The 57,671-nt window shown below is 51.7% G+C and carries 51 protein-coding genes and 1 pseudogene (1 of these 52 running past the window's edge); 18 read left to right on the top strand and 34 right to left on the bottom strand.

The window, feature by feature from the left end; genetic code table 11:
- Positions 1-54, bottom strand: the beginning of a protein-coding gene (gene trmJ / locus FEK43_RS09220; RefSeq protein WP_000940019.1) for a tRNA (cytosine(32)/uridine(32)-2'-O)-methyltransferase TrmJ. Its footprint begins 687 nt before the window's first position; 54 of the gene's 741 nt are visible here — the first part of the coding sequence; its start codon is at positions 52-54; its stop codon lies beyond the left edge, outside the window.
- 118 nt (positions 55-172) lie between these two features.
- Here trmJ and suhB point away from each other — a divergent pair, with 118 nt between their 5' ends.
- From suhB to csiE, 3 genes are all read left to right on the top strand, one after another.
- Positions 173-976, top strand: coding sequence for an inositol-1-monophosphatase (gene suhB, locus FEK43_RS09215; protein ID WP_130260405.1), 804 nt, complete (start codon positions 173-175; stop codon positions 974-976).
- A gap of 145 nt (positions 977-1,121) precedes the next feature.
- Entirely contained in the window at positions 1,122-1,976 is an 855-nt protein-coding gene (locus tag FEK43_RS09210) for an alpha/beta hydrolase (RefSeq protein ID WP_135407556.1), read from the top strand.
- Between the two features lie 190 nt (positions 1,977-2,166).
- Positions 2,167-3,447 (top strand): stationary phase inducible protein CsiE, encoded by a 1,281-nt coding sequence (csiE, locus tag FEK43_RS09205; protein ID WP_138158512.1) that lies wholly within the window; start codon positions 2,167-2,169, stop codon positions 3,445-3,447.
- Here csiE and FEK43_RS09200 read toward each other — a convergent pair.
- On the bottom strand, positions 3,439-4,578 hold the full coding sequence (locus tag FEK43_RS09200) for a 3-phenylpropionate MFS transporter (RefSeq protein WP_135407558.1): 1,140 nt from the start codon (positions 4,576-4,578) through the stop codon (positions 3,439-3,441). The genes csiE and FEK43_RS09200 overlap by 9 nt on opposite strands.
- 256 nt (positions 4,579-4,834) lie before the next feature.
- Here FEK43_RS09200 and FEK43_RS09195 point away from each other — a divergent pair, with 256 nt between their 5' ends.
- The gene (locus tag FEK43_RS09195; protein ID WP_135407560.1) at positions 4,835-5,257 is read left to right on the top strand and encodes a DoxX family protein; all 423 of its coding nucleotides are present in this window, start codon (positions 4,835-4,837) and stop codon (positions 5,255-5,257) included.
- Positions 5,258-5,416: 159 nt separating this feature from the next.
- Here the strand turns inward: FEK43_RS09195 and FEK43_RS09190 are convergent, their stop codons facing one another.
- The 6 genes from FEK43_RS09190 to FEK43_RS09165 all read right to left on the bottom strand — a co-directional run bounded on the left by FEK43_RS09190 (position 5,417) and on the right by FEK43_RS09165 (position 14,346).
- Positions 5,417-6,289 carry an aldose 1-epimerase gene (locus FEK43_RS09190; protein ID WP_135407562.1) on the bottom strand — a complete coding sequence of 291 codons (873 nt, stop codon included), beginning with the start codon at positions 6,287-6,289 and terminating at the stop codon, positions 5,417-5,419.
- Between the two features lie 11 nt (positions 6,290-6,300).
- Positions 6,301-7,395, bottom strand: coding sequence for a zinc-binding dehydrogenase (locus FEK43_RS09185; RefSeq protein ID WP_167850482.1), 1,095 nt, complete (start codon positions 7,393-7,395; stop codon positions 6,301-6,303).
- A gap of 32 nt (positions 7,396-7,427) precedes the next feature.
- Positions 7,428-8,426: an ABC transporter permease gene (locus FEK43_RS09180; RefSeq protein WP_001276664.1), complete on the bottom strand. Its 999-nt coding sequence runs from the start codon at positions 8,424-8,426 to the stop codon at positions 7,428-7,430.
- Positions 8,427-8,450: 24 nt separating this feature from the next.
- Positions 8,451-9,962, bottom strand: coding sequence for a sugar ABC transporter ATP-binding protein (locus tag FEK43_RS09175; protein WP_135407564.1), 1,512 nt, complete (start codon positions 9,960-9,962; stop codon positions 8,451-8,453).
- Between the two features lie 22 nt (positions 9,963-9,984).
- Positions 9,985-10,968, bottom strand: a complete 984-nt coding sequence (locus tag FEK43_RS09170) for a substrate-binding domain-containing protein (protein ID WP_135407566.1) — start codon at positions 10,966-10,968, stop codon at positions 9,985-9,987.
- A gap of 96 nt (positions 10,969-11,064) precedes the next feature.
- Positions 11,065-14,346, bottom strand: a complete 3,282-nt coding sequence (locus tag FEK43_RS09165) for a DUF5107 domain-containing protein (protein WP_135407568.1) — start codon at positions 14,344-14,346, stop codon at positions 11,065-11,067.
- A 117-nt stretch (positions 14,347-14,463) separates the two neighbouring features.
- On the opposite strand from FEK43_RS09165, the gene FEK43_RS09160 reads away from it, so the two are divergent.
- Complete coding sequence (locus FEK43_RS09160; RefSeq protein ID WP_130207534.1) at positions 14,464-15,657, top strand: ROK family protein; 1,194 nt, start codon at positions 14,464-14,466, stop codon at positions 15,655-15,657.
- 197 nt (positions 15,658-15,854) lie between these two features.
- On the opposite strand, the gene glyA is transcribed toward FEK43_RS09160, so the two are convergent.
- Positions 15,855-17,108 carry a serine hydroxymethyltransferase gene (gene glyA, locus FEK43_RS09155; protein WP_000919159.1) on the bottom strand — a complete coding sequence of 418 codons (1,254 nt, stop codon included), beginning with the start codon at positions 17,106-17,108 and terminating at the stop codon, positions 15,855-15,857.
- Positions 17,109-17,438: 330 nt separating this feature from the next.
- On the opposite strand from glyA, the gene hmpA reads away from it, so the two are divergent.
- Positions 17,439-18,629: an NO-inducible flavohemoprotein gene (gene hmpA, locus FEK43_RS09150; protein ID WP_135407570.1), complete on the top strand. Its 1,191-nt coding sequence runs from the start codon at positions 17,439-17,441 to the stop codon at positions 18,627-18,629.
- Positions 18,630-18,672: 43 nt separating this feature from the next.
- Here hmpA and glnB read toward each other — a convergent pair whose 3' ends face one another.
- From glnB to purL, 5 genes are all read right to left on the bottom strand, one after another.
- On the bottom strand, positions 18,673-19,011 hold the full coding sequence (glnB, locus tag FEK43_RS09145) for a nitrogen regulatory protein P-II (RefSeq protein ID WP_000717691.1): 339 nt from the start codon (positions 19,009-19,011) through the stop codon (positions 18,673-18,675).
- Between the two features lie 60 nt (positions 19,012-19,071).
- Positions 19,072-20,406, bottom strand: a complete 1,335-nt coding sequence (glrR, locus tag FEK43_RS09140) for a two-component system response regulator GlrR (protein WP_130207538.1) — start codon at positions 20,404-20,406, stop codon at positions 19,072-19,074.
- Entirely contained in the window at positions 20,396-21,109 is a 714-nt protein-coding gene (gene qseG, locus FEK43_RS09135) for a two-component system QseEF-associated lipoprotein QseG (protein WP_130260417.1), read from the bottom strand. The genes glrR and qseG overlap by 11 nt, the downstream gene beginning before the upstream one ends.
- Positions 21,110-21,272: 163 nt before the next feature.
- Positions 21,273-22,700 (bottom strand): two component system sensor histidine kinase QseE/GlrK, encoded by a 1,428-nt coding sequence (qseE, locus tag FEK43_RS09130; protein WP_130207542.1) that lies wholly within the window; start codon positions 22,698-22,700, stop codon positions 21,273-21,275.
- A 596-nt stretch (positions 22,701-23,296) separates the two neighbouring features.
- The gene (gene purL, locus FEK43_RS09125; RefSeq protein WP_135407572.1) at positions 23,297-27,184 is read right to left on the bottom strand and encodes a phosphoribosylformylglycinamidine synthase; all 3,888 of its coding nucleotides are present in this window, start codon (positions 27,182-27,184) and stop codon (positions 23,297-23,299) included.
- A gap of 257 nt (positions 27,185-27,441) precedes the next feature.
- On the opposite strand from purL, the gene mltF reads away from it, so the two are divergent.
- Positions 27,442-28,998 (top strand): membrane-bound lytic murein transglycosylase MltF, encoded by a 1,557-nt coding sequence (gene mltF / locus FEK43_RS09120; RefSeq protein ID WP_135407574.1) that lies wholly within the window; start codon positions 27,442-27,444, stop codon positions 28,996-28,998.
- On the opposite strand, the gene tadA is transcribed toward mltF, so the two are convergent.
- Together tadA and yfhb are read right to left on the bottom strand one after the other, a co-directional pair.
- On the bottom strand, positions 28,995-29,498 hold the full coding sequence (gene tadA, locus FEK43_RS09115; RefSeq protein WP_064526984.1) for a tRNA adenosine(34) deaminase TadA: 504 nt from the start codon (positions 29,496-29,498) through the stop codon (positions 28,995-28,997). The two genes, mltF and tadA, sit on opposite strands and share 4 nt — an antisense overlap.
- Positions 29,499-29,555: 57 nt before the next feature.
- Entirely contained in the window at positions 29,556-30,191 is a 636-nt protein-coding gene (yfhb, locus tag FEK43_RS09110; RefSeq protein WP_130222054.1) for a phosphatidylglycerophosphatase C, read from the bottom strand.
- A gap of 207 nt (positions 30,192-30,398) precedes the next feature.
- Between yfhb and FEK43_RS09105 the strand changes: the two genes are divergently transcribed.
- Positions 30,399-31,247, top strand: coding sequence for a MurR/RpiR family transcriptional regulator (locus FEK43_RS09105; protein WP_130207550.1), 849 nt, complete (start codon positions 30,399-30,401; stop codon positions 31,245-31,247).
- A gap of 55 nt (positions 31,248-31,302) precedes the next feature.
- Positions 31,303-31,563, top strand: coding sequence for a 4Fe-4S dicluster ferredoxin YfhL (gene yfhL / locus FEK43_RS09100; protein ID WP_001196294.1), 261 nt, complete (start codon positions 31,303-31,305; stop codon positions 31,561-31,563).
- Between the two features lie 193 nt (positions 31,564-31,756).
- Here yfhL and FEK43_RS09095 read toward each other — a convergent pair whose 3' ends face one another.
- The 13 genes from FEK43_RS09095 to rseD all read right to left on the bottom strand — a co-directional run bounded on the left by FEK43_RS09095 (position 31,757) and on the right by rseD (position 41,924).
- On the bottom strand, positions 31,757-31,837 hold the full coding sequence (locus FEK43_RS09095) for a small toxic protein shoB (RefSeq protein ID WP_130207596.1): 81 nt from the start codon (positions 31,835-31,837) through the stop codon (positions 31,757-31,759).
- A 419-nt stretch (positions 31,838-32,256) separates the two neighbouring features.
- Positions 32,257-32,637, bottom strand: coding sequence for a holo-ACP synthase (gene acpS / locus FEK43_RS09090; RefSeq protein WP_130207552.1), 381 nt, complete (start codon positions 32,635-32,637; stop codon positions 32,257-32,259).
- Positions 32,637-33,368 carry a pyridoxine 5'-phosphate synthase gene (gene pdxJ, locus FEK43_RS09085; RefSeq protein WP_130207554.1) on the bottom strand — a complete coding sequence of 244 codons (732 nt, stop codon included), beginning with the start codon at positions 33,366-33,368 and terminating at the stop codon, positions 32,637-32,639. Before pdxJ ends, acpS begins: the two co-directional genes overlap by 1 nt.
- 11 nt (positions 33,369-33,379) lie before the next feature.
- Complete coding sequence (recO, locus tag FEK43_RS09080) at positions 33,380-34,108, bottom strand: DNA repair protein RecO (RefSeq protein WP_130207598.1); 729 nt, start codon at positions 34,106-34,108, stop codon at positions 33,380-33,382.
- Between the two features lie 131 nt (positions 34,109-34,239).
- The gene (era, locus tag FEK43_RS09075) at positions 34,240-35,145 is read right to left on the bottom strand and encodes a GTPase Era (RefSeq protein ID WP_000020738.1); all 906 of its coding nucleotides are present in this window, start codon (positions 35,143-35,145) and stop codon (positions 34,240-34,242) included.
- A complete protein-coding gene (rnc, locus tag FEK43_RS09070; RefSeq protein ID WP_001068343.1) occupies positions 35,142-35,822 on the bottom strand; it encodes a ribonuclease III in 681 nt (226 codons plus the stop codon). Before rnc ends, era begins: the two co-directional genes overlap by 4 nt.
- Positions 35,823-36,094: 272 nt before the next feature.
- Positions 36,095-37,069 carry a signal peptidase I gene (gene lepB / locus FEK43_RS09065; protein WP_000002532.1) on the bottom strand — a complete coding sequence of 325 codons (975 nt, stop codon included), beginning with the start codon at positions 37,067-37,069 and terminating at the stop codon, positions 36,095-36,097.
- A gap of 15 nt (positions 37,070-37,084) precedes the next feature.
- Entirely contained in the window at positions 37,085-38,884 is a 1,800-nt protein-coding gene (gene lepA, locus FEK43_RS09060; protein WP_000790173.1) for a translation elongation factor 4, read from the bottom strand.
- A 197-nt stretch (positions 38,885-39,081) separates the two neighbouring features.
- On the bottom strand, positions 39,082-39,561 hold the full coding sequence (gene rseC / locus FEK43_RS09055; protein WP_131162553.1) for a SoxR-reducing system protein RseC: 480 nt from the start codon (positions 39,559-39,561) through the stop codon (positions 39,082-39,084).
- Entirely contained in the window at positions 39,558-40,514 is a 957-nt protein-coding gene (rseB, locus tag FEK43_RS09050) for a sigma-E factor regulatory protein RseB (RefSeq protein ID WP_064526144.1), read from the bottom strand. Before rseB ends, rseC begins: the two co-directional genes overlap by 4 nt.
- A complete protein-coding gene (gene rseA, locus FEK43_RS09045; protein ID WP_130260422.1) occupies positions 40,514-41,164 on the bottom strand; it encodes an anti-sigma-E factor RseA in 651 nt (216 codons plus the stop codon). Before rseA ends, rseB begins: the two co-directional genes overlap by 1 nt.
- A gap of 32 nt (positions 41,165-41,196) precedes the next feature.
- On the bottom strand, positions 41,197-41,772 hold the full coding sequence (gene rpoE, locus FEK43_RS09040) for an RNA polymerase sigma factor RpoE (RefSeq protein ID WP_001295364.1): 576 nt from the start codon (positions 41,770-41,772) through the stop codon (positions 41,197-41,199).
- Complete coding sequence (rseD, locus tag FEK43_RS09035) at positions 41,769-41,924, bottom strand: rpoE leader peptide RseD (RefSeq protein WP_064526141.1); 156 nt, start codon at positions 41,922-41,924, stop codon at positions 41,769-41,771. Before rseD ends, rpoE begins: the two co-directional genes overlap by 4 nt.
- A gap of 255 nt (positions 41,925-42,179) precedes the next feature.
- Between rseD and nadB the strand changes: the two genes are divergently transcribed.
- Positions 42,180-43,802, top strand: a complete 1,623-nt coding sequence (gene nadB, locus FEK43_RS09030) for an L-aspartate oxidase (protein WP_138158510.1) — start codon at positions 42,180-42,182, stop codon at positions 43,800-43,802.
- Here the strand turns inward: nadB and trmN are convergent.
- The gene (gene trmN, locus FEK43_RS09025) at positions 43,787-44,524 is read right to left on the bottom strand and encodes a tRNA(1)(Val) (adenine(37)-N(6))-methyltransferase TrmN (RefSeq protein WP_033549546.1); all 738 of its coding nucleotides are present in this window, start codon (positions 44,522-44,524) and stop codon (positions 43,787-43,789) included. The two genes, nadB and trmN, sit on opposite strands and share 16 nt — an antisense overlap.
- Before the next feature lie 131 nt (positions 44,525-44,655).
- Between trmN and srmB the strand changes: the two genes are divergently transcribed.
- Positions 44,656-45,990: an ATP-dependent RNA helicase SrmB gene (gene srmB, locus FEK43_RS09015; RefSeq protein WP_000219193.1), complete on the top strand. Its 1,335-nt coding sequence runs from the start codon at positions 44,656-44,658 to the stop codon at positions 45,988-45,990.
- Positions 45,991-46,021: 31 nt separating this feature from the next.
- Here the strand turns inward: srmB and FEK43_RS09010 are convergent, their stop codons facing one another.
- A complete protein-coding gene (locus FEK43_RS09010) occupies positions 46,022-46,903 on the bottom strand; it encodes a LysR family transcriptional regulator (RefSeq protein WP_130207564.1) in 882 nt (293 codons plus the stop codon).
- Positions 46,904-47,005: 102 nt separating this feature from the next.
- On the opposite strand from FEK43_RS09010, the pseudogene eamB reads away from it, so the two are divergent.
- Positions 47,006-47,592, top strand: a pseudogene (gene eamB / locus FEK43_RS09005) (cysteine/O-acetylserine transporter).
- Between the two features lie 55 nt (positions 47,593-47,647).
- On the opposite strand, the gene grcA reads toward eamB, so the two are convergent.
- Positions 47,648-48,031, bottom strand: a complete 384-nt coding sequence (gene grcA / locus FEK43_RS09000) for an autonomous glycyl radical cofactor GrcA (RefSeq protein ID WP_000627804.1) — start codon at positions 48,029-48,031, stop codon at positions 47,648-47,650.
- Between the two features lie 305 nt (positions 48,032-48,336).
- On the opposite strand from grcA, the gene ung reads away from it, so the two are divergent.
- Positions 48,337-49,026 (top strand): uracil-DNA glycosylase, encoded by a 690-nt coding sequence (ung, locus tag FEK43_RS08995; protein ID WP_135407576.1) that lies wholly within the window; start codon positions 48,337-48,339, stop codon positions 49,024-49,026.
- A gap of 47 nt (positions 49,027-49,073) precedes the next feature.
- Here ung and FEK43_RS08990 read toward each other — a convergent pair whose 3' ends face one another.
- The gene (locus tag FEK43_RS08990) at positions 49,074-50,111 is read right to left on the bottom strand and encodes a tRNA/rRNA methyltransferase (RefSeq protein ID WP_130207570.1); all 1,038 of its coding nucleotides are present in this window, start codon (positions 50,109-50,111) and stop codon (positions 49,074-49,076) included.
- A gap of 206 nt (positions 50,112-50,317) precedes the next feature.
- On the opposite strand from FEK43_RS08990, the gene trxC reads away from it, so the two are divergent.
- From trxC to FEK43_RS08965, 5 genes are all read left to right on the top strand, one after another.
- Entirely contained in the window at positions 50,318-50,737 is a 420-nt protein-coding gene (gene trxC / locus FEK43_RS08985; RefSeq protein ID WP_001098726.1) for a thioredoxin TrxC, read from the top strand.
- A gap of 68 nt (positions 50,738-50,805) precedes the next feature.
- Positions 50,806-51,504: a tRNA-uridine aminocarboxypropyltransferase gene (gene tapT / locus FEK43_RS08980; protein ID WP_130207572.1), complete on the top strand. Its 699-nt coding sequence runs from the start codon at positions 50,806-50,808 to the stop codon at positions 51,502-51,504.
- A gap of 31 nt (positions 51,505-51,535) precedes the next feature.
- Positions 51,536-54,196, top strand: a complete 2,661-nt coding sequence (gene pat, locus FEK43_RS08975; protein WP_135407578.1) for a protein lysine acetyltransferase — start codon at positions 51,536-51,538, stop codon at positions 54,194-54,196.
- A gap of 113 nt (positions 54,197-54,309) precedes the next feature.
- Positions 54,310-55,665 carry a CDP-diacylglycerol--serine O-phosphatidyltransferase gene (pssA, locus tag FEK43_RS08970; protein ID WP_130207600.1) on the top strand — a complete coding sequence of 452 codons (1,356 nt, stop codon included), beginning with the start codon at positions 54,310-54,312 and terminating at the stop codon, positions 55,663-55,665.
- A 43-nt stretch (positions 55,666-55,708) separates the two neighbouring features.
- Positions 55,709-56,032, top strand: coding sequence for a YfiM family lipoprotein (locus FEK43_RS08965; RefSeq protein WP_131162547.1), 324 nt, complete (start codon positions 55,709-55,711; stop codon positions 56,030-56,032).
- On the opposite strand, the gene kgtP is transcribed toward FEK43_RS08965, so the two are convergent.
- Entirely contained in the window at positions 56,029-57,327 is a 1,299-nt protein-coding gene (gene kgtP, locus FEK43_RS08960) for an alpha-ketoglutarate permease (protein ID WP_135407581.1), read from the bottom strand. The genes FEK43_RS08965 and kgtP overlap by 4 nt on opposite strands.
- Positions 57,328-57,671: the final 344 nt, after the last annotated feature.

Genomic DNA, 57,671 nt, shown 5'->3' with positions numbered 1-57,671 from the left:
CATATTGCCGGTGTGTGACGTCTCCACCAGCACAATTCGAATATTTTGCAGCATTGTCTTTCTTCGTCTAAAGATTATTCGCGCATCTTAACATAAAACGAAGACAGATGCCGATCTCGCTGCTATACTCTGCGCCGTTTTCCCGTTCTTTAACATCCAGTGAGAGAAACCGATGCATCCGATGCTGAACATCGCCGTGCGCGCAGCGCGCAAGGCGGGTAATTTAATTGCCAAAAACTATGAAACCCCGGACGCTGTAGAGGCGAGCCAGAAAGGCAGTAACGATTTCGTGACCAACGTAGATAAAGCTGCCGAAGCGGTGATTATCGACACGATTCGTAAATCTTACCCACAGCACACCATCATCACCGAAGAAAGTGGTGAACTTGAAGGTACTGATCAGGATGTTCAATGGGTTATCGATCCACTGGATGGCACTACCAACTTTATCAAACGTCTGCCGCACTTCGCGGTATCTATCGCTGTTCGTATCAAAGGCCGCACCGAAGTTGCTGTGGTTTACGATCCTATGCGTAACGAACTGTTCACCGCGACTCGTGGTCAGGGCGCACAGCTGAACGGCTACCGTCTGCGCGGCAGCACCGCTCGCGATCTCGACGGTACTATTCTGGCGACCGGCTTCCCGTTCAAAGCAAAACAGTACGCCACCACCTACATCAACATCGTTGGCAAACTGTTCAACGAATGTGCAGACTTCCGTCGTACCGGTTCCGCGGCGCTGGATCTGGCTTACGTCGCTGCGGGTCGCGTTGACGGTTTCTTTGAAATCGGTCTGCGTCCGTGGGACTTCGCGGCAGGCGAGCTGCTGGTTCGTGAAGCGGGCGGTATCGTCAGCGACTTCATCGGTGGCCATAACTACATGCTGACCGGTAACATCGTTGCCGGTAACCCGCGCGTTGTTAAAGCCATGCTGGCGAACATGCGTGACGAGTTAAGCGACGCACTGAAGCGTTAATTTCTCTGGCGGGTGACGTTCCTCACCCGCCCTTGCCTTTCAGGCGCTATTCCGAAATACTTTCGCACCGCTTTACTTTCCTGCGCCACTCTCCCACCATCCTTTCCCGATTAATGGATTACAAAGCAAGTCGTAAGGAAAGGTCATGGTTCTGCCAGCGAACAAACGCGTTCTCAAGATTCTGTTTATTCTTTTTATTTCTGCTTTCTGCGTTTATTTAGTGCCGCGCATCGCCATCAACTTCTTTTATTATCCCGACGACAAAATTTACGGTCCTGATCCATGGTCTGCTGAATCTGTTGAATTTACTGCTAAAGATGGCACACGGCTACAAGGCTGGTTTATCCCCTCTTCCACTGGTCCCGCCGAAAACGCTATTGCTACCGTAATTCATGCTCATGGCAATGCCGGGAATATGTCCGCCCACTGGCCGCTGGTCAGTTGGTTACCAGAACATAATTTCAATGTTTTTATGTTTGATTATCGCGGGTTTGGTAAATCTAAAGGCACTCCATCACAAGCCGGATTACTGGACGATACGCAAAGTGCCATCAACGTGGTGCGCCATCGTAGCGATGTAAACCCCAAGCGGCTGGTGCTGTTCGGGCAGAGTATTGGCGGGGCGAATATTCTTGACGTTATTGGGTTAGGAGATCGCGAGGGCATACGTGCGGTGATCCTCGACTCCACATTTGCCTCTTATTCGACCATCGCTAACCAGATGATCCCCGGCAGTGGCTACTTACTTGATGAGAGTTACAGCGGCGAAAATTACATCGCCAGCGTCAGCCCGATCCCGCTTTTACTGATTCACGGCAAAGCTGATCATGTTATTCCATGGCAGCATAGCGAGAAATTATTTGCCCTGGCGAAAGAGCCAAAACGCCTGATTTTGATCCCCGATGGCGAACATCTTGATGCCTTTTCCGATCGTCACGGAGACGTTTATCGCGAGCAAATGGTGGACTTTATCCTTAGCGCATTGAATCCACAGAATTAACCTTATGGTCGAAACCAGATAAAACAGCAAGAAATCACCTTAAGGGATGGCATTAAACTGCCAGAAAGTGTTTATATCGATAAAAATTCTGTGATGTTTGTCATCATTTCTGATTAATAGCATTCCATTCACCGTATCCCTAAGCAAACTTTAGCTATTCTTATAAATTATGCTTATGGGAGATCTACAGATGATACCTACACTTGCCCCACCATCTGTACTTTCAGCTCCCCAGCGCCGTTGCCAGGTATTGCTGACGCTGTTCCAGCCGGGGTTGAGCGCCACCACGGCAACTTTCAGCGAGATTAATGGTGTGGATGATGAAATGGTGGGTCGCGATATCAGCGAAACAGGACGGGAGATCCAGCGCTATCATCAACTCACCATTACAACTGGATATGACGGGAGCTACCGGATTGAAGGTACAATACTTAATCAACGCTTATGTTTATTTCATTGGCTACGACGCGCTTTTCGCCTTTGTCCGTCATTTATCAGCAGCCATTTTACGCCCGCGTTAAAGGGGGAGCTAAAGCGTCGGGGGATTGCTCGTAATTTTTATGACGACACCAATCTACTGGCGTTAGTTAATCTCTGCTCGCGAAGGCTGCAAAAACGCTTTGACGCGCGTGATGTTCATTTCCTGTGTTTGTATCTGCAATATTGCTTATTGCAACACCATGCCGGAATCTCGCCCTTATTTAACCCGCTGCAACGCCACTGGTTGGAATCTTGCATTGAATTTCAGGTTGCACAGGAAATTGGCCGCCACTGGCAACGGCGGGCGCGTCAACCTGTTCCCCCAGCTGAACCGCTATTTATGGCATTACTTTTTTCCATGTTGCGGGTTCCCGATCCACTGCGAGACACCCATCAGCGTGGCAAACAGCTGCGCCAGTCAATTAACCGTCTGGTACAGCATTTTCGGCAGTTGAGTAACGTCCGTTTCTATGATGAACAGGGGTTGTGCTATCAGCTTTATACTCACCTGGCCCAGGCGTTAAACCGCTGTTTGTTTTCTATCGGCATTGATAACACTTTACCGGAAGAGTTTCGTCGACTTTATCCACGGCTCGTGCACACCACCCGCGAAGCGCTGGTCGGGTTTGAAAATGAGTACAATGTCAGTCTTTCCGATGAAGAAAGTTGTCTGGTGGCAGTAATTTTCGGTGCATGGCTGATGCAGGCAAATGAAATTCACGAAAAGCAGATTATTTTGCTGACGGGCAATGACAGCGAACGAGAAGCGAATATTGAGCTGCAATTGCGTGAGCTAACGATACTGCCGCTCAATATTAAACACATGTCTGTGAAGACATTTTTGCAGATTGGCGCGCCGCGCAATGCCGCACTTATTATTGCGCCTTATACCATGCCGCTACCGCTTTTTTCACCACCGCTGATTTATACGGATCTGACCCTGACGGCACATCAACAGGAACAGATCCGCAAAATACTTGAATCAGCATGAGGGAACGACTTTCGGGCGCAAAAACATTGCCGGAAACGCCACCAATGCCATCACCCAGAACACGCCATGCCCCAGATATTGATACAGAAAACCGGCGAAGACGGTCATGATGGCGATACTGCCGCCCATCGCGACGGCAGAATAAACTGCCTGCAAGCGGATAACCTCACTTCCCTGACGAGCGGCAATGTAGCGCATAGCGGCCAGATGGCACACGGTAAAGGTGCCGCAATGCAGAACTTGCACCATAATCAACCACGGCAACTCAGTGGTTGCCCCCATAATGCCCCAACGTACTACCCCGCATACCGCCGAGATCAGCAACATATCACGGGCGCTACAACGGCGGAAAAGCTTATTACTCAGCGCAAAGATAATGACTTCCGCCACCACGCCCAGCGACCACAAATAGCCCACCGCCGAGGCCGAGTAGCCAGCTGCCTGCCAGTAAATGGCGCTAAAACCGTAATAGGCCGCATGCGCCCCCTGCAATAAACAAACGCAGGCCAGAAAACGCCAGTTCTGGCGGACCAGCGCCAACCACGCTGGCCACCCCGTGCTCTCCTGTTGACGGCTGGCCCCTTGTGGCTGAATCGTCGGACGGATAAGAAAGCCGAGCAGCATGGATGCCACGCCCAACGTCAGCAATGCCAGAATAACCCGATAATCGAATACGCTGACCAGTTTCCCCGTTAGCGCCGAGCCAATGACAAACGCCACCGAGCCCCAAAGTCGCACTTTGCCATAATCAAGCGGGAACTGCTTTTGCCAGGTATTCGCCAGCGCATCGGTCAACGGTACCAGCGGTGAGAAAAAGAGGTTAAAACCAACCATCACCACCATCAACCACGCCACATGCGCACCCGCCCAGAAGGCGATGGCAAAGAGTAGCGTCAGCAACGCCAGCACACGCAGCGCAGAAATCAGGCGAGAAGGATCGCTGACGCGAGGCGCAATTATCAAACTACCGAGAAAACGGGCAACCAGTCCGGCCCCCAACAACAGGCCGATGGTTTCTGGCGTTAAGCCAATCCCCTTAAGCCAGACGCTCCAGAAAGGTAGAAAAATACCGTAGCTAAAAAAGTATGTGAAATAACCGAGCGCCAACCAGCGCGTGGATTGCAAAACCATGAGTCCCTCCCGTCAGGAGGCGTTAGTCTGGAGTTAATCGAATGTTGGTGCAAGTTGAAAAATAAGAAAATTCGAGTCTGCTTCCAGTACACAGAGCTGGAAAAAATATCGTTAATACCGCTAACAAAATATCACCTAAAGAAAATGTGCTGGATATTGACCTGGATAATTACCAAATTTCTCATCCGCTGGGGCGTGGCGAGGTGCAAGAGTGTGTATTACGTTTAAATCACATTATCTTGCAAAGGGATTGGTTATGAACTCACTACGTTATTTTGATTTTGGTGCTGCCCGCCCCGTTTTGTTATTAATTGCCCGTATCGCCGTCATCTTAATCTTCATTATTTTTGGTTTTCCCAAAATGATCGGCTTTGACGGGACGGTACAGTATATGGCCTCGCTGGGCGCACCGATGCCGATGCTGGCGGCAGTTATTGCGGTGATTATGGAAGTACCCGCCGCGATATTAATCATACTTGGCTTTTTCACCCGTCCGCTGGCGGTGCTGTTTATTTTCTACACGCTGGGAACTGCGGTGATTGGTCATCATTACTGGGATATGACTGGCGATGCGATTGGGCCAAATATGATTAATTTCTGGAAGAATATCAGCATTGCTGGCGCATTCCTGCTGCTGGCAATTACCGGGCCGGGGGCAATTTCTCTCGATCGGCGTTAGGAAAGATGCCGGATGCGGCGTGAACGCCTTATCCGGCCGACCGCTCCAACACCAATTGCAGGCCTGATAAGACGCGGCAAGCGTCGCATCAGGCATGGTGCGCCGAGTGCTACAAAATCGAAATTACCCTGTAGGCCTGTGCATCCGGCATTTTATAAATTACAGCCACTCTACCCGTAACGACATCTCTGAGGTTGTTGATTCCCCCGGCGCAAGCGCAATGAGGTCACCACCTTCCGGGCGATGATGGTCATCTGGCGCATGACTCATCGGCTCCAGACAGAAGAAATCAAACGCATACCCTTTATCAAACGCGGGATCGGAGACAAAGATGAAATAGCACGGCGCAGGCAGCGTCGTTTCCATGATGACGGCGTAACCCTCCTGCGGCTGCTCGATGCGGGCCTGACCATTCCATCCGGCAAAACCATTGTTCACCCACTGGCGCGGCAACGGCGCGAGCTGGTTGAAATCCAGTTCTGGCGGTAACTGCTCGCAAAACTCGCCCGCCAACCACTGCTCCCGCTCCAGCCAGTAACCATTCGCCTGTGCCTGAATCCGCGTTTTCGACGACAACGGAAAATAAGGATGCCAGCCAGTACCAAATGGCAGCGTCTCAGTGCCTTCATTGGTGACAGAGAGCGTGACCGTCAGTGAATCCGCCGTTAAATGAAATGCCTGGCTTACACGATAATGATAAACGCCACAGTGATGTTCATACGCCAGACGCAAACTATCATCGCTGCGCGAGACACATTGCCACTGCCCCAACCAGCCATCGCCGTGTAGATAGTGCGCATCCCACTCAACATTCGGTTGCAGTTGATACTCTCGCTCCTGCCAGACAAAACGGTTACCACTCACCCGGTTTGCAAATGGCACCAGCGGAAAACAAGAGGCATCGGTTGCCACACCGCTTTTTTTACCGGGACGTAGCAGCGGCGTCGTATCGCGCCAGAAGCCTTCGATTACGCCGCCCTGGTCAGAAACGTCCAGCTTTAGCGGCCCGTGAGATAAGGTATAGATGGTCATCCGCTAACTCCTTAATCCGGGAAGTTAATCACAACTTTCCCGCACTTGCCGCTCGCCATCAGTGCGTAGGCATCTCCCGCCTGTTCCAGAGAGAAGCGGTGGGTAATGGCGTTACGTGGCCATAGTTTCCAGTCGGTCAGATCGTGAGCGCATTTTTCCATATGGAACAGACTGGTTACCCAGGAGCCAATAATCCGCCGTTGATGGTGCATCAGATCGGCGCTGACTTCGAACTCCACTTTTCCGGTTTCACCAATGTAAACCACGCGCCCCCAGTCGGCGGTGGATTGCAATGCCAGCAAGCGCCCCGCAGCATTACCGGAACAATCGAGCGCAACATCCGCGCCGCCGTGAGTGAGTTCAGCGATTATCTGCGGCAAGCCCTCGGTCGTCGCTAAATAACCGTGATCCATCACCCCTAACTGCTTCGCCATCGCCAGACGTTCCGGCAACATATCAACGCCGATGATCCGTTTTGCACCGCGACCTTTCGCCAGCATCATCGCCATCATGCCGACCGGTCCCAGACCGACCACCAGCACGTTATCGCTGCCGGAAACTTCGCCGCGCAAAATCCCTTCATAGGCCGTGCCAACGCCGCAACTGATAAACGCACCATCTTCGTAACTCAGTGCATCCGGCAGGAGGATCAGATCTTTTTCTTCCGCCAACAGATATTCGGCATGACCGCCGTCACGCTGCCAGCCGTAAGCCGCTTTTCCTTTGCCAGTACAAGAGATAGGAAAGCCGCGGCGGCAGTTCGGGCAAAAACCACAGCCAGAAATGTGATACACCAGCACGCGATCACCCTCTTTAAAATGGCGACAGCCTTGCCCCATCGCCACAATTTGCCCGCACGGCTCATGACCGTTGATAAAGCCCTGGTATAACGGTTTATCGGGCGCCGCCGCCGTGGCGCGGTGTTGATGGTAGATATAGTGGACATCGCTTCCGCAAATCCCGGAGGATTTCATTTTGATCAGCACCTGGTTAATCCCCGGCGTCGGCACCGCAACTTCCCGCAGATCGACGGTCGAATTTCCTGGTAAATAAGCTGCCAGCATCGTTTTCATAATTCCCTCATTAACAATACGATTAATTTTCATCCCTGCCGCACCCGCGCCAGGGGCGTTAAGGTTTAGCGTTTCGCTTTACTGCTTCGCTGGGTCAGCAAGATATTCGCCAGCACTGCCACCACGATGATGACGCCGCGTACCACCTGCTGGAAAAAAGAGTTAATCCCGAGCAATACCAGACCGTTACCGATTAGCGTAATCACCAGCACACCAAGCAATGTACCGAACAGGGAACCGCGACCGCCGGAAAGTGCCGTACCGCCGACCACGACCGCGGCGATGACGTCAAACTCCAGACCGTTTGCGGCACCTGCGTTACCAGAACCGAGGCGCGCCGCCAACAAAATGCCGGTCACCGCCGCTAATAATCCCGAAAGGGTAAAGATAAGAATGCGCACCCGACGAACGTTGATGCCGCACAACTGTGCCGCCGTAGCATTACCGCCAACGGCAAAAACCGAGCGCCCGAAGGCGGTTTTGCGGCTGATGAACACAAACAGCGCAAACAACACCATCATGATCAGCGCGGATACCGGCACTCCGAGAAATTGTCCACCCAGCCAGTCCAGTACCTCGTTTTCGTCAATCGGCACTGGCAGGGCGTTAGTCATAAACAGCCCCATTCCGCGCAGGGCGCTCCACAGCCCCAACGTGGCAACGAAACTTGGTACGTTAAACACACCGCGCAGCACCCCGGCCAGCGTTCCCATCAGCGCGCCTAACAGCAACACCAGCAGACAAGCAATCGCCAGCGGAACTTCAAATTGCAGCAAAAATGCCAGGCACACTGAGACAAAAGCCACCATTGGTCCAACGCTGACATCAATTTCCCCGGAGATAATAATCAGCGTCATCGCCCAGGCGGCGATCCCAATGGTAGCGGCATCGCGCAGCACGTTCATTTGGTTATTCAATGAGATAAAGCCAGGCGCGTTCAGAGAGAAGACCAGATACAAAATGGCAATCACCACCAGCAAACCGATCTCATTAATATGGCGACTGACAAATTGTTTGAGCGAGACGCTCTTGCCCTGCGGCAATGGTAATGACGAAGCAGACATCTTCAGGTTCCTCGGTAAAATTCATCAGTGCACAGACAGAATGGCGGACATCAGCTCATCCACATTGACCGGAGAGTGAAACTCCTGCGAGAACGTACCGTGCTGTAACAACAGGATGCGGTCACACACCAGCGGCAACTCCTCCACTTCACTGGAGATAAACACCACGCTTTTTCCTTCGGCAGCCAGCTCGCGGACAATACGGTAAATCTGCTGTTTGGCTTCGATATCGACGCCGCGCGTTGGCTCGTCGAGCAACAAAATCTGGCTGGCGGCATAGACCCAACGACCGATCACCACTTTTTGCTGATTGCCGCCAGAAAGCGTGCCGATGGGTGTTTCGCTACTGGCAGCCTTAACCGTCATCCGCTGCATCACCTCTTCGGTCAGGCGGCGGATGGTGGACCATTGCAGTACGCCGTTGGCGCTGATTTTTTGCCGATTGGTCAGCACTGTATTTTCGTCAACGCCCAGCCAGGGAATGATCCCCGCTTCTTTGCGGTTTTCTGGCGTATAGCCAATGCCGCGTTTCAGCATGTCGCCGTAATCGGGGCGCGTGATTTTCTCGCCGTTGATAACAATTTCGCCCTGTTCATACGCTTCCAGCCCAACTATCGCTTTCAGCAATTCACTGCGCCCTGCCCCCAGCAGGCCAGCAATGCCGAGCACTTCGCCACGACGCAGGGAAAAACTGATCTCCGTAAGTTTTGGTCTGTGGCGTAACGCGCGAACTTCCAGTACGGTCTGGTCCGCAATCTCCTGAGCTGCAACCGGTGCAATATCAACGTGATCGCGTCCGAGCATCAACGACACAATATGGCGAGTTGAGGTGTTTTCGAGCATCACATCGCCCGCCACCTGCCCGTCGCGCATGACGGTGGCACAGGAAGCGATACGGCGGATTTCCTCCATCCTGTGGCTGACGTAAATCACCGCCACGCCCAGTGCCGACATTTTTTTCACGGCACTGATCACCAGTTCAACTTCCGCACTGGCAAGCGAGCTGGTGGGTTCATCAAGGATGACCACGCGCGGCTCGCCCTTCATCACCCGCGCAATTTCCACCAGTTGCTTTTGCGCCGGGCTTAGCGTTGAAACAAGTTGTTCAGGGCTAACGTCAACGCCCAGCGCCTGTAAGCAACGTTGGGCATCCTGCACCATTTGCGGGTAGTCAATCATGCCGTTGCGGCGAGGCCATTGACCAAGGCAGAGGTTTTCTGCCACCGTCAGCCCTTCCACCAGGCTTAATTCCTGATAAACCGCGCGTACCCCCAGTTCAGCGGCACGGCGAGTCAGCGTAGCTTCGTCGCCTTCCAGTCGCGTCTCGCCAATCCAGATATCACCGCTATCCGGACGTTCGCTACCGGTAAGCATTCGAATGAGGGTCGATTTTCCCGCACCGTTTTTGCCTAACAGCGCGCGAACTTCGCCTTTATTGAGCGTGAAGTTAACGTTATCCAGCGCAACGACGCCGGGGTAACGCTTATTTCCTGCCACCACTTTTGCTACCGGGACTGCCTCTGTTGCCGTGAACATAGGGACCTCTGCGAATCAGCTATTAGGGCAGACCATCAACGTGCGTTGCCAGCCACTGTTTACCGTCTTCAGTTTTGGTATAGAGATCGATTGGCACCTGAATCACTTTTTCACCGTCGGCTTGTTTATTGATAACCTTCAATGTTTGCGCGAAAACAGCATTGCCCATTTTCTTACCGGAAATATCCACTACCGCTTTCAGCACCTGGTTGTTTTCCAGCTCCTGAGCAATTTCAGTGGTCATGTCCGAACCGAAAACGGCAATTTTTCCGGCCTGATTTTGATTGCGTACTGCTTTTACCGCGCCGAGTGTCGCTCCGCCCGATTCACCCATAATGGCGTTGAGATCTGGCGTGGAGATAATCAGTTTTTCACCGACAGAAATCGCTTTATCTAAAACAGTCCCTTCCTGATTAGCGACAATTTGCGCGCCGGGAACGCGGGCTTTTAATACTTCTTCAAACCCTTTACGTCGTTGCACACAAACTTCAAAGGCTTCGCAATTGATGACGGCAATTTTCGGCTGGTCAATTTTGTTGGCAATAAAATAATCGGCGGCAGCGTTACCCAGTTTTTTACCAAATTCCAGCGGGTCACCAACCAGATATGCCGAGACATATTTATCGACACCCTTTTGATTAATACAGGTGTTGTAGCAAATCACCGGAATACCCGCCTCACTGGCGCGGCGAACGGTGCGGCTACTGCCATTTTCAGACACTGCCGATAAAATAATGGCATCGACATTACGCGCCACGAGGGTATCTACAAAAGTACTTTCTTTCGAAATATCGCCCTGGGCGTTAGTTTCAATTAACTGTACCTGTACTGAAGAATCTTTTGCCGCATCCTGAACGCCCTGACGCACTCCAGCGTAATATCCCTGGGTATCAAGGTATATTGCGCCAATGGTCATTTCTTTATCCGCAGCGTTGGCAAATAGTGCGCTACCTAATAGCGTAGCCATTAATAATAGATTACGGGTTGTTCTCATTCTTTTAGGCATAGTGCCTCCTGTAGGTTTTTTATTTACAACGGCTTATTTTAATTATTTGAGCGTGAGCGGCAGCGCGTGCCGCTCAAATATTACAGTTAATAGGGTTTAGTGAACGCGGTTAAAAATAAAAGGCATCACAGTGGTGAATAATGCCGCTTTCGGCCAGGCCGGATTAATCGCAGTCAATTCAGCGCGAGCAGATTCGTATTGCGCAATCTCCCCTAGTCCCGCGGCCGCCAGCATCGCCACCATCAGGCATTTTTCTTTATGCTGCTGTTGTAAATCGCCATACAACGACAACAAGTCAGGTTGCGAGACGGCAAAGAAATCCGCCTCGATACTGGTTTTCGCCATCTCTTGCGCCCACTGTTTCATTTCACTAAACAGTTGCTGTGCGGTTTGTTGTTCGCCCAGCAGTCGCAGCGCCATTCCTTGCCAGAAGAGATAATCAACCGGCTGATCGTTGTAATAACTGTGGATGTTAATGGTACGATCGCCGGTCGCCGCCAGACGTAAACAACGCGTCGCTTCAGTTTCATCGCCCTGAGCTTTGGCACATATCGCCTGCCAGAACCAGATGTCGTTGTCAGTTTGCCCCGGTAAACGGCCTTCGCTTAAATTCTCCGGATAGTGCAGCGCGGCATGAAGCAGTTCGCTGGCCTGCTGCGGTTGTCTGGCATCAAGGTGTTGCCAGGCGCGTAACATTTGGTTAAGGATAAACTGACTGGTGACCTTCCCTTCCCCGCCTTCCCACGGGTGGAATTTTCGCGTGGCGAGAATATCCGCCGCTTTGTCGGCCTGACCTGTGAGATGCCACAAATTGAGCAGTTCTGCGGTCATGTCGTCGCGTTTCAGAGCAATTTCCAGATTATTTTCCAGACGTGCCAGTCGTTTCTCCGGTGTGGCTCCGCTTAACTTATCCAGCAAATCCCGTTCGAAAAGCAGACGTGCATCCTGCGGCGCAAGCTGATAAGCATTATCAAGATAACGCGCGGCCAGCTCATAATCGTGTTGCTTATTCCACGCATGGATCGCTAACCCACGCCAGCCGTCGGCAAACTCCGGTGACATCTCTACGCAACGCAGCCATAAAGTAATGGCTTTGTTGTAGCTACGCTTGTTGTAGTAGAAGCAGGCCAGTAAATGACGGGCAAACCAGCACTCTTCAATACTCTCCAGCGCCGCCACTTCTTCCAGCGTATTCGGGAAACGGACAAACTGTGGGAAGACATCAATGGCTTTTGCGACCAGTTCGCCGCGTTCGGCTTTCGGCAGCAAGCTAGCTTGCAGGTAAAGCGGAAGCGTGCGCTGGCAGTCCAGTACGTTCAGCATCTCTGCCGCCAGGGCGGGCATTCCCCAGTTAATCAGTTGCCCGGCGGTCATCAGGGCGTTAACGTCGCGTCCCTGACACAGACCGCGCCACTGCGCGAGGGCTGATTCGCTACGACCATCGAACCAGTTCAGCCACCACAGAGTGGCGTTCAGCGGATAATCACGCAGCAGTTTCTCGCGCTGCAAACGCGCGTTGTCCTGACGACCACTTAACACCAGCAGCAGGTTATGCAGGCAAAGCACTTCCTGGTTGGTTGGGCTGGCACGAAGACTTTGTTGGCAAAAATCCAGACCCGCGTCGAAGTTACCATTGCGCGCCGCCAGCCGTGCCAGACCATAATAGCCGCCCGCTTTACTATTGCCGCTCCAGACCGCACGCCAGAAATCCTCTTCGGCCTGTTGATATTGTCCCTGACGTTCATAAGCACTGGCGCGAATCAAACTTGCCTGTCCACACTGCGGGTTTTTGTTCAGCGCATGTGCGCGTTTCAGCGCCTGACTGGCATACGCCACCGCTTGCGGGAAATCTGCGCGGTTATATTCCAGCATCGCCAGCGCCAGGTTACAGCGATAATCCAGCGGGTCCAGCGCCACGCCGCGCAGGTAGTAATCGAACGGTGAACGACTGGCGTGATGATATTGCTCCAGATGCTGACCGATAAACCAGGCTTCATCTGTACTGGCAATGTCTTGTGCAGCCAGTGGCGCTTTGGCAACGTCCGGCAACGGCAACTCTTGCGGCTGATGTTCCTGATAACTCAGTACAATATTGCCGTCAGCATCGGAAAGTTCGATGGTCAGTCTGTCAGGATTGATACCGTGCAACACGCCCTGGATGGCGGTCGCTGGTGTCAGGGCCACGGCATCATCGAGCAACGCGTTGCATTTGCCGATTTCGCGGATCGCCAGACGATATCCACTCAACGGGGAGATGGCATACAGCCCCCACTCAATCCCCCGCTCGCTACGCTGAAGTTTTATCACCGCATCGCGGGAGGCATTTTGCACCATGCCCAGAGAATGATAAGGCAGGAAATACTGCTCGAAACGCTTCTCTTCGTAAGCATCAAGCCAGGTAAAATCGGGCTGGTTATCGGCAAAAATACCGGTCATCAGCTCGATATACGGACCGTTATTGTCAGTCAGACTCTTATCCCACGCCTGGCCAAATTCACTGTGTCCCCAGCTCCACTGTTTTTTACCTGGCGCAATATGGTGGTTGGCAACGTGCAGCAAACCGCCATCTTCATCGTGACACCACGCGCCGACAAAATCGTACTGCGATTTTTCAGCCATATACGAAGTCGGCACTGGCACATTTTTATAGCGAGAAATGTCCACTCCGGCGGAGTAGTCCACTTTGTAGTAGGTGCCGGTGGCGATGGGGAAAGCTGAAACAGCCCGTTTGCCGTGATCAAACACCGCAGTCACATCCGGCGGGAAAACGCTCTGATGCCCTTCACCACCTTTCACTGCCGGGTTGGCCCACCACAAGAAATGACGCGGCGTGGCGTTCCCGTTATAGACGCGGCTGGCGATTTCCAGCGCCGCCCGGTCAGGGCGCAGTGTGAAACCAGTCATCACTTGTAAACCGTGCATCGGCTCCGTTTCGCCGACCCACACCGTCTGTGCGCCGTCGTCATGGGCTTCGATGGTGAAATCAACGGGCATAAAGGTGGTCGGGCGATGGTGTTGTGGCCAGTTAAACTCAATCCCGCCCGAAATCCACGGCCCCAGCAGCCCCACCAGCGCCGGCTTAATGACTTCATTGTGATAGACAAAATCTCGCTGTTTCACTTTATCCCATGCGCGATGCACGCGACCGCCCAGTTCCGGCAGGATCATCACTTTGATGTAGTCGTTTTCCAGCCACACCGCCTGCCAGGATTTCAGGGTTTTCTGCTCGCTCAGCGTATCGGTCACGCCATAGGGATAAACCGCGCCGGACGATCCCTGATAAACGCGATTTTCCAGGAACATGGGATGTATATCCTGCGGCCCGGTTTCATAGGTCGGGATCTCAACGCGCTCTTGCCACACTTTTACTGGAGTCATGGTGCCCTCAATATTAACAAGACATACTGAATTAAAAGATTTGTGGCAGTGTATTGAACAATCTGGCACTGTTTTCGCGGAATAATCACGCAATTAACTAAACAAGGTTTAGTGAAGATGAGAGCCTGCATTAACAATCAACAGATCCGCCACCATAACAAATGCGTGATTCTGGAACTGCTGTACCGGCAAAAGCGCGCCAACAAGTCGACGCTGGCCCGGCTGGCGCAAATTTCAATTCCGGCGGTCAGTAATATTTTGCAGGAACTGGAAAACGAAAAGCGGGTGGTGAATATCGACGATGAAAGCCAGACGCGCGGGCATAGCAGCGGCACATGGCTGATTGCGCCGGAAGGTGACTGGACGCTATGCCTGAACGTGACGCCCACCAGCATTGAGTGCCAGGTCGCTAACGCTTGTTTAAGTCCGAAAGGCGAATTTGAATATTTTCAGATTGATGCACCGACACCGCAGGCACTGCTGTCCGAAATCGAAAAATGCTGGCATCGTCATCGCAAACTGTGGCCGGGCCGCACCATCAACCTGGCGCTGGCAATTCACGGTCAGGTTGATCCGGTAACTGGTGTATCGCAAACCATGCCGCAAGCCCCGTGGACCACGCCAGTTGAGGTGAAGTATCTGCTGGAAGAGAAGCTGGGCATTCGGGTGATGGTCGATAATGACTGCGTGATGCTGGCGCTGGCGGAGAAATGGCAAAATAATTCGCAGGGACGGGATTTCTGCGTGATCAACGTTGATTACGGCATTGGCTCGTCGTTCGTGATTAACGAGCAAATTTATCGCGGTAGTTTGTATGGTAGCGGGCAGATTGGTCACACCATTGTTAATCCGGATGGCGTCGCCTGCGACTGTGGACGTTATGGCTGCCTGGAAACCGTCGCCTCGTTAAGCGCATTAAAAAAACAGGCGCGAGTATGGCTAAAATCACAACCTGGCAATACTCAACTTGATCCAGAAAAACTGACTACAGCGCAATTAATCGCAGCCTGGCAGAGTGAAGAACCGTGGGTCACCAGCTGGGTTGACCGCAGTGCCAACGCCATTGGTTTGAGTCTGTATAACTTCCTCAACATCCTAAATATTAATCAGATTTGGTTGTACGGTCGCAGCTGTGCCTTTGGTGAGAACTGGCTTAATACCATTATTCGCCAGACAGGATTTAACCCGTTTGACCGCGACGAAGGACCGAGCGTGAAAGCGACGCAAATTGGCTTTGGGCAATTAAGCCGCGCACAACAGGTGCTGGGGATAGGTTATTTGTATGTTGAGGCGCAGTTACGACAGATTTGATGGCGCGATAACGTAACAAGGCTTCCCGAAGGAAGCCTTGACGATCACAAACGTAAGATTGCCTGATGCGCTACGCTTATCAGGCCTACACGGATATTGCAATATATTGAATTTGCAAATTTTTGTAGGCCGGATAAGGCGTTCACGCCGCATCCGGCATGAACAACGAGCACGTTGTCAGCAAATCACCGTTTCTCTTATGCGTAAACCGGGTAACGTGCGCAGATGTCGAGAACTTTACCTTTGATGCGCTCGATAACCGCTTCATCATTGATGCTGTCCAGCACGTCACACATCCAGCCAGCCAGTTCTTTCGCTTCTGCTTCTTTGAAGCCACGACGCGTAATCGCCGGAGTACCTACACGAATACCAGAAGTTACAAACGGGCTCTTCGGATCGTTCGGTACGCTGTTTTTGTTCACGGTGATATTGGCACGGCCCAGAGCGGCGTCTGCTTCTTTACCGGTCAGGTTTTTATCAACCAGATCAACCAGGAACAGGTGGTTATCAGTACCGCCAGAAACCACTTTGTAGCCGCGTTCCAGGAACACTTCTACCATCGCTTTAGCGTTTTTCGCGACCTGCTGCTGGTAAGTTTTGAACTCAGGCTCCATCGCTTCTTTCAGCGCTACTGCTTTACCCGCAATAACGTGCATCAGCGGACCGCCCTGACCACCAGGGAAAACGGCAGAGTTCAGTTTTTTGTACAGTTCTTCGCTACCGCCTTTCGCCAGGATCAGGCCGCCGCGCGGACCCGCCAGGGTTTTGTGAGTGGTGGTAGTCACTACGTGAGCATGAGGAACCGGGTTCGGGTAGACGCCAGCAGCAACCAGGCCCGCAACGTGCGCCATATCAACGAACAGGTAAGCACCGATGCTGTCAGCGATTTCACGCATTTTCGCCCAGTCAACCACGCCGGAATATGCAGAGAAACCACCGATAATCATTTTCGGCTTGTGTTCTTTGGCTTGTTTTTCCAGATCGGCGTAGTCGATATGGCCGGTAGCATCAATACCGTAAGGAACGATGTTGTACAGTTTACCGGAGAAGTTAACCGGAGAACCGTGAGTCAGGTGACCGCCATGCGCCAGGTTCATACCCAGAACGGTATCACCTGGTTCCAGCAGCGCGGTGTAGACCGCAAAGTTAGCCTGGGAGCCGGAGTGCGGCTGAACGTTAGCGTAATCAGCGCCGAACAGTTCTTTCGCGCGATCGATCGCCAGTTGTTCGACGATATCAACATACTCGCAACCGCCGTAGTAGCGCTTGCCCGGATAACCTTCAGCATATTTATTGGTCAGCTGAGAACCCTGCGCCTGCATTACGCGCGGGCTGGTGTAGTTTTCGGAGGCGATCAGTTCGATGTGCTCTTCCTGACGTACTTTTTCCTGCTCCATAGCCTGCCACAGTTCGGCATCATAATCGGCAATGTTCATTTCACGCTTTAACATCCGCATCTCCTGACTCAGCTAACAATAAAATTTTTTCGCCTAATTTTGGCGGTCCTGATGGACAACGGCGAACAGTATAACCGAATCATTGTGCGATAACAGGTCTTGACAAAGGAATTTACGCAAACGATTACCTTCAAGCTATGCAAGGCTTTGGAGAATAAAGGGCCTGCAACCGGAAACGGATTTCTTTTCAGGTTTGTGATGCAAATTTTTCACTTCATCACATTCTTGATGAAAAACACCAAAAGAACCATTTACAGTGCAGGGCTATTTTTTATAAGATGTATTTGAGATACATCAATTAAGATGCAAAAAAAGGAAGACCATATGCTTGACGCTCAAACCATCGCTACAGTAAAAGCCACCATCCCTTTACTGGTGGAAACAGGGCCAAAGTTAACCGCCCATTTCTACGACCGTATGTTTACTCATAACCCAGAACTCAAAGAAATTTTTAACATGAGTAACCAGCGTAATGGCGATCAACGTGAAGCCCTGTTTAACGCTATTGCCGCCTACGCCAGTAATATTGAAAACCTGCCTGCGCTGCTGCCAGCGGTAGAAAAAATCGCGCAGAAGCACACCAGTTTCCAGATCAAACCGGAACAGTACAACATCGTCGGCGAACACCTGTTGGCGACCCTGGACGAAATGTTCAGCCCAGGCCAGGAAGTGCTGGACGCGTGGGGTAAAGCCTATGGCGTACTGGCTAATGTATTTATCAATCGCGAGGCGGAAATCTATAACGAAAACGCCAGCAAAGCCGGTGGCTGGGAAGGTACTCGCGATTTCCGCATTGTGGCTAAAACGCCGCGCAGCGCACTGATCACTAGCTTCGAACTGGAACCGGTCGACGGTGGCGCAGTGGCAGAATACCGTCCAGGACAGTATCTCGGCGTTTGGCTGAAACCAGAAGGTTTCCCGCATCAGGAAATTCGTCAGTACTCTTTGACTCGCAAACCTGATGGCAAAGGCTATCGTATTGCGGTGAAACGCGAAGATGGCGGGCAGGTATCCAACTGGCTGCACAATCACGCCAACGTTGGCGATGTCGTGAAACTGGTCGCTCCGGCGGGTGATTTCTTTATGGATGTGGCAGATGACACGCCGGTAACACTGATCTCTGCGGGTGTAGGGCAAACGCCAATGCTGGCAATGCTCGATACGCTGGCAAAAGCAGGCCATAACGCCCAGGTAAACTGGTTCCACGCGGCAGAAAATGGCGATGTTCACGCCTTTGCTGATGAAGTTAAGGAACTGGGGCAAGCACTACCGCGCTTTACCGCGCATACCTGGTATCGCGAGCCGAGCGAAGCCGATCGCGCTAAAGGTCAGTTTGATAGCGAAGGCCTGATGGATTTGAGCAAACTGGAAGGTGCGTTCAGCGATCCGGCCATGCAGTTCTATCTCTGCGGTCCGGTCGGCTTCATGCAGTTTGCGGCAAAACAGTTAGTGGACCTGGGTGTGAAGCAGGAAAACATTCATTACGAATGCTTTGGCCCACATAAAGTGCTGTGATTTGATGTTGCCGGATGGAAACATCCGGCAACCATGACGCGGTTTAAATAGCCGCGTCGTCCTCTTCGCCGGTACGGATACGAATGACCCGTGCCACGTCAAAGACGAAAATTTTACCGTCACCAATTTTACCGGTTTGCGCCGTACGAATAATCGTGTCTACGCAGATATCGACAATGTCGTCCGGCACGACGATCTCAATTTTCACCTTCGGCAGAAAATCCACCATATATTCCGCACCGCGATACAGCTCAGTGTGGCCTTTCTGGCGCCCAAAGCCTTTCACTTCGGTCACGGTCATGCCGGTAATACCGACTTCGGCCAGTGCTTCACGGACATCGTCCAGCTTGAAGGGTTTAATAATCGCATCAATCTTTTTCATGCTATTCCTTGAAAAGGTCGCCTGTCTTTTGATCTGCTAAACGTAACACATTACACCGATTCATTCCTTGAAATCGTTTGCATCCAGCTCGTGTCGGGAAAGCAGTTTATAAAATTCTGTCCGGTTGCGCCCCGCCATTCTCGCCGCGTGAGTGACGTTGCCTTTAGTGATTTGCAGCAGCTTGCGCAGGTAGTTGAGTTCAAACTGATTACGCGCCTCAACAAAGGTGGGCAGCGCCGTGTTTTCGCCCTCCAGCGCCTGCTCCACCAGCGCATCACTAATCACCGGAGATGATGTCAGCGCCACGCACTGTTCAATCACGTTCACCAACTGGCGCACATTTCCCGGCCAGCTGGCAGTCATCAGGCGTTTCATCGCATCGGTGGAGAACGCGCGGACAAACGGTTTATGCCGTACTGCTGCCTGACGCAATAAGTGGTTTGCCAGTAACGGAATGTCTTCCGTGCGCTCCGCCAGTGCCGGAATTTTAAGGCTGACAACGTTGAGGCGGTAATAGAGATCTTCACGGAATTCCCCGCGCGCCATCGCTTTTGGCAGGTCGCGGTGAGTCGCAGAAATAATCCGCACGTCGATATCAATATCGCGGTTACTGCCCAGCGGGCGGACTTTTCGCTCCTGCAATACGCGCAGCAATTTTACCTGTAACGGCGTAGGCATATCGCCAATCTCATCGAGAAACAGCGTACCGCCTTCCGCCGCCTGGAATAAACCTTCGCGATTGCTGACGGCACCAGTAAACGCGCCGCGTGCATGACCAAACAGCTCCGACTCCAGCAACTGCTCGGGCAATGCGCCACAGTTAATGGCAATAAACGGCTTGCTGTTACGCGGGCTGGCGTTGTGGATAGCCTGGGCAAAAATCTCTTTCCCGGTGCCGCTCTGACCGTTAATCAAAACGCTAACGTCTGATTGCGCCACCAGCCGCGCCTGTTCCAGCAAACGCAGCATCAGCGGGCTGCGAGTGACAATCGCCTCGCGCCAACGTTCGTCGGTGGCTGGGGCAGATTGCTCCAGTGCATCATCAATTGCCTGATATAGCGCGTCTTTATCAACGGGCTTGGTGAGGAAACTAAACACGCCCTGCTGTGTCGCGGCAACGGCATCGGGAATGGAGCCATGCGCGGTGAGGATGATTACCGGCATACCTGGCTGCACTTTCTGGATTTCAGCAAACAGTTGCATACCATCCATTTCATCCATCCGCAGGTCGCTGATGACTAAATCCACTTTTTCACGATTCAGTATCCGCAGCCCCTCGGCACCACTTTCTGCCGTGACCACGCTGTAGCCTTCGCTGGTCAGGCGCAGGCCAAGTAATTTCAGTAATCCCGGATCGTCATCGACCAATAATAAATGCGCAGGTTTATGGCTCATCAGGGGTGACCTCATTGGTGGATGGCGCGGTTTTTTCACTCTCGTGCGGCGTGTCCGGTGGGAAATTTCCGGCCGGTTTGCGAGTCGAGAGTTGGCGTTCAATATCCGTCAGGTTCTCCAGCTTGCGGGTGGTAAGTTCCAGTTGTTGCTGTAGAACGTGATGTTGCTGGCGCAGGGCGTCCAGTTCGCTGTCGCTGGATTGCTGGAGTTTACTGTAACGTTGGCGCTCTTCCGCCAGTTGCAGTTGCAGCGCCTGTCCGTCGCGCCAGAGTTGATACAACGGGCGAACCTGCGCCGGGATCTCAGTACTTAACGCATCAATGCGCGCGACCAGTTGGCGGCGCTCAAAAGGCGTGATTTTGGCATCGGCAAGCAAAATCCCCTGCTTAAAGGTATTTTGCCAGCTGCCATCACCATATTTACGGGCTTCCTGACGCGACTGCGCTGGCATTAAGCGGTTGGCGCAATCCATCGCCCGTAGCCAGTAAAGCGGGTTAGTTTCAGTTGATTTACCTTGCAGCGCCCAGATGTCGCTACATTCAGTAGGAAGATAATCAGCCAGTTGATAAACCGGGATTTTTTCTTCTACTGGCGCATTAATGGCTGGCTTATTGTGATTCTGCACGCAGCCCAGCAGCGCCAGACAAGGCAACCCCGCCAGCCACAGCCGTCGGGATAAAAATCGTTGAAAAATGTGTCGCATATTCACCAGACTCAGAGCCTATCCCAGTGGGCGTAATTGTTGCAGGCAGTTTGGACACGGACAGCGCGGAGAAACCGGAGCGTACACGTAGTACGTGAGGATTTCGAGCACTGCCCGGGGCCGAACTGGCAAATAAAATAGTCTAATGGGATAGGCCTTAACATTATTTCGTGTTTTTCGACGAAGGCAATTCAATGCGGAAGCAAACGTCTTGCCCGCTCTCGTCGACCAGATACAGTTCCCCCTGCATACGGCGAATACAATCCCTGGCAATGCTTAATCCCAGACCGCTCCCCTTCACCGCCCCTTTTCGCTGGTGACTTCCCTGAAAAAAGGGTTCGAAGATCATGGCGCGTTCCTCTTGCGGAATGGGTGTGCCTGTATTGATGACATCAATATAAACCCGTGCACCATGTAAACTGCTGCGAAGGCAAATGTTACCGGATTCAGCCCCGTAGTGCACCGCATTGGAGTAAAGATTATCCAGCACGCTCATCAGCAGCATGGGTTCCGCCAGGCATGCTGTTGCCTTGAGATCAACGTCGGTATGCATCATTTTAGTCCGAGCTGGCAGACTGTGAGCGGAAACTACCGTCTCCACCAACGGTGCTAACTCAACATTATCCAGTTCCACCGCGCCATCTGCCTGTTTACGGTTGTAATCAAGCAGTTGTTCTATCAGTTTTTGCAAATTGCGGCTGCTGCTATCAAGGATGCTCACCACCTCTTTTTGCTCTGGCGTAAGCGGCCCGACAACCTGGTCAGCCAGTAATTCAGTGCCCTCGCGCATACTCGCCAGTGGCGTTTTTAATTCATGAGATAAATGTCTTAAAAATTGATGGCGCTGGGATTCCAGCCATGACAGGCGTTCACTTAACCAAAGAATACGTTGCCCTACCGAGCGTAACTCGCTCGGTCCACTAAACGAGACGCTATTACCCAGTGAGCGTCCTTCCCCCAGACGGTTGATCATCCGCTCGATATTTTTCACCGGACCAATAATCATTCGGGTGAAAAGCAGCACCATTATCAGACTCACCAGAAACAACACCAGTGACTGCCAGCCGAAATACTGCCCGCGTTCGGCTATCTCTCGCTGGAGTTGCTGCCCGCGTGAAAACACCACGGTGCGCGTGGCCTGTACCATTTCGGCATTGGCATTGGCAAAGGCTTCCAGACGCGCGGCGGCCGCCGCATCCGGCCCACTGTTGTTACACTGGAGTTGGGCAAGATTGTTCAAATCCTGACGCAATGCCTGGTAAAGTTTATCGTCCGGCAGCACGCCAGCGTGGGCATCGAGCATTTCGCTGTAACGTTTACGCTGGCTTTGATAGACCTTCGCCAGGGTTGAGTCGTCCAGCACGCAATACTGACGGTAGCTACGCTCCATCTCCAGTGCCGCATTAGTCATTGCCTCACTGCGCCGGGCGTCAATAAGCGTTGTGCGATTGACCAGCGCCGCCTGATCGCTAAGCGCATTAAGGCTTTGCCAGGCTTGCCATGCCAGTACCAGCAGAGGCAGCAGAATCAGCAAGAATGCCAGCATGACTAATTGTCGTAATGAACGGGGAAAAACAGGCCAGCGTTTCAAGGTGTTACTCTCGTCAGACGCGAATAGCCTGATGCTAACCGAGGGGGAGTTCAGATACAACAAAGCCGGGAATTACCCGGCTTTGTTGTGGAATAAGGCGGTGCCTAACTCGACGTTTCGCCCGATGGTTGATATAGCTACGCTGATATCAGAAGTTGGACGGCAGGCACCTTGTTGTGCGTCATTCGAATTTTATGTAGCACGTCCCGAAGGGGCTGACATAAGTGGGTGAATGAGCCACTGGTTATTATTATGCAGTAACTGTGCCAATAAATAAAATAGTTTGATAACGTACTGATAAAACATAGCTTTAATGGATTAATGGCTGTTCCACTGGTTGGCTATAAATCAGCCAGTGTGTCGCTTAAAAGAGACGCCCAAAGCTTAAATTATTCGTTTTAAATTAAATCAATAAGTTATATGTCACCTATAAGCGACACGGCAAACCACCCATTGTCGTGATTTACAGACACAAAAAAAGCTCCCGGAGTTGGGAGCTTATAATTGTTGGCGAAGTGGTTGTGTGTAATGCCGGATGCGGCGTGAAAGCCTTATCCGACCTACAAAACAATGGGTTGCGTGGAATTTCCGCAGCCTTACCCCAGCTGCTTACGCGCATTACGGAAAATACGCATCCATGGGCCATCCTCGCCCCAGTTTTCCGGATGCCAGGAGTTGCTGACAGTACGGAAAACACGTTCCGGGTGCGGCATCATAATGGTGACACGACCGCTTTCGGTAGTGACCGCCGTAATACCGTTCGGGGAACCGTTCGGGTTAGCCGGGTAGGTTTCGGTGACTTTGCCGAAATTATCGACATAGCGCAACGCAACCAGCCCTTTGCTTTGCAGTGCCGCCAGATGCGCCGCGTCGCGTACTTCAACGCGCCCTTCACCGTGAGACACAGCAATCGGCATCTGCGAGCCCACCATCCCCTGCAACAGCAGAGACGGGCTTTGGGTCACTTCAACCAGGCTGAAACGCGCTTCAAAGCGATCGGAGGTGTTACGCACGAAACGAGGCCACAGCTCGCTACCTGGGATCAGCTCACGCAGATTAGACATCATCTGGCAACCGTTACATACCCCCAGCGCCAGCGTTTGCGGACGATGGAAGAAGGTTGCAAACTCATCGCGTACACGGTTGTTGAACAGAATAGACTTCGCCCAACCTTCACCGGCACCCAGCACATCACCGTAGGAGAAACCACCGCACGCGACCAGGGCATGGAAATCCTCCAGACCAGTGCGTCCAGCCAGCAGATCGCTCATATGCACGTCGATAGCATCGAAGCCCGCACGATGGAAAGCTGCCGCCATTTCAACATGCGAGTTCACGCCTTGCTCACGCAGTACGGCAACTTTCGGGCGCGCGCCAGTAGCGATAAACGGAGCTGCTACATCTTCGTTAATATCGAACGACAGTTTCACATTCAGGCCCGGATCAGCGTCGTTGGATTTCGCCTGATGTTCCTGATCGGCGCACTCCGGGTTGTCACGCAGGCGCTGCATCTGCCAGGTGGTTTCTGCCCACCAGACACGCAACGTAGTACGGCTTTCGCTGAATACAGCCTGCCCGTTGGCGGTAATCACAAAACGGTCACCGGAAACCGCCTGGCCAACATAATGGACGCACTCAGCAAGGCCATGCTGTGCCAGTACCGCTTCAACCGCTTCACGGTCAGCGGCACGAACCTGAATCACCGCACCCAGCTCTTCGTTAAACAGCGCCGCCAGGTGATCGTCGCCCAGAGAGGCGATATCCGCTTCAATGCTGCAATGACCGGCAAATGCCATTTCCGCCAGCGTCACCAACAGACCACCATCAGAGCGGTCGTGGTACGCGAGCAGCTTACGCTGTGCAACCAACGCCTGAATCGCGTCATAGAAGCCTTTCAGTTGTGCGACGTCGCGCACATCAGCCGGTTTGTCGCCAAGCTGACGATAAACCTGCGCCAGCGCCGTTGCGCCCAGCGCATTATTGCCAAGGCCCAGATCAATCAGCAACAGTGCGTTATCTTCGGTAGAAAGCTGCGGCGTGATGGTGTGACGCACATCTTCCACGCGGGCAAATGCAGAAATAACCAGCGACAGCGGCGACGTCATTTCACGCTCTTCGTTACCTTCCTGCCAGCGGGTTTTCATCGACATTGAATCTTTACCCACCGGGATCGTCAGGCCCAGCGCCGGACAAAGCTCTTCGCCCACCGCTTTAACAGCTTCATACAGGCCCGCATCTTCACCAGGGTGGCCTGCCGCCGCCATCCAGTTGGCGGAAAGTTTAATGCGTTTGATATCGCCAATTTGTGTTGCGGCGATGTTAGTTAACGCTTCACCGACCGCCAGACGGGCAGAAGCGGCGAAATCCAGCAGCGCAACTGGCGCACGTTCGCCAATTGCCATCGCTTCACCGTAGTAGCTGTCGAGGCTGGCAGTAGTGACCGCACAGTTAGCGACCGGCACCTGCCACGGGCCAACCATCTGATCGCGCGCCACCATGCCGGTTACGCTACGGTCGCCAATGGTCACAAGGAAGGTTTTCTCCGCCACGGTCGGCAGATGCAGCACACGTTTCACCGCGTCAGCAATGGTGATCCCTTCACGGACCAGCGCGTCGCCTTTCGCTTTCAGCGTTTGCACATCGCGGGTCATCTTCGGTGTTTTACCAAGCAGTACGTCCAGCGGCAGATCGATCGGCTGATTATCAAAATGACGATCGTGTAGGGAGAGATGCAGTTCTTCGGTCGCTTCACCAATCACCGCGTAGGGCGCGCGTTCACGCTTACACAGTTCGTCAAACAGCGGTAACTGATCGGCAGCAACCGCCAGCACGTAACGTTCCTGGGATTCGTTACACCAGATTTCCAGCGGGCTCATGCCCGGTTCGTCGCTCAGGATGTCGCGCAGTTCAAATTTACCGCCGCGCCCGCCGTCGCTTACCAGTTCCGGCATCGCGTTAGAAAGACCGCCTGCGCCAACGTCGTGGATAAACAGGATTGGGTTGGCATCACCAAGCTGCCAGCAACGGTCGATCACTTCCTGGCAACGACGTTCCATTTCCGGGTTGTCGCGCTGAACAGAAGCAAAGTCGAGGTCGGCATCAGATTGACCAGACGCCATAGAAGACGCCGCACCGCCGCCAAGACCAATGTTCATTGCCGGACCGCCGAGAACGACCAGCTTCGCACCAACGTTGATCTCGCCTTTTTGTACGTGATCGGCGCGAATGTTGCCGATCCCGCCCGCCAGCATGATCGGTTTGTGATAACCGCGCAGCTCTTCGCCGTTGTGGCTGTTCACTTTTTCTTCATAAGTACGGAAGTAGCCGTTCAGTGCCGGACGACCAAATTCGTTGTTAAATGCCGCGCCGCCCAGCGGACCTTCGGTCATGATATCCAGCGCGGTGACAATGCGCTCAGGCTTACCGAAATCTTCTTCCCACGGCTGTTCAAAGCCAGGAATACGCAGGTTGGAAACGGAGAAACCGACCAGACCGGCTTTCGGCTTCGCGCCGCGTCCGGTGGCGCCTTCATCACGGATTTCACCGCCAGACCCCGTCGCCGCGCCCGGCCACGGAGAAATCGCCGTCGGGTGGTTGTGAGTTTCGACTTTCATCAGGATGTGCGCCGGTTCCTGATGGAAATCGTAGCGGCCCGTTTCGTGGTCGGCAAAGTAGCGGCCAACTTCAGAACCTTCCATCACCGCGGCGTTATCTTTATAAGCTGAGAGAACGTGATCCGGCGTGGTTTCGAAGGTGTTTTTGATCATCTTAAACAGCGATTTCGGCTGCTGTTCACCGTCGATAATCCAGTCGGCGTTAAAAATTTTGTGGCGGCAGTGCTCAGAGTTCGCCTGGGCGAACATATACAGCTCGATGTCGTTCGGATTACGACCAAGCTTTGTGAAAGCATCCTGCAGATAGTCAATTTCATCGTCCGCCAGTGCCAGGCCGAGACGCAGGTTAGCGTCGATCAGCGCCTGACGGCCCTGCCCCAGTAAATCAACGCTGGTGACTGGAGTCGGTTGATGATGCGCAAACAGCTGCTCTGCATCATCTAAAGCAAAAAAGACCGTTTCCATCATACGGTCGTGTAGTTCAGCGGTAACCTGCTGCCACTGTTCATTGGTCAGCGTAGCGGCTTCTACATAGTAAGCCACGCCGCGCTCAAGGCGGTTTACCTGTTGCAGCCCGCAGTTATGGGCGATATCGGTCGCTTTTGAAGACCAGGGAGAGATGGTGCCTGGGCGCGGGGTCACCAGCAGTAATTTGCCTTCCGGGGCATGGCTGGCGAGTGCCGGACCATATTTCAACAGGCGTTCAAGTTGCGCGTGCGCTTCTTCGTTTAACGGCGCATTGAGGTCAGCAAAATGGACATACTCGGCGTAAATGTTGTGAACCGGGAGCCTGGCAGCCTGAAAACGCGCCAGCAGTTTATTGATTCGGAATGCCGACAGTGCAGGCGAACCACGCAGAATTTCCATCATAAGTCTCTCGTCTTCTAAGCTTTCGGTGTACCCAAGGGGGGGAAACGGGCGTCATTATAAAGAATCTGCTGCGCTGACGAAACCGTTTGCGTGGAAATAAAATCACCATCGTGAATTAGCAACGCGTGCCGCCAATGGTTGTAATAAGTTGCCAACTGGCACAGGTTTACGCAAAATGCCGCTCATTGATGATTATACCTTTGTTTAGCATATCGTTTTTTCAAGCCAGGACACGAACGACACAGAGAATTAACTAATTGAAAAAATTAAAGATTAATTATCTGTTCATTGGCATTCTGGCACTGCTTCTCGCGGTAGCTCTCTGGCCATCTATTCCTTGGTTTGGTAAAGCCGACAACCGTATCGCCGCCATTCAAGCGCGGGGAGAATTGCGCGTGAGCACCATTCATACTCCCCTCACATGGAATGAGATTAACGGTAAATCTTCCGGGCTGGATTATGAGTTGGCCAAACAATTTGCCGACTACCTCGGCGTGAAACTGAAAGTGACCGTACGGCAGAATATCAGCCAGTTGTTTGACGATCTCGACAACGGCAACGCCGACCTGCTGGCAGCAGGTCTGGTTTATAACAGTGAGCGGGTAAAAAACTATCAGCCTGGTCCTACCTATTATTCCGTATCACAACAACTGGTTTACAAAGTGGGTCAATATCGCCCACGCACGCTGGGCAATTTGACGGCGGAACAGCTCTCCATCGCACCAGGACACGTCGTCGTTAACGATCTACAAAGACTGAAAGAAACTAAATTCCCGGATTTAAGCTGGAAGGTGGACGACAAAAAAGGCTCAGCGGAATTACTGGAAGATGTCATCGGAGGTAAGCTGGATTACACCATTGCTGATTCTGTCGCCATCAGCCTGTTCCAGCGAGTTCACCCGGAACTCGCCGTGGCACTCGATATCACCGATGAACAACCAGTGACCTGGTTTAGCCAGTTAGATGACGATAATACCCTTTCCGCAGCTCTGCTCGACTTCTTCAACAAAATGAATGAGGACGGCACGCTGGCACGCATTGAAGAGAAATACCTGGGGCATGGCGATGATTTTGATTATGTCGATACGCGCACATTTTTACGCGCCGTCGATGCGGTGCTGCCACAATTAAAACCTTTGTTTGAGAAATACGCCGAGGAAATTGACTGGCGTTTACTGGCGGCTATTGCTTACCAGGAATCACATTGGGACGCGCAGGCCACCTCGCCGACCGGTGTGCGCGGCATGATGATGTTGACCAAAAATACCGCGCAAAGCCTGGGCATTACCGATCGTACCGATGCTGAACAAAGCATCAGCGGCGGCGCGCGTTATTTGCAGGATATGATGAGTAAAGTGCCGGAAAGCGTGCCAGAAAATGAACGGATTTGGTTTGCGCTCGCCGCTTACAATATGGGTTATGCGCATATGCTGGATGCTCGCGCCCTGACGGCAAAAACCAAAGGTAATCCAGACAGTTGGACCGATGTTAAACAACGTCTGCCTTTACTTAGCCAGAAACCCTATTACAGCAAGCTGACTTACGGTTATGCGCGGGGACATGAAGCTTACGCCTATGTCGAGAATATCCGTAAGTATCAGATTAGTCTGGTGGGGTATCTGCAAGAGAAAGAAAAGCAGGCAACAGAAGCGGCGATGCAGCTGGCTCAGGATTATCCGGCAGTGTCGCCAACAGAATTGAGTAAAGGGAAATTTCCTTTTCTCTCGTTTCTTTCACAGTCGTCATCTAACTATCTGACACACTCCCCTTCGCTGCTGTTTTCCAGGAAGGGAAGTGAAAAGAAGAAAAATTAATCCGCAGAAGATTGCGCTTTTTTCTGCGCTTTGATTTCCTGACGGCGCATGCGAAAGAAGTCGCTGAGCAGCGCTGCACACTCTTCCGCCAATATCCCTTCCGTGATTTCCACCCGGTGATTCATGCCCGGATGGTGCAACACATCCATTAATGATCCGGCAGCCCCCGTTTTCGCATCTCGTGCACCAAAAACTACACGACCAATCCGGCTGTGAATCATCGCTCCGGCGCACATCACACACGGCTCCAGCGTGACATATAATGTGGCGTCGATCAGGCGATAATTTTGCATCACCAGACCGCCCTGACGCAGGGCCATGATTTCAGCGTGCGCGGTAGGATCATGCCGACCAATCGGACGATTCCAGCCCTCGCCGATTACCCGGTTGTTATGCACCAATACCGCGCCGACCGGTACTTCCCGCTCGTCCCAGGCACGCTTTGCCAGCGTCATGGCATGGCGCATCCAGTATTCGTGACTAAATTCGACTTCAGACAAAAAGAAAACTCCGGTTATAAAAGCGCGGCGCATTATACACGGACGCTATGCTTTACTCTATTCCAGTTGCTGGAGTTCACCGCGCGGGGTTACTCGCCAACGATGCTGGCAGAAATAAAGCAGCGGGTTGTCCTGATTACTGTCGCTGTAACCACTGTACAACCGCAGTGGCGTGCCGATTTTGCGTTCTAGTTGCGCGACCTTCTCATGCCCGAGGCAACGCATTGTCAATACCCAGCCGCCATAACCACGCTGAATTTGGCTGGCGATAAGATTCACCCGCGGTAACCAGGGCGTATCGAAATAGACCGCCTCAACCAGCGGCTGTGGAGAACCGGTAATCAACCAGATATCAGCATCGGAACTGAGCAAGTAGGTGGTCAGGCGCTCTTGCACCAGCGGAAAGGCAGTAACATTGTCGCGAAACCAGTGTACAAAATCGGCTTGTAATGCCTGTAAACGCGCTTCGCTGTGACCAAAAGTGCATCCCCACAATAGCAGACTCATCGGCCAGCGCGCAGCACGGCCTTTTATCAATAATGCCATGGCAATAACCGGCAATAGCGGCAGGACAAGCAGTGTATTCAGCGGTTGGCGACGCAGTAAGTAGCGCAGAAAACTACCGAACATATCCTGTTGATGCAATGTTCCATCTAAGTCAAAAAACACCACACGACGCTCGTGAGTTGCCAAACCATACTCCTCTGGACTGAAACATCCTGATTAATCATCGCTACTACATAGCCTAACAGATAGATCATCACTTTTCCGGCAACAATCTACCGTATAATGCTGAATGGAATTTTTAATTCATAGATCTTACAAGCTATGGAATATAATATTCACTCGCTTGTGTCTCATATTGCCTGTTGTCGCCATTATTTCATCGCGAGGAAAGATATGAACGGCTTACTTCGTATTCGTCAGCGTTACCAGCAGCTTGCCCAGAGTGATAAAAAACTGGCGGACTATCTCCTGCTACAACCTGATACGGCGCGCCATTTAAGTTCGCAGCAATTGGCCAACGAAGCTGGGGTCAGTCAATCCAGCGTGGTGAAATTCGCACAAAAACTCGGCTATAAAGGTTTTCCAGCCTTAAAACTGGCGTTAAGCGAAGCTCTGGCGAGCCAGCCGGAATCCCCTTCTGTCCCCATTCATAACCAAATTCGCGGTGATGATCCGCTGCGACTGGTGGGTGAAAAACTCATAAAAGAAAACACGGCTGCCATGTATGCGACGCTGAACGTTAACAGTGAAGAGAAATTGCATGAATGCGTGGTGATGCTGCGTTCTGCGAGGCGGATTATTTTAACTGGCATTGGTGCTTCGGGTCTGGTAGCGCAAAACTTTGCCTGGAAACTGATGAAGATTGGTTTCAATGCTGCCGCAGAACGCGATATGCATGCGTTGCTCGCTACTGTACAGGCATCTTCACCGGACGACCTGTTATTAGCCATCTCTTACACTGGTGTACGACGTGAGTTAAATCTCGCGGCAGATGAGATGCTGCGCGTGGGTGGAAAGGTGCTGGCAATTACCGGTTTCACGCCGAATGCTTTGCAACAACGAGCGTCCCACTGCCTGTATACTATTGCCGAAGAACAGGCGACGAATAGTGCATCGATCTCCGCTTGTCACGCTCAGGGAATGCTTACAGATTTGCTGTTCATTGCGCTAATTCAGCAAGACCTGGAACTGGCCCCTGAGCGCATTCGCCACAGCGAGGCACTGGTGAAAAAACTGGTTTGAGCAAAGAATGCGCGTATAATGCCCGCCCGGTTTGTGTTGTTTTGAGAGTTTCCTTATGGCGCTGTTAATCACTAAAAAATGCATCAATTGTGATATGTGTGAACCTGAATGCCCGAATGAGGCGATTTCAATGGGTGAACATATCTACGAGATTAACAGCGATAAGTGTACCGAATGCGTAGGTCACTACGAGACGCCAACCTGCCAGAAGGTGTGCCCGATCCCTAATACTATTGTGAAAGATCCGGCGCATGTCGAGACAGAAGAGCAGTTGTGGGATAAATTTGTGCTAATGCATCACGCAGATAAAATTTAATATTCTGCTCCTAAAGTAGAATATTAATTATTTATAGGAAAAAGCTTAACGCTATTATATTTATTAAAATGATGACAACAGCATAATCATTTATCAAATGAATTCATATAATATCTGCGCAGACATTTATTTATAATTATTAAAGGCGCGCCTGGCTGGTTAACCTGACGCGCCTTAAGTACGTTTCCTTGTGTTATAAGAACAGAAGGATCAGCTGTAAAACAGCAATGATGACTTTAATGACCCGTTTAAATAGGTATCGACAATCAGCCATTCGTTTTTCCTTAAACAAGGAATGCAGCCGTTCAGATTAGCCCTTACATCTCCCCAAAACTGAACGTGCGAGTTATTGAGGATGCATGCTGCACTCCACACCAGAGCTTTGACGACACCACTCGTTTCAATGGGGGAATTCAGTGGCATGGTGTAAAGCACAGCAAAATCGCCAATAACGAAACCAATTTTAATGTACTTACGAATTTGCGGTCACGTTAATATTTCCATCAATATCGCTTTCTTCGTAAAGGCTCGAGTTTTTATGATAAAGATTGCAAGTTGCTTGTAAAAGATAACCCCCCTGATCCATAATCGCTGTTGTTGAGGGTGCATGCTGTACAAAATTAAAGTTATAAAGTAAAACCCCCGTTCCTTACCAGTTCGGGGGTTTTACTTTATAAAGAGAACGGTATTATTTTAACTTTCAATAATTACCGTGGCGCAAGCATAATGACGTTCATCTGCCAGCGTCACATGCATATGTGCGACGCCCAGCTTTTCCGCCAGTTTTAATGCCTCGCCCCACAGTCGCAACCGTGGCTTACCAAGCTCATCGTTGAACACTTCAAACTGATTAAACGCCAGACCATTGCGGATCCCGGTTCCAAACGCTTTTGCCGCCGCTTCTTTCACAGCAAAACGCTTCGCCAGAAAACGCACTGGCTGTTGGTGCGTTTTCCAGATTTCCCATTCGTTATCGCTTAATACGCGGCGAGCAAGGCGCTCACCGGATCGGGCGAGCACCGCTTCAATGCGAGCGATCTCCACGATATCCGTGCCTAAACCTAATATTGCCATTAGCCACGCGCTTCCAGCATCAGGCGCTTCATTTCTGCCACCGCATCTTTCAGTCCGGTCATCACTGCACGACCAATAATGGCATGGCCGATATTCAGTTCATGCATCTCAGGAATGGCGGCAATGGCTTTCACGTTGTGATAGGTCAGACCGTGGCCGGCGTTAACTTTCAGACCGAGACTTGCAGCAAAGGTCGCGGCTTTAGCAATGCGCGCCAGCTCTTGCGCCTGTTCAGCGTCAGTTTTGGCATCGGCATAACAACCAGTATGGATCTCGATAAACGGGGCGCCTACCTCTGCTGCAGCTTTGATCTGCTCTTCATCTGCGTCAATAAACAGAGAAACCTGAATCCCGGCATCCGCCAGACGTTTACAGGCATCGCGCATTTTGTCACGCTGACCTGCGACGTCCAGGCCACCTTCAGTTGTCACTTCCTGGCGCTTTTCCGGTACCAGGCAGCAAAAATGAGGCTTCGTCTCAATGGCAATCGCCAGCATCTCTTCGGTCACCGCCATTTCCAGATTCATGCGGGTATCCAGCGTCTGACGCAGGATGCGCACGTCGCGGTCAGTAATGTGGCGACGATCTTCACGCAAATGCACGGTAATGCCATCCGCGCCAGCCTGCTCGGCAATAAACGCGGCCTGCACCGGATCGGGGTAAGCAGTACCACGTGCATTACGCAGCGTTGCGATATGGTCAATGTTGACGCCCAACAGTAATTCAGCCATGACAATCCTCATCAGTCATTATGTGTTTGCACTGTTCGCTTAGGTATAAACTGCCGGAACAGTTCCCTGCTCTTTAAAGGTTTACCGCCAAGATACGGCTTAAGCGCCATGCGGGTAAAGCGTTTCGCGGCACGCAATGTGTCTGCGTCAGGAAATTCCCGCGTGTGTAACGCTTTCAACTGCCTCCCGGTGAAGGTTTTATTGTCGATAACGACGCTTGCGATAAACCCTTTTTCTTCGCGATAACGATACGTCATGGTGTCATCCACCGGTTCGCCGCTACCTGCACAATGGGTAAAATTGACGCCATAACCCAGATGCCCGAGCAATGCCAGCTCAAAGCGGCGCAACGCGGGTTCCGGTGTGCCAGTAGCCCCAGCCAGAGACTGGATGCAGTGTAAGTAATCGAAAAAGAGTTCCGAGAAGCGCGTCTCGTATTCCAGCACGCGGGAGAGAAGCTCGTTGATGTACAGACCGCTGTAAAGCGTGATACCGCTTAATGGCAGCGCCAATGAGACAGCTTCAGCACTGCGCAGTGTTTTGACTTCACCGCGCCCACCGAAGCGAAGCAAGAGAGGCGTGAAAGGCTGTAATGCACCTTTCAGGGTAGAGCGTTTAGAGCGTGCGCCTTTGGCAACCAGACGCACGCGGCCCGATTCCTCCGTGAAGACGTCCAGCATCAGGCTGGTTTCGCTCCACGGGCGACTATGCAATACGAATGCGCGCTGCCAGCCTTCCATCATACTCGTCGCCTTTCAAGTTGCAGGTGCCCTGGCAGCACCCGTTCACCCTGGTCACTTACTTTAGTAAGCTCCCAGGGATTCACGGTCTTGCCGCCTTCCTGCACCTCGAAAGTCATAGAGTATGCTAATTAAAGATCGTCAACGTAACCGAGACTACGCAGTGCGCGTTCGTCGTCGGCCCAGCCGGATTTCACTTTTACCCACAGTTCAAGATGGACAGGCGCTTCGAACATTTCCTGCATGTCTTTACGCGCTTCAATACCGATGGTTTTAATCTTGGCCCCTTTGTTGCCAATGACCATCTTTTTCTGCCCTTCACGCTCAACGAGAATCAAACCGTTGATGTCGTAACCACCACGTTCATTGGTGACAAAACGTTCGATCTCCACGGTCACGGAGTACGGCAGTTCTGCGCCGAGGAAACGCATCAGTTTTTCACGGATGATTTCAGAGGCCATAAACCGCTGTGAGCGGTCGGTGATGTAATCTTCCGGGAAGTGATGCGTCGCTTCCGGCAGGTGTTTGCGCACGATTGCCGCGATAGTGTCAACGTTAAGTCCGGTTTCGGCGGAGATTGGCACGATATCGAGGAAATTCATCTGGCTTGCAAGGAACTGCAGGTGCGGCAGCAGATCGGCTTTCTCCTGCACGTTGTCCACTTTGTTCACCGCGAGGATCACCGGCGCTTTGCCATCACGCAGCTTGTTGAGCACCATTTCATCGTCCGGCGTCCAACGGGTGCCTTCAACGACAAAAATCACCAGCTCAACGTCGCCAATGGAGCTGCTCGCCGCTTTGTTCATCAGGCGGTTAATAGCACGCTTCTCTTCCATATGCAGGCCCGGGGTATCGACGTAGATCGCCTGATACGCGCCTTCAGTATGGATCCCCACAATGCGGTGACGAGTTGTCTGCGCTTTGCGGGAAGTGATGGAGATTTTCTGCCCCAACAGTTTGTTCAGCAGCGTGGATTTGCCAACGTTCGGACGTCCGACGATGGCAATAAATCCGCAGTAACTTTTATCGATGCTCATTCCAGCTCCAGTTTTTTCAACGCCTGTTCGGCGGCAGCCTGCTCAGCCTTACGACGGCTTGAACCTGTGCCAACCACCGGTTCACTCAGGCCGCTGACCTGGCAGTGGATAGTAAATTCCTGATCGTGCGCTTCGCCACGTACCTGAACTACCAGATAAGTCGGCAGCGGCAGATGGCGACCCTGCAAATATTCTTGCAAGCGCGTTTTCGGATCTTTTTGTTTATCGCCTGGGCTAATTTCGTCCAGACGGGTTTGATACCAGTTAAGGATTAACTTCTCGACAGTTTGAATATCACTGTCGAGGAATACGCCGCCAATTAATGCTTCGACGGTGTCGGCGAGAATTGACTCGCGACGAAATCCACCGCTTTTAAGTTCACCCGGCCCTAAACGCAAGCACTCGCCTAACTCAAATTCGCGTGCCAGTTCTGCCAGCGTATTGCCACGGACCAACGTAGCACGCATGCGGCTCATATCGCCTTCATCCACACGCGGGAAACGGTGATACAGCGCATTGGCGATAACGTAGCTCAAGATTGAGTCGCCTAAAAATTCTAAACGCTCGTTATGTTTGCTGCTGGCGCTGCGGTGAGTTAATGCCTGCTGCAGCAGTTCCTGATGATTAAAAGTGTAGCCCAGCTTCCGTTGAAGCCGATTAATTACGATGGGGTTCATGCGATACCAATAAATAAATGCGTCAACAATTCAGCACACGAAACAGACCTGATACACATAGGCTCTGTTAACCGCTTTGTCGCGGATTCATTACGCCATATATGGAAACCAACGCTGTTTCGTGTGCCGTGGCAACCAGAAGGCGCCAACCTTAAACTTCGGGGGAATATTCTATACACAACGATAAGGGATGTCGTTAGCCTGGGGAGATTTATCTCATAAATAATTCACGTTGCCGCCAGAATGACGACAACGTGAACGAGAAGCAGCAATTAATGGATGCCGCCAATGCGACTTAAGCGCACACCTGTCGGCCATTCACCTTCTTGCTTATCGAAACTCATCCAGATAGCCGTTGCCCGACCTACCAGATTCGCTTCCGGCACAAAGCCCCAGTAACGGCTGTCCGCGCTGTTATCGCGGTTGTCACCCATCATGAAGTATTGACCCGGCGGGACAATCCAGGTTGCCAGTTGTTGTCCTGGTTGCTGGTAATACATCCCTACCTGATCCTGGGCGATTGGCACAGTCAGGATACGATGCGTTACATCGCCCAACGTCTCTTTACGTTCGGAAAGACGAATACCATTTTCTTTGGTTTCGTTTTTCGGCACTTCAAAGAAGCCACTGGTCGCTTCCCCGCCGTTACGACGCGAGAAGGTCTGTACGAAATCGCTCGGTTCAACGTTGGAATAAGTTACCGGCAGCGCGTTTTCACACGCTTGACCAGAACTGCATCCAGGTTGAATGGTCACTTCTTTCGCGACCGGATCATAAGTGACCTTATCGCCCGGTAAACCTACCGCTCGCTTGATGTAATCAAGCTTCGGATCTTCCGGGTATTTGAAGACCACGATATCGCCACGTTTCGGATGACCGGTTTCGATCAATGTTTTCTGGTAAATAGGATCTTTAATGCCGTAAGCAAATTTCTCTACCAGAATGAAGTCACCGATTAACAGAGTCGGCATCATCGAACCTGACGGGATCTGGAACGGTTCATAAATAAATGAACGCACAATCAATACGATAGCCAGCACCGGAAATACAGAAGCCCCGGTTTCCAGCCAACCTGGCTTCGGCGCAACCTTTTTCAGTGTTGCTTTATCCAGTGAATCCCCGGCAGCCGCTTGCGCCGCTGCCTGACGTTCCCGTCGTTTAGGTGCGAAAAAGAATTTATCCACGCACCATAAAATGCCCGTCACCAGTGTGGCAATCACCAGAATCAGGGCAAACATATTCGCCATGCCAACTCCTAAGGGTTATTTGTTGTCTTTGCCGACGTGCAGAATGGCAAGGAACGCTTCCTGCGGCAGCTCAACGTTACCGATCTGCTTCATACGTTTCTTACCTTCTTTCTGTTTCTGCAGCAGCTTTTTCTTACGGCTGATATCACCACCATAGCATTTAGCCAGTACGTTTTTACGCAGCTGCTTCACGGTAGAACGCGCAATGATGTGCGTTCCAATCGCTGCCTGAATAGCGATATCAAACTGCTGGCGTGGGATCAGATCTTTCATCTTCTCCACCAGCTCGCGGCCACGGTTTTGCGAATTATCACGGTGGGTGATCAATGCCAACGCATCAACACGTTCACCGTTGATTAAGACGTCAACACGCACCATGTCAGAAGCCTGGAAGCGTTTGAAGTTGTAATCCAAAGACGCATAGCCACGCGAGGTTGATTTCAGTCGGTCGAAGAAATCAAGCACCACTTCCGCCATCGGGATCTCGTACGTCAGCGCTACCTGGTTTCCGTGATAGACCATGTTGGTCTGTACACCGCGTTTTTCAACGCACAAGGTAATGACGTTGCCGAGATACGCTTGCGGCAGCAGCATGTGACACTCTGCAATCGGCTCGCGCAGTTCGTAGATGTTATTTACCGCTGGCAGCTTGGATGGGCTGTCGACGTAGATAACTTCTTTTGCCGTAGTTTCAACTTCATACACTACTGTCGGTGCTGTGGTAATCAGGTCAAGATCGTATTCACGTTCCAGACGTTCCTGAATGATCTCCATGTGCAACAGGCCGAGGAAGCCGCAGCGGAAACCAAAGCCCAGCGCCGTTGAGCTTTCTGGCTCATAGAACAGTGAAGCGTCGTTCAGGCTGAGTTTGCCCAACGCGTCACGGAAGGCTTCATAGTCGTCGGAACTTACCGGGAACAGACCGGCATATACCTGCGGTTTAACTTTCTTAAACCCAGGCAACGCTTTTTCTGCCGGATTACGCGCCAGCGTTAAGGTATCGCCTACCGGTGCACCGTGGATGTCTTTGATCGCACACACCAGCCAGCCTACTTCGCCGCATTTCAGTTCAGTACGATCAACCTGTTTCGGCGTGAAGATCCCCAGGCGGTCGGCGTTATAGGTCTGCCCGGTGCTCATAACTTTCACTTTGTCGCCCTTACGCAAGGTGCCGTTTTTAATACGGATAAGTGAAACCACGCCCAGGTAGTTATCGAACCAGGAGTCGATAATCAGCGCCTGTAACGGACCTTCTGGATCGCCTTCCGGCGGCGGAATGTCGCGCACCAGACGTTCGAGAACGTCCTGCACGCCCACGCCGGTTTTCGCTGAACAGCGCACCGCATCGGTGGCGTCGATACCAACAATATCTTCAATTTCTTCCGCCACGCGTTCAGGATCGGCTGCCGGTAAGTCAATCTTGTTCAGTACCGGCACCACTTCGAGATCCATCTCCATCGCGGTGTAGCAGTTCGCCAGTGTTTGCGCTTCTACGCCCTGCCCGGCGTCGACCACCAGCAATGCACCTTCACAGGCAGCCAGCGAACGGGAAACTTCATAGGAGAAGTCTACGTGGCCCGGGGTGTCGATAAAGTTAAGCTGATAGGTTTCACCGTCAGACGCTTTGTAGTCCAGCGTCACGCTTTGCGCTTTGATGGTAATGCCACGCTCACGCTCAAGATCCATGGAATCGAGAACCTGCGCCTCCATTTCACGGTCAGACAGGCCACCGCAGATCTGGATAATACGGTCAGACAGCGTCGATTTACCGTGGTCAATGTGAGCTATGATCGAAAAGTTACGTATATTCTTCATAAAGTATGATTATTGTGCCTTAACGCCCGGTTAACCAGGCTTTTAGAAGTCGCTGTTCTGAGCTTAACGTCTGTATTAATAGAAAGGCCGCATTCTACACTACAACATTGAGGCGAGGAAATGTTCATACCGTATGGATTGTGGTATCTGGAAACGTCCTCGCATTTGTTATGCAAAATGCAACAAAGCCAGTGAAATCACTGGCTCGCGTCTTCCGAAGATGTTTCAAACCGCACAAGGCCTGGCGGCAATGCCACGCTTAAAATGATCGGTTGCCATTCAGCCCGGGCAGCAAACTTTCGCGAGAAGCCGCGCGCAATCAGGAATCCACCAACGCCACCAAGAATTGCGCCGCATAACGCCGCGATGTCTGAAGCAAAGAGTAGCTGAAATAACGAAGCAACAAGGAATAATCCCAACAGTGGCGACATATAAACCAGTAATGCGGAACTAAGCAGGCTACCTTCAGCGATTCCTAATTCGACTTTTTGCCCCGGCACTAACGGTTCATCACAGGGTACGACGATGGTATGTGTGGTTTGCGGACCAAGTTTATTCAACACGCGACTGCCGCAGCCAGCGCGGGAAGCGCAGCTGCTGCATGAGGCTTTGACATCACAACTGACCAGCGCCTGCCCGTTTTGCCAGGAGACGACGGTAGCCCACTCTTTGATCATTGCGCTGCCCCGAACTTAATGTTCTCGGCAATGCGTTTCGCCGTTTGCGGCGGTAGTTCACCAACAATAGTGATTTCCGCGTTGTCACGTATGCTGGTGCTGACTGTTCGGCGTCCGGTACGCAACATCTGATCGGTGCTCGATGGCGTCGCGCGGTTAACGTTTACCGAGAAGCTGAACAAGCCGTCGGAATAGAGACGTGATTCGATGGGCATATTGTCCATCGTGGGCAACGGGCGTCGGCTACTGGAGACTTCGCTAAACCCCTGCGGCAACCAGGTTGGAGTCCAGTTGAATTTGGCTTTTTCACCTACAGGAACAGAAAGCAACGGCGGCAAATTTGCCTTCGCCAGCGTCTGCATACTGCTGCTGATATCCTGATTGACGTTAAACGCAATCACGCGAAATTGTTCCAGCGTTTCACCATCGCGATCAAGGAGATCAACCCGCATCGGTAATTTCGATTCGGTGTCCATCCACACAATGTAGCTGTAGCGTGTACCATCACGGGCGACTACGCGAATGACTTCGCAAAGACGATCAGCAATACGCGTGCGTCCCACGGAGATAAAGTCGTAGTAAGGAGAAAGGCGTTTGAAATCGGTATAAATGAGCGATGGCAGAGAATCAACAATGTAATCGCCATTAAGAGTAAACGGTTCAAGGCCCGGCTCAAAGTAGCTGATTTCATTGCCGCGCTGTACCACTTCCCGGCGCGGGCCATCCATTTGCAACAATTGAGCAAGCGGACGGTTATCGAGGCGTGCATGTCGATAACGCAGAGACTCAACACCTTGTTTATTGATGCTGATGAATGACAGCTCGTAATTCAGTGACTGGCTAGCCAGGTTCATCTGCTGTAATAACGCCCCGGACGCGGGAGTGGCCGAGGCGTTAGCAGAGAATAACAGGCTACCTGTCACTAATGACATGGCAAACCAAAGTTGCTTCATTACTGCGATTGCGTTCCTAAAGTTTGAATTCCTGGCACCTGTACAGCGGCTTGCTGTGTTTGTGCCTGCTCAAACTGAAGCTGTTCGGAGTGGAGTCGACGTTGCAGTTCGTAATCCTGCAACATGGCATTAATGCGACGACGCTGCTCCTGTACCTGCTGCTGTTGACCATTGTTTGCGGTCGCTTCAGAAGGTACTCCCAGACTTACCGGGCTGGCTTTACCCATCATCGGCAGAGTATTGAATACCGGTGTTTCGGGCTGCTGGGACGTTTCAGATTGTCCATTATAGTGCTGGACGCCAACGATAACTGCAAGCGATACACATGCCGCTACGCCCATTTGGGTAAGCTGTGCCGCCCATGGACGTACTTTCTGCCAGAATGGCATTTTCTGCCATTGATGCGGAGCAGGCTGGGCCTCTGGGATCAATATCGTCGGTTGACGAACTGGCTCTTCTTCAATGGCGGCCATCACGCGCGATGAGATATCGAAATGAAGCAACTCAGGAGTATCACCCCGCATAGAGTCACGGATTAAGTGATAGCTTTCCCAGGTTTTCTGCATTTCCGGGTTGTGAGCCAGTTCGTTAAGCAGCTCACTATCCAGCGTTTCGCCATCCATTAAAGCGGAAAGTTGTTCTTTCTGCATGCCTAATACCCTTATCCAGTATCCCGCTATCGTCAACGCCTGATAAGCGGTTGAACTTTGTTATCAATAGCTTCCCTCGCTCGGAAGATACGTGAACGCACCGTACCTACCGGACAATCCATGATAGCGGCTATCTCTTCATAGCTCAGGCCATCCAGCTCCCGCAAGGTTATTGCCATGCGTAAATCTTCCGGGAGGGACTCAATAGTTCGGAAAACTATCTGTCTCAGTTCTTCTGACAACATTAAGTTCTCAGGGTTCGAAATTTCTTTCAGCGCGCCACCACTTTCGAAGTTTTCAGCTTCAATGGCATCCACATCACTGGAAGGTGGACGACGCCCCTGAGCAACCAGGTAATTTTTCGCTGTATTTACAGCGATCCGATACAGCCATGTATAAAAAGCACTATCTCCCCGGAACGAATCCAGCGCACGATAGGCTTTAATAAAAGCTTCTTGTACCACATCGGGAACATCACCCGACGGCACATAGCGGGAAACCAGACTCGCCACTTTATGCTGATAGCGCACTACCAGTAAGTTAAAAGCTTTCTGATCTCCCTTCTGGACCCGTTCAACCAGGACCTGGTCCGTTAACTGCTCGCTCATCCGAGGTAAAGTCTCCCCAAACCAAATTTCCACGCGCTATCGAAACGCCACTCCATTAGCTGCAATTTGAGCAAGCAAAACGTTAGAGTGTCTCGTTTTTGTAAAGTTCCGTAACGCATCTGTTTTTGTTTGTCATGCTGTAGACGGATCATTATCTATCATTATAAGTCTACAGAATCTGAACATTGCATTATCTGTGTAGAAATGCCCATTTAACTGCCTGAAGAGTACCCCAACGGCCTTTTTATTTCACCACCTAATCCTCCGCCAGCAAGCAACTTCTCTCTTTTCCACCGTCCAGGATCTCCCTGTTTAGCCATTGTAACAAATATTAAAATAGCAGGTGTTTAATTACACAACGTGATGCTATGCTGACCAAGCCGTGTTTAGTAAATTAAACAAACAAAATGAATACTCTTCCTGAACATTCTTGTGATGTGCTGATTATCGGTAGCGGCGCAGCCGGGCTTTCACTGGCACTACGTCTGGCTGACCAGCATCAGGTCATCGTTCTTAGCAAAGGCCCGGTAACGGAAGGCTCAACATTTTATGCCCAGGGCGGAATCGCCGCCGTGTTTGATGAAACTGACAGCATAGACTCGCATGTGGAAGACACATTAATTGCTGGTGCCGGCATTTGCGATCGCCATGCGGTTGAATTTGTCGCCAGCAACGCGCGTTCCTGCGTGCAATGGCTAATCGATCAGGGAGTGTTGTTTGATACCCACGTTCAGCCGAATGGCGAAGAAAGCTATCATCTGACCCGTGAAGGTGGGCATAGTCACCGTCGCATTCTTCATGCTGCCGACGCCACCGGCAGAGAAGTAGAAACCACGCTGGTGAGCAAGGCGCAGAACCATCCGAATATTCGTGTGCTGGAACGCAGCAATGCGGTTGATCTGATTGTTTCTGACAAAATTGGCCTGCCTGGAACGCGACGGGTTGTCGGCGCGTGGGTGTGGAACCGTAATAAAGAAACCGTGGAAACTTGCCATGCTAAAGCGGTGGTGCTGGCAACTGGCGGCGCGTCGAAGGTTTATCAGTACACCACCAATCCGGATATTTCCTCTGGTGATGGTATTGCCATGGCCTGGCGTGCGGGTTGCCGGGTCGCCAATCTCGAATTTAATCAGTTTCACCCTACCGCGCTGTACCATCCACAGGCACGGAATTTCCTGTTAACGGAAGCCTTACGCGGCGAAGGCGCTTATTTGAAACGCCCGGACGGCACACGTTTTATGCCTGATTTTGATGATCGCGGCGAACTAGCCCCGCGCGATATTGTCGCCCGCGCCATTGACCATGAGATGAAACGCCTCGGCGCGGATTGTATGTTCCTTGATATCAGCCATAAGCCCGCTGAATTTATTCGCCAGCATTTCCCAATGATCTATGAAAAGTTGCTGGGGTTGGGTATTGACCTCACGAAAGAAACGGTGCCGATTGTGCCTGCTGCGCACTATACCTGCGGCGGCGTAATGGTTGACGATCATGGACGTACGGACGTTGATGGCCTGTATGCCATTGGCGAAGTGAGTTATACGGGCTTACATGGTGCTAACCGCATGGCCTCTAACTCCTTGCTGGAGTGTCTGGTCTATGGCTGGTCGGCAGCGGAAGATATTACAAAACGTATGCCTTATGCGCATGGCGTCAGTACGTTACCGCCGTGGGATGAAAGCCGTGTTGAGAATCCCGACGAACTGGTGGTGATTCAACATAACTGGCATGAGTTACGCCTGTTTATGTGGGATTACGTAGGTATTGTGCGCACAACAAAACGCCTTGAGCGCGCTCTGCGGCGTATCAATATGTTGCAACAGGAAATAGACGAATATTACGCACACTTCCGCGTATCAAATAATTTGCTGGAACTGCGTAATCTGGTGCAGGTTGCCGAGTTGATTGTTCGCTGTGCAATGATGCGTAAGGAGAGTCGGGGGTTGCATTTCACGCTGGATTATCCGGAACTGCTCACGCATTCCGGTCCATCGATCCTTTCCCCCGTCAATCATTACATAAACAGATAAAAAGCCTGGGTCAGCGCAGTGTACGCTTCGGAATAGTTCTGGTCTGGCCCACGAATCACTAAGCGATCGCAAAAGCACTCCCCCGCCAGTGGGGAGAATGCCAGCAGCACCCGATGCGGCAATCGCGCTTCGTTTTCTGCCACATCCGTTCGCAAACGTAAATGCCACCCCATGCTTAATGCCAGCTCCGTAAAACTATTACCGATTTGCTCTGGCAGTACCACGCAGAAAAATCCCTCTTCGGTAATGCACTCTGCCGCGCAGGTCAGCAAGGATTGATGATCCAGCGTGGTGGTATAGCGTGCCTGTTCCCGCTGAGGTGTCGCACACTCCACTCCCTGCTGATAATACGGCGGGTTGCTGATAATTAAATCGAAGCGTGCTGTCTGCTGTGTGATCCACTGCTGAATATCCGCTGTATGGACGTTAATCCGCTCTGCCCACGGGGACTGGGCGATATTTTCCTGCGCCTGGGCAGCCGCTTCGTTTTCAAGCTCGACCGCATCAATCATCACACTGTCATCGGTTCGCTGCGCCAGCATCAGTGCCAACAACCCGCTACCAGTGCCGATATCAAGGCAGCGTTTTACCCCTGCCACCGGAGCCCATGCGCCAAGCAAAATTCCATCCGTTCCCACTTTCATCGCACATCGTTCGTGGCCGACAAAAAACTGTTTAAAAGTAAATCCATTACGACGAAGCACGGATGTAGACTGTGACATGTAAATAAAACCTTGCTGAAAAAACGGCGATAGCACCGGGTAAGAACAATACCTGAGAAGCGATATCCATACAAACAGATGAAGATTGCAGCCGTAACGTCTATAATCAGCGCCCCACACAGAGGTAGAACATGACTGTAACGACTTTTTCCGAACTTGAACTCGACGAAAGCCTGCTGGAAGCCCTCCAGGATAAAGGTTTCACTCGCCCGACCGCCATTCAGGCTGCCGCCATTCCGCCTGCGCTCGATGGCCGTGATGTACTCGGTTCTGCGCCGACAGGCACCGGTAAAACGGCGGCGTATCTGCTGCCAGCGTTGCAGCACCTGCTCGATTTCCCACGTAAGAAATCCGGTCCGCCGCGTATTTTGATCCTCACCCCAACTCGCGAACTGGCGATGCAGGTGGCCGATCATGCCCGCGAACTGGCGAAACATACGCATCTGGATATCGCCACTATCACCGGCGGCGTGGCCTATATGAACCACGCAGAAGTTTTCAGCGAAAACCAGGACATCGTGGTCGCCACGACCGGACGTCTGCTGCAATACATAAAAGAAGAGAACTTCGATTGCCGCGCGGTTGAAACGCTGATCCTCGACGAAGCTGACCGTATGCTGGATATGGGCTTCGCTCAGGATATCGAACATATTGCTGGCGAAACGCGCTGGCGTAAACAGACCCTGCTCTTTTCAGCAACGCTGGAAGGCGATGCGATTCAGGACTTTGCAGAGCGTCTGCTGGAAGATCCGGTGGAAGTTTCTGCGAATCCGTCCACCCGTGAGCGCAAAAAGATCCATCAGTGGTATTACCGCGCCGATGATCTTGAGCATAAAACCGCATTGCTGGTGCATCTGTTAAAACAGCCTGAAGCGACTCGCTCAATCGTATTTGTGCGTAAGCGTGAGCGTGTGCATGAGCTGGCAAACTGGCTGCGCGAAGCGGGCATCAACAACTGCTATCTCGAAGGTGAGATGGTACAAGGCAAGCGTAATGAAGCGATTAAACGCCTGACCGAAGGTCGCGTTAACGTGCTGGTTGCAACCGACGTTGCCGCACGCGGCATTGACATTCCGGATGTCAGCCACGTCTTTAACTTCGATATGCCGCGCAGTGGCGATACTTATTTGCACCGTATCGGGCGTACCGCTCGCGCTGGTCGTAAAGGCACTGCGATTTCGCTGGTTGAAGCTCATGACCATTTGCTGCTGGGCAAAGTTGGCCGTTACATTGAAGAGCCGATTAAAGCTCGCGTAATTGATGAGTTACGCCCGAAAACGCGTGCACCAAGCGAGAAACAGACTGGCAAGCCATCGAAGAAAGTACTGGCAAAACGCGCCGAGAAGAAAAAGGCTAAAGAGAAAGAGAAGCCGCGGGTGAAAAAACGCCATCGCGATACCAAAAATATTGGTAAGCGCCGTAAACCAAGCGGAACGGGCGTGCCACCGCAAACAACAGAAGAGTAATCATAATGCCGGGTTTAAGCCCGGCATTTTTTTATCCAGCCACAAAACACTCTTCAACACACTGAATAAAAGTGTACATCGCCGGGCTAACCGCTTTTCCGGCATGGTGTGCGCACATTGCTGTAATGGTCTGCGACGGCTCGCCAAAGGGCAATTCAATTAATTCACCGCTCGCAAGTTCTTTTGCCACCGCAAAGCGTGGCAGGTAGCTGACACCGATATTGGCCGCGACACAACGCTTGATGCTTTCGATACTTATAAGCTCTATGGTGTTTTCCACCGTGATCCGCCGCTGGCGAAGCGTGCTCTCAAATATCTGGCGGAAGATACATTGTGGTTCGTTGATAATAAAACTACAGGCGTTATGTCTTCCCGACTCAGTAAAATCGACATCTGCAATTTGCGGTGAAGCCACCAGCACCAGCGATTGTTCACCCAACTCACGTCGGTTCAGTGCATCATCATTCCCTACGCGATAAAAGATGCCGACGTCTGCCTCATCATTCAGTAGTGCATCACGAATCACGTAACAGTTCAGTGACTGCAATGATAAACGCACTTTTGGTGCGCGTTGCCGAAAACGCTGCAACACCTCCGGCATACGGTAAGAGAGCAACGTTTCGCCCGAAACAACGCGCAGTTCTCCGTCCGGCTCCGACTCTTTTTTGGCAGCTACGCGAAGCGTATCCATTACTCTGGTGAGTTCATAGATGTGCGGCAGCAGCTTTTTGCCTTCGCGAGTGAGGCACATCCGTCGGCCAATTTTCTCAAATAACTGTACCGAGAACTCCTGTTCAAGCTGCTGAATATGAAAAGTCACCGTCGACTGTGTGCAGCACAATTTTTGCGAAGCTCGCAAAAAAGAACCCTCTTCCACCACGGTTTTTAGGGTAATAAAACGGCGCAGATCCATAATCCCACACCTATCGAAAATATCGAACTTAGAATGTGAAAACATTCATTTTTTTAAATGTTTTGTGTCGGGTACTGTCTACCAAAACAGAGGAGATAACAAGTGACACCGACCCTTTTAAGTGCTTTTTGGACCTACACCCTGATTACTGCCCTCACGCCAGGACCAAACAATATTCTCGCCCTTAGTTCTGCAACGTCGCATGGGTTTCGTCAGAGTACCCGCGTACTGGCGGGGATGAGTCTGGGATTTTTAATCGTCATGCTACTGTGCGCGGGAATTTCGTTTTCACTGGCTGTTATTGACCCGGCGGCAGTGCATCTGTTGAGTTGGGCGGGGGCGGCATATATTGTCTGGCTGGCGTGGAAAATCGCTACCAGCCCAACAAAGGAAGACGGGCTTCAGGCAAAACCGATCAGCTTTTGGGCAAGCTTTGCGCTACAGTTTGTGAACGTCAAAATCATTTTGTACGGCATTAAGGCACTATCGACGTTTGTCCTGCCGCAAACGCAGGCGTTAAGCTGGGTAGTTGGCGTCAGCGTTTTGCTGGCAATGATTGGGACGTTTGGCAATGTGTGCTGGGCCTGGCGGGGCATCTGTTTCAGCGATTGTTTCGCCAGTATGGTCGCCAGTTAAATATCGTGCTGGCACTGTTGCTGGTTTATTGCGCGGTACGTATTTTCTATTAATGAAAAAAAACGGAAGAGGTCGCCCTCTTCCGCTTAGTAACTTGCTACTTAAGCCTTACAGGCTTTCAGTAAAGGTACGAGCGATAACGTCGCGCTGCTGTTCCGGAGTCAGAGAGTTAAAGCGAACTGCATAACCGGATACACGGATGGTCAGCTGCGGATATTTTTCCGGATGCTTAACTGCATCTTCCAGAGTTTCACGACGCAGAACGTTTACGTTCAGGTGCTGACCACCTTCTACGCGAACTTCTGGTTTAACTTCTACTGGAACTTCACGGTACTCAATGTCACCCAGTTTGCTTACTGCAACCACTTCGTCTTCTGCAAAACCTGCTTTCGCAACGATGCAACGCGCTTCGCCTTTTTCGCTGTCCAGCAGCCAGAAAGAGTTCAGCAGATCGTCGTTAGCGGCTTTAGTAATCTGGATACCTGTAATCATGTGATGCCTCCCCGGCAAAATTTATTTGATTTGATCAGCCTGTCGCGGCCAATTGGTAAAACCATTGTTGCTTGAGTGTATATATACTCCTCAAAGACCCCTGCTTCTTTGATTTAAATCAATAAAAAACACACGCCAAGTGTGGAGGCAAGTGGATTTTATTGTTTTACATCAACTTATGCGGGTGTGAAATTTTACCAATTTACATTTTTTTACAGTCGATTATGTCTATAAAATGAGCTTGATTTTGCTCTGTAGAAAGAAGCAGTTAAGCTAGGCGGATTGAAGATTCGCAGGAGAGCGAGATGGCTAACGAATTAACCTGGCATGACGTGCTGGCTGAAGAGAAGCAACAACCCTATTTTCTTAATACCCTTCAGACCGTCGCCAGCGAGCGGCAATCCGGCATCACTATCTATCCGCCACAAAAAGATGTTTTTAACGCCTTTCGTTATACCGAGTTAGGCGATGTCAAAGTCGTGATTCTCGGCCAGGATCCTTATCACGGCCCCGGACAGGCTCACGGCCTGGCGTTTTCTGTTCGCCCCGGTATCCCCACTCCGCCGTCATTACTGAATATGTATAAAGAGTTGGAAAATACCGTTCCAGGTTTTACCCGCCCGGCGCATGGCTATCTCGAAAGCTGGGCGCGTCAGGGCGTTCTGCTGCTCAATACCGTATTGACTGTACGCGCAGGTCAGGCGCATTCCCACGCCAGCCTCGGTTGGGAGACGTTTACTGATAAAGTCATCAGCCTGATTAATCAGCATCGCGAAGGCGTGGTGTTTTTGTTGTGGGGATCTCATGCGCAAAAGAAAGGGGCGATTATAGATAAGCAACGCCATCACGTACTGAAAGCACCGCATCCGTCACCGCTTTCTGCGCATCGTGGATTCTTTGGCTGTAACCATTTTGTGCTGGCAAATCAGTGGCTGGAACAACGTGGCGAGACGCCGATTGACTGGATGCCTGTATTACCGGCAGAGAGTGAGTAAATTTGCGGGAAAATGCCGGATGGCAGAGTTGCCACCCGGCTGATTTATCAGGCTTTATTCTGACGCCACCATTCGCCAAGCAGAACGCCAGTTGCGACAGAAATATTCAGTCCAGCAACGTTGCCAGTACCGTCAATCTTCACGCGCAAATCGTTCGGATCACGTGCGGCATCCGGTAACCCTTCATATTCCTGCCCCAGCACCAGCACCATTTTTTCTGGCAGACTGGTTTTGAACAGCGGTTTACCTTGCTCGCTGGAAGTGGTCACCACGGTGTAGCCCGCCTGACGGAAATCATCCAACACGTCAACAATGTTGTCGCCAGTAATCGGCTGAACATGTTCTGCGCCGCCTTCTGCGGTACGGATAGCCGCCCCCGATTCCAGCAGTGCCGCATCCTGCACCACAACGCCTTTCACGCCAAAGTGCGCACAGCTACGCATCATACCGCCCAGGTTATGCGGGTTAGATTCGTTTTCCAGCGCCAGTACACAATCCTGCGCACCAGCCTTGCTTACCCACTGCTGCACGGTTGTACCGTTACGCTTTTTGATCAGGAAGCACACGCCTCCGTGATGCTCCGTACCTGACGCCTTTGTCAGTTCAGCTTCATCCACCACATGGTACGCTTTGCGGTTTGCCGCCATCCAGCGCAATGCTTCTTTAAAACGTGGCGTTACGCTCTGGATAAACCAGGCGCGAACAATTGCTTCCGGACGGCTCTGGAACAGTGCCTGACATGCGTTTTCGCCGTAGACGCGGGTTTCTTCCGCACGCTGACGACGCAACACTTCCGGATCAATAAAACTTTTACCACTGATGCCACCGTGATCGGCCTTTTCCGGCGCATCATCACCAGGCGCGCGGGAAACTGTGCGCCACGGCGACTCTTCCCACTTGCGGTCACGGGGCTGACTCTGTTTGTCATCGCGGGCGGGGCGACGGCCACCGTCGGCACGAGATTTTCCTGGACGCCCGCCCCCTTTCCCGGTACGCGGGTTATGGGTACGTTTATCAGAATCATCATCACTGCGGACATACATCACTTTGACCTTGCCGCTTTTGCTTTTCATTTCATCGTTCATGCTTTTCTCCACCAGCGCTGCGCGAAGCGCGCAGATTACCCGAAGTGCGCGCGGTTCGCCATGATTTCGTTCCAAAGCCTACGTCTATCATACCCATTGAATAAAACAGATTGTTGTCTAGAACAATGTTCCCGATAATATGTAACATATTAGAAACATACCGGCGTCGTTGCCGATAAGTCTCCTTACTCATCCCGAGGTTAGTTATGAATACCGTTTGTACCCATTGTCAGGCCATCAATCGCATTCCCGACGATCGGATCGAAGATGCGGCAAAATGCGGACGCTGCGGTCACGACTTGTTTGACGGAGAGGTGATTAATGCGACCGGTGAAACGCTCGACAAATTGCTGAAAGATGATCTACCTGTGGTGATCGACTTCTGGGCGCCGTGGTGCGGCCCCTGCCGTAACTTCGCGCCAATTTTTGAAGATGTTGCGCAAGAGCGTAGCGGTAAAGTGCGCTTTGTGAAAGTGAATACCGAAGCTGAACGTGAATTAAGCAGCCGCTTTGGTATTCGCAGTATTCCGACGATCATGATTTTCAAAAATGGTCAGGTTGTCGACATGCTTAATGGCGCAGTACCGAAAGCGCCGTTCGACAGCTGGCTGAACGAATCTCTTTAATCTTACCGGGGCGCATCTTGTGCCCCGTTTTCTCCTCTGCGACAATGGCGTTTTTTCGACGCTCTCTTATGACCGAAAACGCTGTTCTCCAGTTACGCGCCAAACGTATTGCGCGCGCAACACGTCCTTTTCTTGCCCGCGGTAATCGCGTTCGTCGCTGCCAACGCTGTCTTTTGCCTGAGAAATTATGTCTCTGTTCGACAATTACCCCAGCGGAAGCAAAAAGTCGCTTCTGTTTGCTGATGTTCGACACCGAGCCAATGAAGCCAAGTAACACCGGGCGTCTGATTGCTGATATTTTACCTGATACCGTTGCGTTTCAATGGTCGCGTACCGAACCATCACAAGAACTGCTGGCTCTGGTGCAAAACCCGGATTATCAACCAATGGTGGTCTTTCCCGCCTCATATGCTGATGAGCACCGGGAAGTGATCTTCACCCCGCCTTCCGGTAAGCCACCGCTGTTTATCATGCTCGATGGTACCTGGCCGGAAGCGCGCAAGATGTTTCGTAAAAGTCCGTATCTGGATAATCTCCCCGTCATTTCCGTCGATCTTTCCCGGCTTTCTGCCTATCGCCTGCGTGAAGCCCAGGCTGAAGGCCAATATTGTACCGCTGAAGTGGCTATCGCACTTTTAGATATGGCGGGCGATACCAGGGCTGCGGCCAGCTTAGGCGAGCATTTCACCCGCTTTAAAACACGCTATCTGGCAGGAAAAACGCAACATCTGGGTAGTATCACAGCAGAACAGTTAGAAAGCGTTTAAAATCATTCGGTCACTTCTGCGGGAGACCGGTATGAGTCAGCGAGGACTGGAAGCACTACTGCGACCAAAATCGATTGCGGTAATTGGCGCATCGATGAAACCCAATCGCGCAGGTTACCTGATGATGCGTAACCTGCTGGCGGGAGGCTTTAACGGACCGGTGTTACCGGTGACGCCGGCCTGGAAAGCGGTACAAGGCGTACTGGCCTGGCCGGATATCGCCAGTCTGCCATTTACGCCCGACCTTGCTGTGCTGTGTACCAATGCCAGCCGCAATCTGGCGCTTCTGGAAGAACTCGGCGAAAAAGGCTGTAAAACCTGCATTATTCTTTCTGCCCCGACATCGCAACACGAAGATCTCCGCGCCTGCGCCCAGCGCCATAACATGCGCCTGCTTGGACCAAACAGTCTGGGATTACTGGCGCCGTGGCAAGGTCTGAATGCCAGCTTTTCGCCTGTGCCGATTAAACGCGGCAAGCTGGCGTTTATTTCGCAATCGGCTGCCGTCTCCAACACCATCCTCGACTGGGCGCAACAGCGTGAGATGGGCTTTTCCTACTTTATTGCGCTCGGCGACAGCCTGGATATCGACGTTGATGAATTGCTCGACTATCTGGCGCGTGACAGTAAAACCAGCGCCATCCTGCTCTATCTCGAACAGTTAAGCGACGCGCGACGCTTTGTTTCGGCGGCCCGTAGTGCCTCGCGTAATAAACCGATTCTGGTAATTAAAAGCGGACGTAGCCCGGCAGCACAGCGACTGCTCAACACGACGGCAGGAATGGACCCGGCATGGGATGCGGCTATTCAGCGTGCCGGTTTATTACGAGTGCAGGACACTCACGAACTGTTTTCGGCAGTGGAAACTCTTAGCCATATGCGCCCATTGCGTGGCGACCGACTGATGATTATCAGCAACGGTGCAGCGCCAGCTGCGCTGGCGCTGGATGCCTTATGGTCACGCAATGGCAAGCTGGCAACGCTAAGCGAAGAAACCTGCCAGAAGCTACGCAATGCGCTGCCAGAACATGTAGTAATCTCTAACCCGCTCGATCTGCGCGATGACGCCAGCAGTGAGCACTATATTAAAACGCTGGATATTCTGCTCCACAGCCAGGATTTTGATGCGCTGATGGTTATTCATTCGCCCAGTGCCGCGGCTCCCGCCACAGAAAGCGCACTGGCATTAATTGAAGCGGTAAAACATCACCCACGCAGCAAGTATGTCTCTCTGCTGACGAACTGGTGCGGCGAACACTCCTCGCAAGAGGCGCGACGTTTATTCAGCGAAGCCGGGCTGCCGACCTACCGCACTCCGGAAGGAACCATCACCGCTTTTATGCATATGGTGGAGTACCGACGTAACCAGAAGCAACTACGCGAAACGCCGGCACTGCCCAGCAATCTGACCTCTAATACCGCAGAAGCGCATCTTCTGTTGCAACAGGCGATTGCCGAAGGAGCAACGTCGCTCGATACCCATGAAGTTCAGCCCATCCTGCAAGCGTATGGCATGAACACGCTTCCCACCTGGATTGCCAGCGACAGCACCGAAGCGGTGCATATTGCTGAACAGATTGGTTATCCTGTGGCACTGAAATTGCGTTCGCCGGATATTCCACATAAATCGGAAGTTCAGGGCGTCATGCTCTACCTGCGTACAGCCAATGAAGTCCAGCAAGCCGCGAACGCTATTTTCGATCGCGTAAAAATGGCCTGGCCGCAGGCGCGGATCCACGGTCTGCTGGTGCAAAGTATGGCTAACCGTGCTGGCGCCCAGGAGTTGCGGGTAGTGGTCGAGCAGGATCCGGTTTTCGGACCGTTGATCATGCTTGGTGAAGGCGGTGTGGAGTGGCGTCCAGAAGATCAAGCCGTCGTCGCATTACCGCCGCTGAACATGAACCTGGCCCGTTATCTGGTCATTCAGGGAATAAAAAGTAAAAAGATTCGTGCGCGCAGTGCACTGCGTCCACTCGACGTAGCAGGCTTGAGCCAGCTTCTGGTGCAGGTTTCCAACTTGATTGTCGATTGCCCGGAAATTCAGCGTCTGGATATTCATCCTTTGCTGGCTTCTGGCAGTGAATTTACCGCGCTGGATGTCACGCTGGATATCGCGCCGTTTGAAGGCGATAGCGAGAGTCGGCTGGCAGTGCGCCCGTACCCGCATCAGCTGGAAGAGTGGGTGGAATTGAAAAACGGTGAACGTTGCTTGTTCCGCCCGATTTTGCCAGAAGATGAGCCACAGCTTCAGCAATTTATTTCGCTAGTCACCAAAGAAGATCTTTATTACCGCTATTTTAGCGAGATCAACGAATTCACCCATGAAGATTTAGCTAACATGACGCAGATCGACTACGATCGGGAAATGGCGTTTGTGGCGGTGCGACGTATTGATCAAACGGAAGAGATCCTCGGTGTCACGCGTGCGATTTCCGATCCTGATAACATCGATGCCGAATTCGCCGTACTGGTTCGCTCGGATCTCAAAGGGTTAGGCTTAGGTCGACGCTTAATGGAAAAGTTGATTACCTATACGCGAGATCACGGACTGCAACGTCTGAATGGTATTACGATGCCAAACAATCGTGGCATGGTGGCGCTGGCCCGCAAGCTCGGGTTTAACGTCGATATCCAGCTCGAAGAGGGGATCGTTGGGCTTACGCTAAATCTTGCCCAGCGCGAGGAATCATGAGTAAGGTACTGGAAATGTTGACCACTTAATCGGGACTGGTGTTATTATTGCCCGCTTATGTCGTCTGCATTGCACAGAGGACCCTTCAATGAACAGAGAAGAAATGCACTGTGATGTTGTCAAAATTTAAGCGTAATAAACATCAACAACACCTTGCCCAACTACCCAAGATTTCTCAATCAGTTGATGATGTCGATTTCTTTTACGCTCCCGCCGACTTCCGGGAGACGCTGCTGGAAAAAATAGCCAGCGCGAAGCAGCGCATTTGCATTGTCGCCCTGTATCTCGAACAGGATGATGGTGGCAAAGGCATTCTGAGCGCGCTATATGAGGCTAAACGGCAGCGTCCGGAACTGGATGTGCGGGTGCTGGTCGACTGGCATCGTGCGCAACGTGGACGCATTGGCGCTGCGGCATCTAACACTAACGCTGACTGGTACTGCCGTATGGCGCAGGAAAATCCGGGCGTAGATGTTCCGGTTTATGGCGTACCCATCAATACCCGTGAAGCCCTGGGCGTTCTGCATTTTAAAGGCTTTATCATCGACGATAGCGTACTTTACAGCGGTGCCAGCCTGAACGATGTTTATCTGCATCAGCACGATAAATACCGCTACGACCGTTACCATCTGATTCGTAACCGCAAGATGTCAGACATTATGTTTGAATGGGTTACGCAGAATATTATGAATGGTCGCGGTGTTAACCGTCTGGATGATGAACATCGCCCAAAAAGCCCGGAAATCAAGAACGACATTCGCCTGTTTCGCCAGGAGCTGCGCGATGCCGCTTATCATTTCCAGGGAGATGCCGACAACGATCAGCTTTCCGTAACGCCGTTGGTGGGGCTGGGGAAATCGAGTCTGTTGAACAAGACCATTTTCCATCTGATGCCCTGTGCAGAACAGAAACTGACTATCTGTACGCCATACTTCAACCTGCCGGCAATCCTGGTGCGCAATATCATCCAGTTGCTGCGTGAAGGGAAAAAGGTCGAAATTATCGTTGGTGATAAAACCGCGAATGACTTCTATATTCCGGAAGATGAGCCATTCAAGATAATTGGCGCGTTGCCTTATCTTTATGAGATTAATTTGCGTCGCTTCCTGAGTCGTTTGCAGTATTACGTCAATACTGACCAGTTAGTGGTCCGTTTGTGGAAAGATGACGATAATACTTATCACCTGAAAGGAATGTGGGTTGATGATAAGTGGATGCTGATAACCGGTAATAACCTGAACCCACGCGCCTGGCGTCTGGATCTGGAAAACGCCATTTTGATCCACGATCCACAACTGGAGCTTGCGCCGCAGCGTGAAAAAGAACTGGCTCTGATCCGCGAGCATACCACCATTGTTAAGCACTACCGCGATCTGCAAAGTATTGCCGATTACCCGGTAAAAGTTCGCAAACTTATCCGCCGTTTGCGCCGCATCCGCATCGACCGATTAATTAGCCGTATCCTGTAATCTGAACCCCGTCCTGTACGGGGTTTGTTATTTGGAGGCCGCGTTGCGTATTCTTTTTATCTGTTTGCTATTGTTACTTTCTGGATGCAGCCATATGGCTAACGATAGCTGGAGCGGGCAGGATAAAGCTCAACACTTTATCGCCTCGGCGATGCTTTCCGCCGCAGGAAATGAATACGCGCAACATCAGGGGATGAGTCGCGACCGCAGCGCGATGTTCGGGCTGGTGTTCTCTGTAGGGCTGGGAGTGTCAAAAGAGCTTTGGGATAGCCGCCCTGAGGGGAGCGGCTGGAGCTGGAAGGATTTTGCCTGGGATATAGCCGGTGCAACTACCGGCTATACCGTCTGGCAAATAGCGCATCACTAAAGACGCATCCCCTTCCCTTTGCGGTGCAGCATCAAAGAAACCAGAAACGCTACCACGGCCATCAATGTCACATACCAGAAAAATGCCGTTTCCATTCCTATCGATTTCAGCGACAACGCTACGTACTCCGCCGAACCACCAAATATAGCATTGGCGACCGCATATGACAGACCAACACCTAATGCGCGAACCTGTGCCGGGAACATCTCAGCCTTAAGTATTCCACTGATTGATGTATAAAAACTCACTATCAGCAGGGCGCACATCACCAGACCAAAAGCGGCATAAGGAGATGAGACGTTCTGCAATGCTGATAGTATGGGGACGGTAAAAAGAGCGGCCAAAGAGCCAAAGCATAACATTGAGGTTCGGCGTCCAATCTTATCTGACAGCGCGCCAATGAACGGTTGAATGAGCATAAATACAAACAATGCCGCAGTCATAATGCCGCTTGCTACGTTAGCGTGCATTCCCGCAGTATTCACCAGATATTTCTGCATATAGGTGGTAAAGGTATAGAAACAAAGAGAACCCGCAGCAGTGAAGCCGAGAACCATGATGAATGCACGGCGATTGCGCCATAATCCTTTCATTGACCCCGCTTCTTTTAACGCTCGCGTCTCTTGTTGTGAAGTTTCATCTAACTGACGACGTAACCACAATGCCACAACGGCTAACACCGCTCCTAACGCAAAAGGAATGCGCCATCCCCACTCTCTAAGAGCAGAATCTTCCATAGTATGTTGTAGAACAACCACCACCAGTAAGGCCAGCAACTGACCGCCAATTAGCGTGACGTACTGGAACGAAGCATAGAACCCTTTGCGCCCTTCGACAGCAACTTCACTCATATAGGTGGCGCTGGTGCCATATTCGCCACCAACGGATAATCCCTGGAATAAACGCGCGAGAAGCAATAATGCCGGAGCCCAGGTACCGATAGTTTCATAACCAGGGAGGCAGGCAATAACCAGAGATCCGAAACACATCATACACACCGATAACAGCATTGATTTTTTACGACCATGTTTATCGGCTATGCGTCCAAATAGCCAGCCACCGATTGGACGCATCAGAAAGCCCGCAGCAAAAACACCGGCTGTTTGCAGTAACTGAGTGGTAGTGTTACCAGAAGGGAAGAAGATGTGGGCGAAGTAGAGGGAACAGAATGAGTAGACATAAAAATCGAACCACTCGACCAGATTACCTGAAGAGGCCCCTACTATTGCCCAGATGCGGCGACGAGTATCACTACTTGTCAGTTTGTCGTCTGCCGTTACAGTGCTTTCTGCCATGCCAATATTTCTCCTGCCATAATCCGATGCTTTTGTCGGCCAATGTTGTTTATTATTTAGTAAGACAGATGTTATACATTTGTTACCGATGTTTGTGCAACCATAACTGCGAATTTAGTTAGCAGGGGAATGATTATTCTGGATGACCAGGAAGGATTTCAGGTGAGGTTGTCGTATGGAAATGGGCGAGCATCTGGCGTATACAAGGGAATGGCAGGTTTTTTATTTCTTAGTCAGAACCACATCAGGTGGTTTTTACTGCCTACGCTATTCAGGACGGACGACAGACAAAACAAAAGGCCCAGTCTTTCGACTGAGCCTTTTGTTTTATTTGATGCCTGGCA

The sequence above is a fragment of the Escherichia sp. E2562 genome (assembly GCF_005781075.1).
In the GTDB taxonomy this organism is placed as follows: Bacteria; Pseudomonadota; Gammaproteobacteria; order Enterobacterales; family Enterobacteriaceae; genus Escherichia.
The sequence above is the reverse complement of the archived record's forward strand: the minus strand, read 5'-3'. Positions and strand labels throughout refer to the sequence as shown.

Coding starts and splice junctions, on each gene's coding strand:
- suhB (WP_130260405.1), top strand. CDS start 173: ATGCATCCGATGCTGAACATCGCCGTGCGCGCAGCGCGCAAGGCGGGT.
- FEK43_RS09210 (WP_135407556.1), top strand. CDS start 1,122: ATGGTTCTGCCAGCGAACAAACGCGTTCTCAAGATTCTGTTTATTCTT.
- csiE (WP_138158512.1), top strand. CDS start 2,167: ATGATACCTACACTTGCCCCACCATCTGTACTTTCAGCTCCCCAGCGC.
- FEK43_RS09200 (WP_135407558.1), bottom strand. CDS start 4,578: ATGGTTTTGCAATCCACGCGCTGGTTGGCGCTCGGTTATTTCACATAC.
- FEK43_RS09195 (WP_135407560.1), top strand. CDS start 4,835: ATGAACTCACTACGTTATTTTGATTTTGGTGCTGCCCGCCCCGTTTTG.
- FEK43_RS09190 (WP_135407562.1), bottom strand. CDS start 6,289: ATGACCATCTATACCTTATCTCACGGGCCGCTAAAGCTGGACGTTTCT.
- FEK43_RS09185 (WP_167850482.1), bottom strand. CDS start 7,395: ATGAAAATTAATCGTATTGTTAATGAGGGAATTATGAAAACGATGCTG.
- FEK43_RS09180 (WP_001276664.1), bottom strand. CDS start 8,426: ATGTCTGCTTCGTCATTACCATTGCCGCAGGGCAAGAGCGTCTCGCTC.
- FEK43_RS09175 (WP_135407564.1), bottom strand. CDS start 9,962: ATGTTCACGGCAACAGAGGCAGTCCCGGTAGCAAAAGTGGTGGCAGGA.
- FEK43_RS09170 (WP_135407566.1), bottom strand. CDS start 10,968: ATGCCTAAAAGAATGAGAACAACCCGTAATCTATTATTAATGGCTACG.
- FEK43_RS09165 (WP_135407568.1), bottom strand. CDS start 14,346: ATGACTCCAGTAAAAGTGTGGCAAGAGCGCGTTGAGATCCCGACCTAT.
- FEK43_RS09160 (WP_130207534.1), top strand. CDS start 14,464: ATGAGAGCCTGCATTAACAATCAACAGATCCGCCACCATAACAAATGC.
- glyA (WP_000919159.1), bottom strand. CDS start 17,108: ATGTTAAAGCGTGAAATGAACATTGCCGATTATGATGCCGAACTGTGG.
- hmpA (WP_135407570.1), top strand. CDS start 17,439: ATGCTTGACGCTCAAACCATCGCTACAGTAAAAGCCACCATCCCTTTA.
- glnB (WP_000717691.1), bottom strand. CDS start 19,011: ATGAAAAAGATTGATGCGATTATTAAACCCTTCAAGCTGGACGATGTC.
- glrR (WP_130207538.1), bottom strand. CDS start 20,406: ATGAGCCATAAACCTGCGCATTTATTATTGGTCGATGACGATCCGGGA.
- qseG (WP_130260417.1), bottom strand. CDS start 21,109: ATGCGACACATTTTTCAACGATTTTTATCCCGACGGCTGTGGCTGGCG.
- purL (WP_135407572.1), bottom strand. CDS start 27,184: ATGATGGAAATTCTGCGTGGTTCGCCTGCACTGTCGGCATTCCGAATC.
- FEK43_RS09105 (WP_130207550.1), top strand. CDS start 30,399: ATGAACGGCTTACTTCGTATTCGTCAGCGTTACCAGCAGCTTGCCCAG.
- yfhL (WP_001196294.1), top strand. CDS start 31,303: ATGGCGCTGTTAATCACTAAAAAATGCATCAATTGTGATATGTGTGAA.
- FEK43_RS09095 (WP_130207596.1), bottom strand. CDS start 31,837: ATGGCTGATTGTCGATACCTATTTAAACGGGTCATTAAAGTCATCATT.
- acpS (WP_130207552.1), bottom strand. CDS start 32,637: ATGGCAATATTAGGTTTAGGCACGGATATCGTGGAGATCGCTCGCATT.
- pdxJ (WP_130207554.1), bottom strand. CDS start 33,368: ATGGCTGAATTACTGTTGGGCGTCAACATTGACCATATCGCAACGCTG.
- recO (WP_130207598.1), bottom strand. CDS start 34,108: ATGGAAGGCTGGCAGCGCGCATTCGTATTGCATAGTCGCCCGTGGAGC.
- era (WP_000020738.1), bottom strand. CDS start 35,145: ATGAGCATCGATAAAAGTTACTGCGGATTTATTGCCATCGTCGGACGT.
- rnc (WP_001068343.1), bottom strand. CDS start 35,822: ATGAACCCCATCGTAATTAATCGGCTTCAACGGAAGCTGGGCTACACT.
- lepB (WP_000002532.1), bottom strand. CDS start 37,069: ATGGCGAATATGTTTGCCCTGATTCTGGTGATTGCCACACTGGTGACG.
- lepA (WP_000790173.1), bottom strand. CDS start 38,884: ATGAAGAATATACGTAACTTTTCGATCATAGCTCACATTGACCACGGT.
- rseC (WP_131162553.1), bottom strand. CDS start 39,561: ATGATCAAAGAGTGGGCTACCGTCGTCTCCTGGCAAAACGGGCAGGCG.
- rseB (WP_064526144.1), bottom strand. CDS start 40,514: ATGAAGCAACTTTGGTTTGCCATGTCATTAGTGACAGGTAGCCTGTTA.
- rseA (WP_130260422.1), bottom strand. CDS start 41,164: ATGCAGAAAGAACAACTTTCCGCTTTAATGGATGGCGAAACGCTGGAT.
- rpoE (WP_001295364.1), bottom strand. CDS start 41,772: ATGAGCGAGCAGTTAACGGACCAGGTCCTGGTTGAACGGGTCCAGAAG.
- rseD (WP_064526141.1), bottom strand. CDS start 41,924: ATGATCCGTCTACAGCATGACAAACAAAAACAGATGCGTTACGGAACT.
- nadB (WP_138158510.1), top strand. CDS start 42,180: ATGAATACTCTTCCTGAACATTCTTGTGATGTGCTGATTATCGGTAGC.
- trmN (WP_033549546.1), bottom strand. CDS start 44,524: ATGTCACAGTCTACATCCGTGCTTCGTCGTAATGGATTTACTTTTAAA.
- srmB (WP_000219193.1), top strand. CDS start 44,656: ATGACTGTAACGACTTTTTCCGAACTTGAACTCGACGAAAGCCTGCTG.
- FEK43_RS09010 (WP_130207564.1), bottom strand. CDS start 46,903: ATGGATCTGCGCCGTTTTATTACCCTAAAAACCGTGGTGGAAGAGGGT.
- grcA (WP_000627804.1), bottom strand. CDS start 48,031: ATGATTACAGGTATCCAGATTACTAAAGCCGCTAACGACGATCTGCTG.
- ung (WP_135407576.1), top strand. CDS start 48,337: ATGGCTAACGAATTAACCTGGCATGACGTGCTGGCTGAAGAGAAGCAA.
- FEK43_RS08990 (WP_130207570.1), bottom strand. CDS start 50,111: ATGAACGATGAAATGAAAAGCAAAAGCGGCAAGGTCAAAGTGATGTAT.
- trxC (WP_001098726.1), top strand. CDS start 50,318: ATGAATACCGTTTGTACCCATTGTCAGGCCATCAATCGCATTCCCGAC.
- tapT (WP_130207572.1), top strand. CDS start 50,806: ATGACCGAAAACGCTGTTCTCCAGTTACGCGCCAAACGTATTGCGCGC.
- pat (WP_135407578.1), top strand. CDS start 51,536: ATGAGTCAGCGAGGACTGGAAGCACTACTGCGACCAAAATCGATTGCG.
- pssA (WP_130207600.1), top strand. CDS start 54,310: ATGTTGTCAAAATTTAAGCGTAATAAACATCAACAACACCTTGCCCAA.
- kgtP (WP_135407581.1), bottom strand. CDS start 57,327: ATGGCAGAAAGCACTGTAACGGCAGACGACAAACTGACAAGTAGTGAT.